Genomic DNA, 57,671 nt, shown 5'->3' on the forward strand with positions numbered 1-57,671 from the left:
ATGAAGGCCGAAGCAAAAACCGCCGTGTCGTATTGATTATTTCGAATGAAGAACTTGCCAAATAAACTTTTAAGAGGTTTTTTGCAAGAACTATCGAATATATGGATTATAATAATGATGTATTTTTTGCAGAAAGGGGTGATTGTATTGGGACTTGACATATATCTGTACCCAAAATGCGGAACTTGCCGCAAAGCGAAGAAATGGCTGGATGATCAAGGTGTGGAATATAATGAAATACATATCGTTGAAGAGCCGCCGTCAAAGGATCAGTTGAAAAATATGTATGAAAAGAGCGGATTGGAACTGAAGAAGTTCTTCAATACAAGCGGAAAGAAATACCGGGAGCTTGGTTTAAAGGATAAAGTCAAAGAAGCCTCGGATGATGAATTGCTTGATATACTTGCTTCGGATGGCATGCTGATCAAGCGCCCGATTGTCACGGATGGAAAGAAAGTGACAGTCGGCTTTAAAGAGGAAACTTTCAATGATGTATGGAAATAATCAATAAGAGTATGGGTTCAAAAAGTTGTCAAATCAGAAGGTCGGGACGGCTGGTTTTATGCAGCGGAATGTATGGATTAAAATACATAAGCAGCGGAGAGACGAGCCAGTGAAGAACTTCGCGGCTTATCACTTGGCGACTTTTGGAACTTCCTCTAAGAGCGTTTTCTTGCTTTAACAGCTTTCTTTTTGTACATTTAAATGAGAAAAAAATGATGGAGGGATTTGCATGAACACACCGGCAGAATTACGTTATTCAGAGGAACATGAATGGGTAAAAGAAGAAGGGGAAAAAGTGCGGATCGGGATCACGGACTTTGCACAATCTGAGCTTGGCGACATCGTTTTTGTTGAACTTCCAGAAGTTGGTGATGAAATTACAGCAGACGAGCCTTTCGGAAGCGTTGAATCAGTAAAAACTGTATCCGAATTGTATGCGCCAGTGAGCGGTAAAGTTGTAGAAGTGAACGAAGACCTTGAAGACAGCCCTGAGTTCGTAAACGAATCACCATATGAGAAAGCATGGATGATCGTTGTAGAGCCTTCCGACACAGGTGAATTCGACAACTTGATGTCTGCTGAAGACTACGTGAAAATGACGAGTGAAGAGTAATAAAGAAAAGCGGAAGGCGCTGAGCGCTGCAGCTGGACGAAAATAAAAATAAATGCGCCTTGGACCCATAGCCAAGGTGCATTTTTTTCCATTGATGATAAAAGCGGGGTAGCATAAAATGAATCCATCAACAGAAATTGTCATTATTGTCGAGGGACTGTCTGATAAGAAAAAAATCATGCAGTTGGTAAAAGAGCCCGTTGAGGTCATTTGTACGAACGGAACGATCGGTTTGTCAAAGTTGGATGAACTTGTTGAGGAACTGGAAGGTAGGGATTTATTCATTTTGGTTGATTCTGATTCTTCCGGGGATAAACTGCGTAAGCAGCTAAAGCGAGAATTCCCCTTAGCCCGTCATCTTTTTATTGATCGTAAATTTAAAGAAGTGGCAACAGCCCCATTGGAACACCTCGCCCAAATTCTATTAAGGGCACGCATCGATATTCATGCGCAGTATCTTCATAAAGGATGAAATTTTCATATGGAAGAATGGACTAATAAAGATATTAATGAAATAATGGCGGAGCAAGCATCTGCCATTATTTATTTTTACACCCCAATATGTGGAACGTGTCAGGTGGCGGGTAGGATGTTGGGTATTGTAGAAGAAATAACCGGATCAACTTTTGGAAAAGCTGATTTGAACTACATGCCCGATTTGGCCATCGACTTGAAAATCGAAAGTGTACCCTGTCTCATGGTCTTCCAGGACGGCTTGCCGGTTGAGAAAGTCTATGCTTTTCGGTCGGTTCCCAACTTGCTTGGAATCGTCAAGAAGTACCTGTAAAGTGTACATTAATTTAAATTTATGTTTAGCCTTGATCCATCAGGGAAAATGATGGGTGTACCGTAAAAGACGGCGATGAAAAAACGAAAGGAATGGTTTTCTATCAACCCCCTGAAGATTCAGTACACAAATGATATGGAAAAAGCACTCCACGGAGCCCACGGAATCGGTTATGAAACTTACAGGCACGATTGCGAAAAAAGAATCGAGGTTGAGAAGAGGCGTGAAAAAGAGTATGTGGAGTCGCGGATAGTGGCAGCGAATATAGGTGGTAACCTTTCGTCAGGAAACTAATAATATCAGGCTGATCTGTTCAAAATAAACAGATCAGCTTTTTTCGTTTTAACTGAAAAGGAGATACGGTGTCCAGAACTTACACAGAGCTTGACGGGAACGCGATTGGTGACCCAAGTGAACGCCTCCCGAAGAATGGCCGAAGCGAAAACACGGCAGTTGATTGGAGCGCCTCCCAAAGAACATTCAAACCGTAAACATGATACCCACGGTCCAACGCCTCCCGAAGAAGCAGTATAGATTAAAAACAGGGTCGCGAAATGAAGAAACAAAAAATCTGTAAAATCAGTCGAATCGCTTTCGTATTTGAGAACCTTCTCAAATAAAATGAACTAAAATTCAATTCATACGTGCTCTTGTTGATAATTATTTTAAAATGAGATAAGATTATAAGTGAGAAACAAATGAGAAAGAGATAACAAATATTTTTTTATATTTGGAGGTAATGAGGATGGCTTCAACGTTGACAATCAAAGATCTTAATGTGTCCATCGATGACAAAGAGATCTTAAAAGGTGTAAACATTAACATAAATGGTGGAGAAGTCCACGCAGTAATGGGCCCGAATGGGACAGGAAAATCGACTTTATCCGCCGCTATCATGGGGCATCCGAGATATACGGTTACAAGCGGAAGCATTACGCTTGACGGCCAAGATGTCCTTGATATGGAAGTGGATGAGCGTGGGCGTGCAGGATTGTTTTCAGCTATGCAATATCCAAGCGAAATCAGCGGAGTGACGAATGCAGAGTTTTTAAGAACAGCAATCAATGCCCGCCGCGAAGAAGGAAAAGAAATTTCCTTAATGAAATTCATTCGCGAGATGGACAAGGAAATGGAACTGCTTGAAATGGATCCGAATATGGCACAGCGCTATTTGAACGAAGGATTCTCAGGCGGAGAAAAGAAACGTAACGAAATTCTTCAATTATTAATGCTAAAACCAAAATTTGCGATTCTGGATGAAATTGACTCAGGTCTTGACATAGATGCATTAAAAATAGTTTCCGACGGAATTAACAAAATGAGGGGCAGCGATTTTGGGTGCCTCGTTATCACTCACTACCAACGGCTTCTCAACTATATCACTCCTGACTTTGTACACGTAATGATGCAAGGCCGGATCGTGAAATCAGGCGGCCCAGAATTGGCACAGCGCCTGGAAGCGGAAGGCTATGACTGGGTTAAGGAAGAGCTTGGAATCGAAGACGAGACTGTTGGCCAAGAAGCATAAGTGGTAGGGGGATTGAAATGACAATTGATACGAAAATGACTATAGATCAAGAGTACATTCGTTCTTTTTCAAGTAACAATCATGAGCCGGCGTGGTTTACGGATTTACGGATTCAAGCGTTGGAAAAGGCCGAAGACCTGCCAATGCCAAAGCCGGACAAAACAAGGATTACTAACTGGAACTTCACGGAATTCGCCAAACACGAAGCTGAAGGCAGTACTTATGAGTCGCTGGCCGACTTGCCTGAAGTTGCCAAATCAGTTGTAAATGTGGATGCAACTAACCAAAACCTGTACATTCAACATAATCAAAAAGCATCCTATTTATCACTATCTGCTGAGTTGAAGAAGCAGGGAGTCATTTTTACGGATCTATTTACAGCTCTGTCTGAGCATGAAGATCTCGTAAAAAAATATTTCATGACGGATGCGGTGAAAGTTGATGAGCACAAGCTGACTGCTTTCCATGCTGCACTTGTCAATGGCGGAGCGTTCCTGTACGTTCCTAAAAATGTGGAAATCAAGGAGCCTATTCAGGCTGTTTATATATTTGATGATAAAGAGGCGGCAATGTTCAATCACGTCATTGTCGTAGCAGAAGATAACAGTTCAGTCACATATGTGGAGAACTATTTATCTACGGACGAGGAAGTAAACGGTGTTGTCAACATCGTGTCGGAAGTATTTGCGAATGCGAATGCAAAAGTAGTTTACGGGGCGGTCGACACAATTGCTCAAGGTTCAACAGTTTATGTGAACCGTAGAGGTATCACGGGACGTGACGCCACATTAGAATGGGCACTTGGCATGATGAACGACGGAAATACTATTGCCGAAAATACGACTAACCTGATTGGACAAGGCTCAAAAGGCGATGCGAAAACAGTAGTTGTCGGAAGAGGAAAACAGACGCAAAACTTTACGACAAGCATCATCCATTTTGGACAAAACACAGAAGGTTTCATTTTAAACCATGGAGTCATGAAGGAAGCTGCATCTTCCATTTTCAACGGTATCGGCAAGATTGAAAAAGGTGCTTCGAAGTCGAATGCCGTGCAGGAGTCACGCGTACTAATGTTAAGTGAAAAAGCTCGTGGAGACGCAAACCCAATATTGCTTATCGATGAGGATGATGTAATGGCGGGCCATGCGGCATCTGTCGGACGCGTTGACCCAATGCAGCTCTTTTACATGATGAGCCGCGGTATTTCTAAAGCTGACGCGGAACGCTTAATTATCCACGGTTTCCTAGCGCCTGTAGTGGAAAAGTTACCAATTGAAGCAGTTAAAAGCCAACTCACAGAAATCATCGAAAGGAAAATGCAATAATGAATGCGAGCGACGTACGGAAACAGTTTCCCATCCTTGACCAGGAAGTAAATGGACATCCGCTCGTATACCTTGACAGTGCGGCTACTTCACAAAAGCCTGTCCAGGTCATTGAAGCCATCGATGAATATTACAGAGGCTATAACTCAAATGTTCACCGGGGTGTTCATACACTTGGAACAAAAGCTACGGATAAGTATGAAGGAGCCAGGGAAAAGGTGAGGCGTTTCATCAATGCTTCATCAACAGAAGAAATCATTTTTACCCGTGGCACTACTACGGCAATCAACACGGTTGCTGCGAGTTACGGACGGGTAAACGTCCAACAAGGCGATGAAATCGTCATTACTTACATGGAACACCATGCTAATATTATCCCGTGGCAGCAGTTGGCGAAGGAAAAGGGAGCGGAACTTAAATATATTCCGCTTTTGGAAGACGGCTCCATCAATATGGATGAAGCGAAAAAGACAATCACGGACAAGACAAAAATTGTTTCAACCTCTCATGTTTCCAATGTTCTTGGTGTCATCAACCCGATCAAGGAGTTGGCTGCCATCGCACACAGCCATGGAGCGGTGATGGTTGTTGACGGAGCCCAGGGTGCTCCACATATGAAGGTGGATGTTAGGGATCTGGATTGTGATTTTTACGCTATATCCGGACATAAAATGTGTGCTCCGACGGGCATTGGAGTATTGTATGGCAAAAAAGAGCACTTGGAAAAAATGGAACCGATCGAGTTTGGTGGCGAGATGATCGATTTCGTCGGATTGTATGAGTCGACATGGAAGGAGCTTCCATGGAAGTTTGAAGCCGGTACGCCGATTATTGCGGGTGCCATCGGACTTGGGGCTGCCATCGACTTTTTAAATGAAATCGGTTCTGAAGCCATTTTGGATCATGAACATAAGCTGGCTGCTTATGCTCTTGAGAAAATGTCCGAGATTGAAAATCTGACAATCTATGGACCGATGGAAGCTGAAAGGCGCGCTGGTGTCATCACGTTCAACATCGAGGAAGTACATCCGCATGATGTTTCAACAGTTCTTGATGCTGAGGGCATTGCCGTACGGGCTGGTCACCACTGTGCACAGCCGCTTATGAAGTGGCTGGATGTGTCAGCAACAGCAAGGGCAAGCTTTTATATATACAACACTGAACAAGACATTGACAGACTTGTTGAAGGCCTTGTTAAAACGAAGGAGTATTTCACGAATGTCTTTTAATAATCTCGACAACCTCTATCGGCAAGTAATCATGGACCATTATAAAAATCCGCGGAACAAAGGGAGTCTGGAAGACGGCAGTTTGACCGTCGATATGAATAACCCTACTTGCGGAGACAGGATCCATTTGACGATGAACGTAGAAGACGGAAAAGTGACAAATGCCAAGTTTGATGGCGAAGGATGCTCCATTTCAATGGCTTCCGCTTCCATGATGACGCAGGCCATCATCGGGCAGGATACGGAAACAGCTATGAAGCTTTCGGGAATTTTTTCAGATATGATCCAAGGAAAAGATTTTGACGATGAGGATCTGGATCTTGGCGATATAGAAGCACTGCAGGGAGTATCCAAATTTCCGGCGCGGATTAAATGTGCCACATTGGCATGGAAAGCGATGGAAAAGGGGATCAAGGAACAACAATAAAAGAATGGAGGAATGGATCAATGGCTAAAGAAGCACCTCAAATAGGCGGCGAATATAAATATGGCTTTAGGGATAAGGACGTTTCCATTTACCGTTCAGAGCGCGGATTGACACGTGAAATTGTTGAAGAGATTTCAAAGATGAAGGAAGAGCCTCAGTGGATGCTCGACTTTCGCCTTAAATCATTGGAGCATTTTTACAAAATGCCAATGCCACAGTGGGGTGGGGATTTAAATTCCCTTAACTTTGATGAAATCAGATATTACGTGAAACCGTCCGAGAATGCGGAGCGTTCTTGGGACGAAGTGCCTGAGGAAATTAAGCAGACGTTTGATAAGCTCGGTATACCTGAAGCTGAGCAAAAATGGCTCGCAGGGGTTTCTGCACAATATGAATCAGAAGTTGTTTACCACAACATGAAGGAAGATCTGGAGGAGATGGGAATCGTATTTAAAGATACGGATTCCGCCTTGCAAGAAAACGAAGAGATCTTTAAGGAACACTGGGCAACAGTGATTCCACCAACGGACAACAAATTTTCCGCATTGAACTCTGCTGTTTGGTCCGGAGGATCTTTCATCTATGTTCCGCCAGGAGTAAAAGTGGATACACCGCTCCAAGCTTATTTCAGAATCAACTCTGAAAACATGGGGCAGTTTGAACGTACACTGATCATCGTTGACGAAGGTGCACACGTTCACTATGTTGAAGGTTGTACAGCACCAACTTATACAACAAACTCGCTCCACAGTGCAGTTGTTGAGATCATCGTTAAAAAAGATGGGTACTGCCGTTATACGACAATCCAGAACTGGGCCAATAACGTATATAACCTTGTAACAAAACGTGCGGTCTGTGATGAGCGCGCAACAATGGAATGGATCGACGGCAACTTCGGTTCAAAACTCACGATGAAATATCCTGCAGTTCTGCTGAGAGGCGAAGGAGCAAGAGGATTGACTCTTTCCATTGCACTGGCAGGGAAAGGACAACATCAGGATTCAGGAGCGAAAATGATGCACTTGGCTCCGAATACAACGTCTTCCATCGTTTCCAAATCCATGTCCCAGCATGGCGGTAAGGTAACGTATCGTGGAATCGTCCACTTCGGCCGTAAAGCTGACGGTGCCCGTGCAAACATCGAATGTGATACAATGATTCTGGATGACCAATCCACATCAGATACAATTCCTTACAATGAAATTTACAATGACAACATTTCACTTGAGCACGAAGCGAAAGTTTCCAAAGTCTCTGAGGAGCAGCTCTTCTACCTGATGAGCCGCGGTATCAGCGAACAGGAAGCAGTAGAAATGATCGTCATGGGCTTCATCGAGCCATTTACAAAAGAACTTCCGATGGAATATGCGGTTGAAATGAACCGTTTGATCAAGTTTGAGATGGAAGGTTCCATCGGTTAATAATATGAGTGAAAAAGAATGGAGAGCCTGGCCTCCATTCTTTTTTTTGACTTTATTTGCACTAAGAGCCGCATTTTTTACCTAGTAAGTTCGGCTTTAATATGAGATGAAGTATTGGTAGACGGACTTTGAATCATGCTACACTAAATGCAGGTGATTTTATGATTTATATTGGAGTTACCGGATGGGGCGACCATGATATTTACCACCAAGGGGTTGCTGTGCGTGATAAATTGAAGGAATATGCGGCCCACTTTCCAACAGTGGAAGTGGATGCGTCTTTTTATGCGGTTCAGCCTGCTCGTAACGTGGAGAAATGGGTGAAGGATACGCCGGCTGATTTTCGCTTTGTCGTCAAGGCTTATCAAGGGATGACTGGTCATCAGCGCGGAGAAATTCCGTTTTCGTCAAAAGAGGAAATGTTTGATGCGTTTAAAGTGTCACTAACGCCATACGTTGAGAGCGGCAAGCTTGCGATGGTTCTGTTTCAATTCCCGCCTTGGTTTGACTGCAAGAAGGAAAACGTTGCATATTTGCGGTATTGCCGTGACAAGATGGATGGATATCCAGTTGCCCTTGAGTTTCGAAACCAGTCTTGGTTTTCGGCTAAGTTTCGTGCGCAAACGCTGAGGTTTATGGAAGCGGAGGGGTGGATTCACAGCATTTGTGATGAACCACAGGTTGGTGAAGGATCGATCCCGACGGTGCTTAAAGCGACGGATAAGGAAAAAACGCTAGTCCGAATGCACGGAAGGAACACAGCTGCATGGATGAAGCCAAACGGAAAAAATTGGCGGGAGGTCCGCTATTTATATCGTTATAATAAAGAAGAGCTTTTGGAATGGAAAGAAAACATACTGAAGCTTCAAAATGAAACAAAGGATATCTATGTCCTATTTAATAATAATTCAGGCGGAGATGCTGCCGGGAACGCTAAAGAATTTATTCAATTGATGGACATAAGATATGAAGGACTTGCCGCAAAACAATTGGATTTGTTCTGATAGTCCACTTAATACGGCTAGGGGGCTTATCCAGGACAAAGCAAGGCCGCTGATAAAAAATGCTGCCACTTTTCCAATGACTGATAGGAAGTGTATTTGTGAGAGAAAAAATTCATATATACCATACGAATGACATTCACAGCCATTTTGAAAAATGGCCGCGGATTAGAAAGTTTCTAAAAGAACGTCGAGACCTTCATGAGGCCAACGAGGAAGATGTGTTTATTTTTGACTCCGGAGACTTTATTGACAGATGGCATTCGTTTACGGAAGGGACCCTTGGAAAAGGGAATGTGGCTTTGTTCAATGATGCGGGCTATACGGCTGTCACCATCGGAAATAATGAAGGCCTTACATTGCCCCACGATGTTTTAAATCATGTATATGCTCAAGCGGAATTTGATGTTATGGCGGCAAATGTATATTTGCCAGGCGGAACAAGGCCTTCATGGGCATTGCCTTATCAAATATATAAGACATCAAGAGGAACAAAAATCGGTGTTACGGCAGCAACCGCCTATTACCGTCCACTATATAAGCTATTGGGCTGGGAATTGTCTGAGCCGATAGCAGAGCTAAAAAAGCAAATTTCCGATTTGCAAAAGCAGGTTGACATCATTATCGTACTATCCCATTTGGGCATGCATGATGATCAAACCATTGCGGAGCACAATCCGCGTGTTGATCTGATTTTGGGAGGCCATACTCACCACGTTTTTATGAACGGGAAAAAAGTGAACCATACGACATTGGGGGCTGCGGGAAGATACGGAGAATATATCGGCTACGTAGAAGCGGAAATTGATACGGGACCATTTTTGTGGAAAAAGTTCACAGCTTCACTTTTTGAGACGGCAATTTTGGACAATCCTCCGAATGCAGGGGAATATATTAAGGAATTGGATGCGATAGGAAAAGAGCTGCTGCAAACTGAAGTAGTCACGCTTCCCCAACCATTGAATTATTCCTGGCAGGAGCATTCCGAACTACCGGCTATATTGTGTGAGGCACTGTATAAATGGTGTAAAGGGGATTGTGCTCTGGTCAACTCCGGTCTTATCCTCTCATCGCTTGAGAAAGGAAAAGTGACGAAATACGACCTTCATCGTATGCTTCCTCATCCCATCAATCCATGTCTCGTTGAATTAACGGGCGCAGAGCTTGAGGAAGTGATCCGGAAGGCTGAAGACAGCGCCTTGTCCGAACTTGAATTCCAGGGGCTTGGCTTCAGGGGCATTATGATGGGCAAATTTGTCTACCATAAAATTGAAATTGAAAACAATAATCAATCCATAAAAATTGCCGGAAAACCGCTTATCCCGGAAAAAATCTATCACTTGGCAACTTTAGATATGTTCACATTTGGTGTGTTTTTGCCACCTATAAAAAATGCCAGAAGGAAGATATACTATTTACCGGAATTTGTCCGCGATCTTATGGAATGGGAATTGAAAAACCGTTATATCTGACCTTCCAGTCTAGGAAGGGGAACTGGGCGGCAATAGCTCCTATTAAAAACCAGTCAGCCTATCTCTGAACTGACTAATTTGCTAAGCTTTTTTAGATGATCCCCTAATATCCCGTTCCTTGCATCGGCTGAATTCGTGCCCGAGAATCGGGTTTAACCTGTATATCGGTGAGGAAAGCCGCTTATTCGTTCTCGAATTTCAAGTTTAGCCTGTTCTTCGTAACGAATAACAAGATGGAAAACATATTGTAACACCCTGTGCAACTATTCATTCGCCCCTTCATATAATGGGTACCGGAAGGGGTGGATTCAATGGTTAGTATTGAGCCCGTGGTGATTGACGGGCATATGTTTGTCGCATCCACTGTTCGTTTGCCGAAAACAACACTTCTTACTGTATCAAATGATAAAGGATACATTATGTGCGGTGCCCTTGATGTCGGGTTGTTAAACAGCAAGCTGAAAGACCGCGGTATTATTGCAGGCAGGGCGGTCGGAGTCAGAACGATCGGCCAATTGCTGGATGCACCGTTGGAATCGGTAACGCTTGCTGCACGAGAGCTTGGCATCACACCCGGAACCACGGGCCGCAACGCATTGTTAAAAATGCTTTGATGGACGGCAGCGGGCAATTTTATAAACGTGCGCTATATCCCTCCTTGTACGCATATATTTGTATAAGGGGGGATTAGTGTTGGCTCGATTTCATGCTCGTAAGTACCGGCGGGGACCACTACCTTTCCGCTATGTCATGTTAATATCATTCGTTTTTTTTATTTTTTCCACAGCTGCTGGACTGTGGATTGTGAATAAAGGGATCAAGCCCGTATTAATAAGTTATGCAGAATCCCAAACAAAGAAAATTGCGCCGATGGTGGTCAGCAAAGCCGTCAAGGATGTGATTCCGGAAGTAAAAGACTTAAGGGAAATAACGGAGATTGTCCCGGATGGAGTCGGTGGAAAGACAGTCCAGTTCAAGACCGATATTATCAATGAGACTCAGGCGGACATATCCAGAGCAATTCAATTGAATCTCAGACAAGCAGAAGCAGGAAATCTGGCCTCATTTCATCAGGAGACAGGTGTGCAATTTTCCTACGATCAATCTGCAAAAGGCGAAGGAATCGTATATTCATTTCCTCTTGGCCAGGCAACGAATAATGCCTTGTTGGCCAACCTAGGCCCGCGGATACCGATTCGGTTCACTCCTGTCGGCAGTGTAAATACGAATGTTGAAACAAAGGTTGAACAATATCCTATTAACAACATGTTCGTAACAGTGTCAGTCCAGGTCAGTGTCAACGTCCAGATTATTATCCCTTTTGGTAGCGGACAGGCGAAAGTCGATCAGGAAGTGCCGATTGCCATTGGACTCTATCCATTGGACGTTCCGCAATTTTATAACAACAGTGGGACAATGAACCCGTCCATTCAGTATCCTGGTTCTCAAAATTCACCTTAGGATTGTCAACAATTACGTTTAATGATATTATACTTGTATAACAGTATGAAAACCTTTTCAAGTGATTGAGGGGTGGAAAACAGAGGAAGTTACAATAAAAAATATTAACAAAAAGCTTCGCTGGTGTTATATTGTAAGAGGCCACGCATGATGTGGTTTTTTTCTTTTTTTAACAATGGTTCTGCAAGAAAGTGAAGCTTATGAAAAATGCAATTTCTATATTTCTATAAAATTATTCCGGTTCATATCATTTGCAGAAACCGATGCAGCAGTGCACAGCAATTGTCTGTGTGAGAAATGGAGGAAAATATGGAGCAGTCGATTTTTTCACTATTGCCGCCATTATTGGCTATCTTGATGGTTATCCTGACCCGGAGGGTGTTGCTTTCTTTAGGAACCGGCATTATTGTTTCAGCCTTTTTATTGGGAAAAGGAAATATCGTACAATCTTTTTCAATTTTATGGGATGCCGTTAAAGGGATTTTTGTTGAAGATGGTGGATTAAACACTTGGAACTTATATATATTGGTATTCCTGTTTTTACTGGGTGCAATCACCGCTCTTGTTAATATTGCTGGGGGAAGCAGGGCTTTCGGCGAATGGGCCATGACAAAAGTGAAAACCCGTGCAGGCGCACAAATTTTAACTGCGATATTTGGAATTATTATCTTTATCGATGACTACTTTAACGCGCTTGCGGTTGGCCAGGTGGCACGTCCAATCACGGACCGCCATCGAGTGTCCAGGGCGAAGCTTGCATATTTGATTGATTCAACATCGGCACCGATTTGTGTGATTTCACCGATTTCCAGCTGGGGGGCTTTCATCATTGGAATTATCGGTACAGTGCTTGCGACGCATAATATTACAGATATATCCGCGTTTACAGCTTTCCTGAAGATTATTCCAATGAACCTGTATGTATGGGCAACGCTCGGAGTTGTTTTTATTATTGCGATTCGCAATGTTGACTTTGGGACAATGAGAGCGCATGAAGAAAGAACGATGGAAACAGGTATTCCTTATGATCCGGATAAGGAAATTCCTGGTGAGATAAAAGAAGAGTTGCCGTCTAGTGAAAAAGGAACGGTAGGAGATTTGCTCTGGCCGATCGTTGCACTTTTTGTTGGAACAATTGCAGCTATTGTTTGGAGCGGTTTGAAAGGAAGCGAAGGCGGAGCCACGATTATGGACATCTTCGGAAATGCAGATGTCTCATTGGCGCTTGTATATGGAGGACTGTTAGGCCTCGTTGTTTCTGCTATCTCATTTTTCCGCCAAAAGGCTATAAACAGTTCGATGGACTCCTCGCTCCTTTTGAAAGGAATCGGCGTTGGCATGAAATCCATGCTCCCGGCGGTGTTGATTTTAGTATTTGCGTGGGCAATCATTACCCTGATTGATGAATTAGGTACTGGGGTGTACCTGGGGAACGTCGTTGCAAACTCTCAAATGAATATTGCATTTTTGCCGTTGGTCATGTTTGTCGTTGCAGGCTTAATGGCTTTTGCAACAGGTACATCTTGGGGATCATTTGGAATCTTATTGCCGATTGCGGGACAAGTAGTGGCTGCAACAGATATGTCAATGATGCTGCCGGCGCTAGCCGCTGTCCTTGCTGGATCCGTCTTTGGAGATCATTGCTCTCCAATTTCAGACACAACAATCCTGTCCTCTACTGGGGCCGGATGCAATCATATGGACCATGTCATCACTCAGCTTCCATATGCCTTATTGTCAGCATTGATAGCTGCTATCGGATTCGTTGTCATGGGCTTGACTGATAATGGGATGATGGGACTTGCAGCGGTTATTGTCCTGTTGATTATCTTCGCGTTGACTACAAAAAAGAATAAAGTGCCTCAGGGTAATATGGTTACGGAAAAACCGAATCCTGGAAGATAAAAAGACAGCTTTTTGGCTGTCTTTTTTTTATGCTAGAATAGTTTTATTATAAAATTTATATAGATTTATTGCATAATTTCATTTTGACAAAATAAGAATGAATAGATATACTAACTTTAAAGTTTGAATAATATTCAGACTCTTCGCAAGAAAAAATTTATTATGAGGGGGTATTTTAATGGAAAATCGTGCGCAATTTGGTTCGAGAGCCGGATTTATTTTTGCCGCTGTCGGTTCGGCGATTGGACTAGGAAACATTTGGCGTTTCCCGGCTGTTGCGTATGATAACGGGGGAGGGGCGTTCTTTCTTCCGTACTTGTTCGCACTGCTTACTGCAGGAATTCCATTGCTGATCTTGGAATTTGCCATCGGCCACAAATACAGAGGGTCGGCACCGCTATCTCTGGCAAGAGTCCGAAGAGGCGGCGAATGGATCGGATGGTGGCAAATCGGCATCTCGTTTGTTATTGCCACATATTATTCGGTCATCATTGCATGGGCATTGGCCTATACCTATTTTTCCTTTAAATTGGACTGGGGAACTGATACGACTAATTTCTTGATTGCAGACTACTTAAAAGTGGGAGACACAGCTTCCATGGGGAGCTTTGTACCCGGGGTTCTCATCCCATTAATCCTTGTGTGGGTAATCGTTTTGGCTATCATGTATGCCGGGGTTAAAAGGGGCATTGAAGCAGCTACAAAGATCATGATTCCGCTTTTGGTTGTTTTATTCACAGTTATTGTAATCCGGGCACTTACGCTGGATGGAGCCGTTGAGGGATTGAATACTTTCTTCAAACCGGACTGGAGTACGATCACCAACGGTAAGGTTTGGGTTGCAGCGTATGGACAAATATTCTTCAGTTTATCAATCGGATTTGCCATTATGATTACTTATTCAAGTTATTTACCAAAAAAATCCGATATTACGAACAGTGCTTTTATTACAGGTTTTGCGAACTCAGGATTTGAATTACTTGCCGGATTTGGTGTTTTTGCTGCTTTAGGATTTATGGCTGCCCAGCAGGGTGTAGGAGTAAATGAAGTTGTTCAAGGCGGAGTATTACTGGCGTTTTCAGTCTTTCCTACTATAATCAATGAGTTGCCAGGATTCCAACAAGCCTTTGGTATCCTATTCTTCGTCTCCTTAACGCTGGCTGGCTTGACATCGCTCATTTCTATCGTTGAGACATACATTGCAGGTATACAGGAAAAGTTCAATGTTTCCAGGGCATCAGCGGTTACATTTGGAGCAGGGTTGACAGCCATCATTTCCCTTGCTTTCGCAACACAGAACGGTTTGAACCTGCTTGACGTTGCAGACTATTTCATAAACCAATTTGGAGTTGCCATGGCTGGCCTGTTTGAAGTTATCTTTATTGCATGGTTTGCGAAACAATTGAAACCGCTTCAATCTTATGCGGACTCTGTGTCGGATATCAGATTAGGTGCATGGTGGAGGATTTCATTATCGATCATTACCCCTGTTGTTCTCGGTTACATGATGTTCGACAACTTGCGCCAAAACCTAGTTGGAGATTACGGCGGCGGTGATTACCCTCGTGAGTTCCTGTTCAAGTACGGATGGACTGTTGCTCTTGGCGCCATGTTTTTTGGCATCTTGATGTCCTTGAAACCATGGAAAGGCCACGATCTCAATTATGAAACTAAAGTGGACGAAAGGGAGGCGGGATAAAATGAGCGGCAGCGCAATAGCAATGATGATTATCGGTGTTGTCATTATTTGGGGTGGTTTTGGAGCGAGTGTCGCTTTGGCAATCTCCAAATCCAAGGAAGCAAAAAGAAAAGCATGAAATACCAGAAGCTTTGGGGCGTGACTCCCAAAGCTTCATTTTTTTGACTGTGACCGTTCCCAGGCTTTTAAATGCGGGTACGGGTCAAATGACCATTCGTTGATGCCATTGTCCTTATACATTCCAAAATGAAGATGTGGGGGGAACTTTCCGGCAGTCCCCGGAGGGCCGTATCCTGAACTGCCCACGCTGCCAATAATATCGCCAGGCTTTACAACATCTCCAATTTTTAAATCTTTGGCAAAGCCGTTTAAGTGTGCATAATAATGATAGGTATTGTTTAAGTCCCTAACACCTATCCGCCAGCCGCCGAACTTGTTCCATCCTTTTAATTCTACAACTCCATAAGCAACGGATCTCACGGGAACGCCATATCCGGCAAAAATATCAGTTCCTTCATGAATTCTCCGCCCACCCCAGCCACGGCGGTCACCCCAAGTATTGTTGTATGAATAATTGTAGCCTTTGGGGAGGGGGAAGACTTTTTCTTGTAAGTCTATCCGATTCATTTTTCTATAAACTTTTGCATTGGTCATTATCGCGATGACGGCTTGATCTCTTTTGTAATAATTCCATAAAGCAATCCGAATTCTTGTGTCATCTGTACCATATTTGGCAAGGTATTTTCCCGCTGTATACAAAAGGTCTTCTTCGTTTTTTCTCTCCGCCTTACCGTCACCATTTCCATCTAACCCCTTACCGTTAAAAAAGCTGATGGACAATGGATTGCTATCTTCTATATATGGATTGGCAATTCCTGCCCAGTATTCGGGTTTAATGTATATTCCCACCAAGCCGTCCGGTTTGGGCAAGTCTTTTCTTACATGACGGATGCTCTGTTCGTATTGATCGACAGCGGCAATATAAAACCATGGAACGCCTGTAGACATTTCGGTTTTTTTATACAGTTCCATTCTTTTTTGGTACAACTCTGCTTGCGGGAGCTCTGCGGCTTCAATAAGAATTCCTGAAGAAAACATAAGTATGATAAAGAGTAATATTGTTCTCAAATGGATTCCACCTCCTTGGTGAAAAATAAGCAGGCCCATGATGAACACGGGCCGATATTTCGAATTTATCTGGAATTGATCATGCGATCTTCTCTACTTTCACCATTTTCATTTTCAGTATCACTCATTTTTCGCCCTTGTGGAGAGCTTTCTTTCATCATACGGACTGTACTTCTGACCGTTTGATCTTTGTCGGCAGAATTAGGTTTCATGGAAGCAATGTTTTCAACGTATTGTCTTAAAGCCGGGTCATCAGTAACATACACATGATACCAGCGTGGTACGGCAGACATAGCTGTTTTCTTGACTTGATCAGCCGTATCGAAACGGGATTTTTTATCTGTTTCACTTAATTTATAGGCAATTAATACCTCAGCGTCTGTAACGACAACACTGCTGTCAAGAACATTTGGTAGAGCCACCGTCATCTTACTGATCATACTGGCTGTTTTTTCGCGATCCATAGCGTCATTACGGTTGAATTTTGCCGTTTCACCAGGGACAGGGCTTTTAACTTCCCGAACAAATCCAAAATTATTATCGTTATTTGACGGGTTATATAAATCATGCCTGTCATCCCTGTTAATCGTGTTCCCGCTTTTCTTGTAAACAGCGTCATTTTCTGCAGTTTGGCGTTCATTTACGGCGCAGGCACCCAGTATCATGGCACTTAAAATGATCGCTCCAACCTTTGACTTTTTCAAAAAATACACCTCCTCTACATTAGGATGTACTGAAAAGCAAGTTTTTTACTAGAAATTGTTGCCGTTTGAGTTATAATTTAAAGAAGTGATTAATAAACTAAGCGGGTGAGATAATTGGTTGCAATACAAAATAAGCAATATGAGCTCGTTGAAGAATTCCGGGACGGCTTCAATGAGGAAGCTTTGAGGGCTCGCTTCAGCGATATATTAATAAAATACGATTATATTGTCGGTGATTGGGGATATGGCCAACTCCGTTTAAAGGGCTTCTTTTCAGATGATAACAATAAGGCATCTTTTGATACGAAAATAAGCACAATGTCGGACTATTTATACGAATACTGTAACTTTGGCTGCGCGTATTTTGTGTTGAGAAAAGTGGATAAATAGAAAAGCGGAGGCGCCTGGTTAGCCCCGACAAGCATAGGGCAATCGCTGAAAGAGGCGCAGTTTGCCTTTAGCAACGATTTTGACTTATGACTTCGAGGGCTAGGCGCCGCAGGCAGGCTCAAGCAGCGACGTCCTGTCGCTTCGCCTGCATTAGCACATCCTGTGCGTCGCTGGATAATGAGAAAAGTTGAAATACCCGTTTACGATATACGAAAAATTCCTCCCCATTAAAAAATGGCCAAGCTTTGTTCTTGGCCATTTTTTAGTCAGCTATCTTCATAAGGGGGTTCCGTATCCCTGTTTGGATCATCATGTGTCGGATGGGCACCGGGAAACTCCCGCGGCCTGTTTTGGTGCATGGATTTGTATTCATAGTTAAATGCACTGTACGGTCGCTGTCCTTCTTCCCAGGGGGTGGATTTATTTTCAACCTTTGTATGTTTACCACTGGGTGCTCCATATGGCCCCTCGGGAAAATCTTCGGGAATAATAAAGTTTCTTTGGGTTTCAACATTAGATACATCAGTATAAGTGATTTCCTCTTTATCGGGATGATCGCCATCGCGGCGGGTTTCGTCCATGTAAGTGACCACCTTTTTATGTTTAAAATGCCCCTGATCGTTGCTGCTATTCGTTTATAGTTCATTTATTTGATAAGATAGGTATAACAAATGTTGGAGGTAATCAGAACGTGTATTTTGTAGATCGCGAAAAAATTGAGAAAACATTAACGTATATGGAAAAACAAATTCTGCTTTTTGAAGAAAAAGATGAATGGGCTACAGACATTGAAAAAGGTGCGCTTGAAAGGATTGCGCAGACTATTATCGAGTCCATATTAGATACAGGTAATGCAATGATCGACGGATTTATCATGCGGGATCCCGGAAGTTATGAGGATATTATTGATATTCTTACGGATGAAAAAGTTATCACTAACGATATGAGTGAAAGCTTGAAATCAGTCATCAAATTCAGAAAAATGCTCGTACAACAATATATTGAAGTTGATCATAGCCAGGTAAAGTCCATGCTGAAAGAAGAATTGGCATCTCTTAAACAATTTTCGCCGAAAGTCAGGGATTATTTAACAAATGAATTGGGGCCCGTTTCAGCATTTAAGAAGTGATGTGGGAAGGTGAAGTCCATTGAAAAACTATGATGGCTATCTTATTGATTTGGACGGTACAATGTATAGGGGGACAGAAAGTATCCCGGATGCTATCGAGTTTGTAAAGCGATTGAAGCAAAAAGGGGTACCTTATTTATTTGTGACGAACAATTCCTCCAAAACCCCGGAACAAGTGGCGGATTACTTAAACCATTTTGGAATTGAAGCTGAAAAGAAGGATGTATTCACGACTTCATTGGCAACTGTCGAGTATCTGTATGCAAACCATCCTGAAACTTCAATTTATGTTATTGGTGAGGAGGGACTGACAACAGCTTTACGTGAAAAAGGATTCAAATTTGATGAACAGAATCCCGAGGCAGTTGTTATCGGTATTGACCGGGAAATAACATATGATAAGCTTGCTAAGGCATGCCTTGCTGTCCGAAATGGCGCTTTGTTTATATCGACAAATGGCGACGTAGCCCTTCCGACGGAAAAGGGATTGATGCCTGGAAACGGTGCTATTACATCCGTAATATCAGTTTCGACCCAAACAGACCCCATCTTTATCGGGAAGCCGTATTCTATCATCATGGAGCAGGCATTAAAAGCTCTTGGCACTCCAAAAGATAAAACATTGATGATTGGTGATAATTACGATACCGATATTATGGCAGGCATCAATTTTGAAATGGACACGCTTCTTGTACATACAGGCGTAACGACAAAAGAGATATTAGAGGAAAAGAAGCGCCAACCGACCTATGTTTTAGATACACTTGCACATTGGATGGTTTAAATTCCGTAGCTGTTAAAGAAGAGGCCTGATCCCGGTTGATTACTGGGGTCAGGCCTTTAAAAATTACATAAAAATGCTTCAGCGTGTCCCCGAGCGCAAGAACATACGGAGTATTCATGACGAATGTGACCTTTCGTTAATCGAGGAGGATATTCAATAGTGCAGCCCAACGTGGGATGAAAATCAGCCGCATTGGTGTGGTTGCTGGTGAATTACCTTCTCCATCATTTGCCTATTTAAGGCTCTGTCTCCGTGCTTACTAATTTAATCTAAATCCTGCCACTACAGCATTTAGTTTACCTGCCAAACCTGTCAATGCATTAGCGGTAGACGCAGTTTCTTCACTGCTGGCAGCTGTCTTTTCGGTCGTGAAGGATATGCTCTCAATATGAGAGAGGACTTCTGACGACTGTGCAGCCTGTTCTTCGCTTGCACTTGCAATTTCTGTCACCCTGTCTCCAGTGCGATTAATCATGCTAATGATTTTTTCAAAGGCCTCTCGGGATTTTTGTGTTTTGGCTGCTCCTTCCTCAACAGAGGTTATACTAAGAAAAGTGGCTTCTTGCATGTTTTTTACGATACTCGAAATTTCATTCGTCGCTTCAGCGCTTCTATCTGCAAGCTTGCGCACTTCATCTGCGACGACTGCAAACCCTCGTCCCTGTTCACCAGCCCTGGCTGCTTCAATTGCTGCATTCAGAGCAAGAAGGTTTGTTTGATCTGCAATTTCGTCAATGACCCCAATGATCTCTCCAATTTTCCTCGAACCCTCTTCCAACCGTGACATTTGCAAGCTGATTAAGCCGGCGCCTTCCACAGAGGATTGAACGACTTTTTCCCCATCTTCGGCAATTTTTATTGTTTTAAGCGCCAAACCTGCAGCATCTTCAGTGTTTTGTGCTATAGAGCTTATGGCCCCCGACAGTTCCTTAAACAATTCATTCATTGTTTGAGTAGCATTTGACTGACTTGTACTTGCATTTGCTATCTCTTCGGTACTGGCTGAAACCTGTTCCGAGGATGCGGAGAGATTTTCTGCGGCATTTAAAATATTTTGGATTGTCTCTCTCAGGTTTTTAATCATTTTATTTGTTGAATGAGCCAGGGCTCCGACTTCATCCTCCATGTGTATTTTTGTTGTTTCGGATAAATCGCCCTCTGCCACTTTTTCAACTAAATCAACCAATTGGCGCAGCGGTTGTGAAATACCCCTTGCAATGACAATGCCGAATACAATACTTAGGATAAAAATAAGCGAAATAATACCAATTGTTACAACTAATGTTGTTAAATAAGTTTTCTCAGCAGCTTTTTGTCCTTTTGCGGCTAAAATAGCTTCTGATTTCATTAACTCATTCAATTCCTCAAACATCTTATTTTGAAATTTGAGCAACCCTCCGTTAAGGGTTAACAGGTATTCGGCACTTTTCCCGTCAAGTGCCAATTGAACAGCTTGATCATATGAAATATTGTGAGATTCCCATTGATTATTAAATCGTGCCATCTTAACTTTCTGTTCCTCTGTCAAATGGCTTTTACTATACGCCTCGATGTGTGTATCAATTTTTTCTCTGATTTGCTCTATTTCTTTTGTCTTCTTGTCCACTTCGTTCGGGTATAAATATAAATCCTGGCTAGATAGTCGTAATTGTTGGACAAGGTTCCTGGCTTCTCCAAGCTCTTGGCCAGGTATAAGGCTTTCACTGTATATCTTTTCTATCTCTTCATTTATTTTGCTCATTTGCGATAGTGCAATAATACCTGTACCGACTTGAAACAATGCGATAATAAGAAAAGCTGATGTCAATTTCACACCGATTTTTAAATTCAAAAACCAATTGAACAGTTTTTTTAAGTTCATCACTTTACACCGTCCTGCTATTTTACTTTAGATCATGACAGAGCCATTTATGGGAAATGTCACTTTTAAAATCGGCATAAACAATCACGATTGAAGGTTATTTACAGGAACTTAACAATGCAGTCAGTAAACTTTACAAAAGCTTAATAAAGTTAACTAATTTTTTTATAGCTGAAGGTTGGGCCAGGAGGAAAGGGGAAGAGAAGGGGTGATGAGTCACAGAAAAGGCGGCCTCATGGCCGCCTCGATAATTGTTAGATATTTATTCTTCACCCTTTGCACTATGCGCCAGCCTGCTAGAAGCGGCTGCAGCAATCGCACCGACGATATCGTCCAGGAAGGTATTGACCTCACCAGTTGAATGGTCATTCAGATGTGCTAGAATACCAGGTTTTTGTTTGTCAATGTAACCATAATTTGTAAATCCGATCGATCCATATACATTCACAATTGAAAAAGCCAATATTTCATCCACGCCGTACAGGCTTTCATCTGTATTGATGATGGTTTGAAGCGGTTCATCCAGTTTGCCCTGTTCAGCCAGCATATCCAATTGAATTCCTGTTAATATGGCATTTTGGACTTCACGTTTACGCAGGACACGCTCAATATTAAAAATGCAATCATCAACTGTTAGCTCGGGATGGTATTTTTTTTGCAAATACATCACAAGTTCTGCGATATCTTCAATGGTCACACCGCGTTCATTCAATAGGCGGCGTGCTGTCTTTTCCAGTTTTGTCATTTTTCTTTCTATGCTCATTTATCTCACCCTTTATTAAATGTTTGATCTCGATGCATCTTTTTTATTTAAATATTTCCTTCCCAGCCATTTCCATGTAAAAAACAAACCTTCAGCAAATTAGCTGATCTCGCTCATATATTTAAAAAAGAGGAAAATGTGATAAGAGAGGGATGTTTTATGGCGATGGACATTTTGGAGAAGTATTTTAACATTAAAGCGGATCAATCGATCCGGATTGGACGGCAAATTCGCCATGTTTCGAATGGTTTGTTGTATACTATTGTCTCTGTGACACATGTGGAACAGGAGGTTCTAATAGAATTATATGAAATGTCTGAGCACATGGCAAAGAATTCTGACAAAAAAGTTGCAAGATTTGTTTCAGGCAAAGAAGGTAAGTACTTAATTACTCATGAAAATGAGGATTATGTACTCCTACAAAATCAATTTCATACGACAAACCGACTCAGAAAGACTGGCCGTCAACTGGCTAAATTCCATAACCGTGGAAAAAATCTTCAGGCCCCCATCAAGACTTTGAATCGGGCCGGCGAATGGAAGGATTTTTGGGCTGCCAGGCTTGACCAAATGGAAAAGGTTTGGGGTGGCTTGAGCCAAGAGCCCCCAAGGGAAGAGTTTGACAAGATGTTCATTGAATCTTTCCCTTACTATATGGGACTTTGTGAAAATGCAATTCAATATGTAACTGATACAGAACTGGACGAGAAGCCGCAGCATTTTGATTATGGAACAATTTGTCATGAACGCTTTCATGAAGATCTTTGGAAAAATGAACAAGAGATCAGAAATCCATTTGATTGGGTGCTTGACCATCCATCCAGGGATATTTCCGAATGGGTCAGGGACCGATACTTTAAAGGAAGCCGGATACTTCGTCCTGATATGATGAGCTTTTTAAACGACTACCAATCCGTTTCCCCAATATCTCCTTTTGCCTGGAGACTTATCTATGCAAGACTATTGTTTCCCTTGCATTACTTTGTCTGTGTGGAAGAATATTACAATACACATTCACAATCAGTAAAAAAGCATCTTGAAGAAACCCTCGACAGATATTTAAGGGATACGAAGGATTATGAACAGTTCCTGCGTTCTTTTTATACAATGGTGGGCGTGAAAAAAAAATTGCCGGCGGTTGAATGGCTTTAAAATATTTTGCTAAAACGAAAAAGCGATCCGGAAAATCCGAATCGCGAATTAAAATACCTGTTCTACTTCAATGACGCCAGGCACTTCTTCGACTAATGCTCGCTCTATGCCGGCTTTTAATGTAATAGTTGAGCTTGGGCAAGTACCGCAGGCACCCAAAAGGCGAAGTTTTACAATTCCTTCATCTACATCAACGAGTTCGCAGTCACCGCCGTCGCGAAGCAGAAATGGACGCAATTTATCGAGTACTTCTTGAACTTGACTGATCATTGTTTGTTCAGACATTCAGATCTACTCCCTTCCTATTACCCATTATAAGCAGAAATGAAAAAAAAATCTATGGGTTTGTTTGGGCTTGCCCATCTGTTGCAGTTTTTCGAGGGCAGCCTCTAAGGTTTGGTTTTAGATGAAGGCAACTTTTTGGTCTAGAAAAAGGTGGCTTCCATTTGTTGGGGAAATTATTTGGAATCCTTAACGGCATTCCGTGATCTTTATTTATAAGTTATGTTTAGCGCCAGGCGCCATCGGCTAAAGGTCACAAACTGGATGAAAAATATACATGCTAAGGATGCTTCGCATGGTGTGATATAAGTTAGTTGCTTCGCATGGTGTAATATAAGTTAGTTGCTTTGCTGTGGTGGCTTAGTTGCCTCCTTGCAATTCGTCATGTGCTTGTTGCCCGAGGCTGAACGCCTTGCGCTTTTCTTTATAAAATCGGTACAATAAAGGGAAAGGAGCGTGGGAGCAATGAAAAAGGAAGCAGAGATTTTTGTATATGGGGCAGAGCAGATTTGCGCAAGTTGTGTGAATCTCCCTTCTTCGAAAGAAACATATGAATGGCTGGAAGCTGCCATCTCCCGGAAATATCCCGGACAGCCGTTTAAAATCCATTACATCGATATTTTTAATCCGCCGGAAGATGAAGCTGCAAAAGCATTTGCAGAGCGGGTAGTCGAGGAAGACTTATTTTATCCGGTCGTCACCATGGATGACGAAATCATCGGTGAGGGGAACCCAAGGTTAAAAGATGTGTATAAGAAGTTGGAAGAACATGGATACCACGCAGAATAAAAAATGCCGGAATCAGTATAAAAACCCTGATTCCGGCATTTTCGATATATCGAGAAATGTAAATGGACAGCCGCTTTCGTATTTATAACACAATTCCCGCGCCTAGCCCCTCGAGGTCATAAGCCAGTTGCTTCTGAAGGCAAAAAACGCCGTCAGGCAGCACCCTTCTTATGCTTGTCGGGGCTGACCGAGGCGCTTCTGCTTTTCTACTGTCTAGCTTCAGGCTCCAGCGACTAGCAGACTTCCTTCTCTGGGTGCTCCAAGGCAAAGCTTATTCAGGAAGCTATGTTACCTTGTCGCAAAGCTGCTTGAAGTTTACTCGAGGAAGATACACACGATGTTATTGAAGTCAGTAGCTTTCCTACGATAAGTCAACATCGGCTTGCCTGCGGCTTCGCCGTGTTTCCTTTATCTCGTCAGGAGTCGTCCAGTGTCTAGCTCCAGCGCCTAGCTCCTCGAGGTCATAAGCCAGTTGCTTCTGAAGGCAAGAAACGCCTTCAGGCAGCACCCTTCTTATGCTTGTCGGGGCTGACCGAGGCGCTTCTGCTTTTCTACTCACCCATTATGATACTTGTACATCCACAGGATACCAGACTTCAAGATCCGAGCAATACGGCCTGTGATTGCCCGCTCAGCCATCAGCCCGAAGCCCTGTTTTTTACCAAGTGAGCCAAGCACACCTTTTAATTTGATGGTTGGCAATTCTTCCGGGAGCTCCTGCCCGCTCCAGCGTTTCTGAAGGACCTGCACTATTTGATCGGCTTGTCCCTCGGCAAGCTGAGCGCTTGGAGCATAAGGGAGGCTTGCGCAGTCTCCGACAACATAAACATGCTCATCAACAGGAATGTTGTGATATTTCGTTAATACTACTCTGTTCTGTTTGTCTTTTTCGACATCCATATCACGTACAATCCGGTTTGGCTGTATACCGGCAGTCCAAACAATGACGTCAGAATGAACCGGCTCATCATGATTGAAGAGTGTGCGGTCTTCTACCCTCGTAATGTTAGCTCCATTAATGACTTCGACGCCGTTTGTCTGGAACCAATTTTGTACATAGCGGCTGACTCTTTCCGGAAATGCGGATAGAATGATTTTTCCACGGTCAAATAATTTGATGACCAAATCTTCACGGCTCTCCCTAAGCTCACTTGCGAGTTCGACTCCGCTCAGGCCTCCGCCTACAATACTGACAACCGAATTTGCAGGCAAGTTGTTCAAGGTTTGATATGTTTCCCGGGCTTTTCCTATATTTTGGATACTATGTGTGTATTCTTTTGCACCGGGAATATTGTGATATTTATCCTCACAGCCGAGGCCAATAATTAAATCATCATAAGCCACAGGTTCATCTTCGGCTAAATGGACAAGTTTGTTTTCCAAGTCGATGTTCGTTATTTCCCCGTATTTGAGTTCAAGGCGCGGATGTTCAGGAAAAGGCACTCGGACCTCTTGGTCTGAAACCGTTCCGGCGGCCAATGCATAGTACTCAGTTTTAAGACAATGGTATGGCACTCTGTCAATCAGAGTGATGGTTACATCTTCGGGCAGGTTGTTTGGCAGCAAACGGTGCAACGCCCGCATGTTCCCATATCCACCGCCAAGAAGCACTAATTTTTTCATGCAAACAGTCTCCTTTTGCCATCTATTTAAACAATATAAGAAAACACATTTATAAATATGTATTTATCAGTTCTATATCCAACGTAAAGTATAGCGGAATCTACACTGATATACAACAGGATTAAGATGTTCACTTCGCATTATTTAATTTAAGAACAGAGTTCTTTTCAGCCTTTCAAATTGACTAACCCATGCGAAAAGAGTAGGATTAAGACTGGTAATGAGGTGAATTAAATGAATCCTATCATAGAATTTTGCATCAGCAATCTAGGCATGGGTGGATATGAAGCAATGCAAAAATTGGAGGATGATCCAGATCTGGATATTGTGGAATATGGATGTCTAGATCATTGTGATTTATGCGCAGAAACTTTATACGCCCTCGTTAATGGAGAAGTGGTCACTGGGGATAGCCCAGAGGATCTTGTCAAAAATATTTACCAGTATTTAGAAGACAATCCGATGTTTTAATAAGCCGTTTAGTTGTGAATAGAACATCCGGAGTTTATAATAAAGGAAGACTTCATTTCTCGCAAGAGGGGGGTGCAGATTCATGAGTGACCTTGTAATATTGACTGAAGCGGCTGCATTGCAGATCAAGGAAATGATCAAACAGAACGGAGAAGAAGGTGCTTATTTCCGTTTTTCCATTAATGGAGGCGGATGCAGCGGTTTATCGTACGGCATGAGTCTAGACCATGAAAGATCTGAAAAGGATACATTCATTGAGCAGCACGGTATAGGTATCGTCATTGATGAAGATACAGCTCCGATTGTCTCAGGAACTGTCATTGATTTTAAACAGTCTCTCATGGGAGGCGGTTTTACGATTGATAATCCGAATGCCCTTGTTTCATGTGGCTGTGGAACCTCTTTCCGAACTGCGACAGTTGCAGGTAAGCCGGAAGATTGTTAAATGGAAAAAAGGCCTGGACATCACTGTCCGGGCCTTTGTTGTATCTGCTTTATTATTTATCGAATAAAGACGTACTGTGCATCGGCTGCACTCTTGCTTTCGGGTCAATATAGGTTTTTGCATTGCTGACAGCTGTCGGCGCTTCGCCAAATCCGGTGGCGATCAATTTTACTTTACCGTCATATGTCGTGATATCACCTGCGGCATATATCCCCGGGATATTCGTTTCCATTTTTGAATTGACGACAATGGAGTTCTTTTCAATCTCGATGCCCCAGTCCTTGATCGGTCCAAGTGATGACACAAAGCCGTAGTTGCAAATCAGAGAGTCAAGTTCAATTTCTTCCACAGCATCGCCTCTGACTTCCTGGATGACAAGCTTATTGATAGACTCGCCGTCACAGATGATATCAGAAGCGGCGAAAGGAGTTTTAATTTCAACTGAAGAAGATTTCAATTGAGTCACGCTGCTTTCATGAGCGCGGAACTTATCCCTGCGATGGACAAGGGTCACTTTCTCTGCAATCGGTTCAAGCATGAGCGCCCAGTCAACAGCTGAATCTCCCCCACCCAGGATTACGACTCTTTTTCCTTCAAACTTTTTCATATCATCTACGAAATAGTGGAGGTTTTTCCCTTCATATTGTTCGGCCTCTTCAATCTCCAGTTTTCTTGGTTGAAAAGCTCCGATTCCGCCGGTGATAATAATCGATTTTGAATAATGGATCTCTTGATCGGTAGTCAGTTTAAAAGTTCCGTCGTCCAGTTTTTCCACATTTTGTACAGATTGACCAAGACAAATAGTTTGGGAAAACAACTTCAACTGTTCTTTTAAATTATTGACGAGATCCTGTGCCTTTATTTTTGGAAAGCCGGCCACATCGTATATATATTTCTCTGGATATAATGCAGCTAATTGCCCGCCTAATTGAGGAAGACTTTCTATAATTTTAACCGATGAATTCCTCATACCTGCATAAAAGGCAGTGAACATCCCAGCAGGACCTGCCCCGATGATTGTCATGTCAAAAACTTGCTGATCTTCTTTCAAAGAAAATCCCTCCTGTTCATAAACAGCTTCAATAAGTCATTTTACACGTTCCTATTGTGCCACACAATGCTTAGTTTTGTCATATGAAATGACCCAAAAATGCGGGGAATCAGTACTTTGAATGAGTTTTGACCTTAAGAATTCAGAATTGTTGTTCTTCTGTGAAACCGCTTGAAAAAGGAGAATAAAAGCCATATGATGTATTGAGACATATATCTCTTTTTTATGACATTTTTTTTGTTATTGTACGTGAAGTGCATCACATTTATTTATATATCATATTATTTTTTACAATGCATTTCAGTCGTACGAATGTTTTATAATAAGACGAAAAGGTGGAAGTGATTAGATTGAGAAAGCCAAAGATTGTAGTATTAGGCGCTGGTTACGGCGGATTAATGACAGTGACACGTCTTCAAAAACAACTCGGAAGCACCGATGCCGAAATTGTTTTAGTTAATAAAAATGACTACCATTATGAAACAACATGGTTGCATGAAGCTTCTGCCGGAACATTGTCCCCTGACCAGGTCCGTTATGATATTTCAAGCGTAATTGACAGAAGCAAGGTTGACTTCGTTCAAGATACTGCTGTAAAAGTTGAACTTGAAACGAAAAAAGTAATCCTTGAAAAAGGAGACGAGCTTTCATATGACTACCTTGTAGTAGCATTGGGAGGCGCTCCTGAAACATTTGGAATCAAAGGCCTTGATAAGTATGCTTTTTCCATTACAAATGTAAACACAGCGAGACAAATCCGCGAACATATTGAATATCAATTCGCAACTTACAAAGTCGACAAAAAGCCAGAACGTTTAACAATTGTTGTCGGCGGTGCAGGTTTTACAGGCATGGAGTTTCTTGGCGAACTGGGCAATCAGATTCCAAGATGGTGCAAAGAATATGATATCGACAAAGAAATGGTAAAAGTAGTCTGTGTGGAAGCTGCTCCAACTGCTCTACCAGGATTTGATCCTGAATTGGTTCAGTACGCTACAGCGTTGCTTGAAAGAAAAAATGTGGAATTCCGCATTGGTACGGCAATTAAAGAAGCTACTCCTGAAGGAATCGTCGTTGCAAAAGGCGAAGATGATACAGAGGAAATCAAAGCAGCAACGGTTGTATGGGCTGCAGGTGTTCGAGGCAATCCGATCATTGTTGAATCTGGAATCGAAAATATGCGCGGCAGAGTAAAAGTAGAGCCTGATTTGCGTGCACCAGGGCTTTCTGATGTGTTTGTTATTGGCGACTGCTCACTCGTGATTAACGAAGAAATCAACCGCCCATATCCTCCTACCGCTCAAATCGCTATGCAACAAGGCGAATTGGTAGCAAGCAACTTAGCGAAGCTCGTTCAAGGTAAAACGAACCTTGACAGCTTTACATTCGATAACAAAGGAACTGTTTGTTCACTTGGAGATGACGATGCCATCGGTGTTGTCTTCGGAAAGAAAGTGACAGGTACAAAAGCTTCCTTTATGAAAAAGATGATCGACAACCGTGCCCTTTACATGATTGGCGGCATTCCGCTTACAATGAAAAAAGGGAAATTCAATTTGCTTAAGTAATACAATGAAATGATGAGAGAGGCAGAATCTATATGGATTCTGCCTTTTTTAGAGAGTGAAAATAACAATGCGTATGTGTTCTTCATTTCCAGCGGTTAGCCCCTAGTGGTTATAAGTATAACTCAGCGCTTGTCGGGGCTTAGAAGGGCGCTTTTTTTCTTGGAAGTTAAAGAAAGTATAAACTTAGATAAAGTTTTCTATTTAAACAAGAATACGTTAATGTCTAGCTTCAGGCGCCATCGGTTCGAGGTCACAAGCCACAGGGAAGATTATTCAGGAAGAATGTGCTCCTGCGCCATAGCTTATTCGAGGAAGTCTTGTTCAGCTCGTCGCAAAGCAGCATGAAGCATATTCAGAGATGTTTCTCATGATGTAATTAAGTGAGCGGCTTTGCGTGGGGGGCGAAAAGCTGCCTCCTCGCAATTCGTCTTGTGCTTGTCGCCTAAGGCTGCGCGCCTTGCGCTTTTCTAAGAAAGTGTGGGGAGAAGAGTATGAGTCAAAATCGGGGCAAGGTTTGGCTGGCAGTTTGCGGCGTGGTTATTGATGAGGAGGGCCGCTGGCTTGTCGTGAAAAAGAAATACGGCGGAGCCAAAGGCAAATGGACGTTGCCGGCAGGCTTTGTAGAACCGGGGGAAACTCTGGATGAGGCGGTCAAAAGGGAAGTACTTGAAGAGACAGGGGTTATTTGTACTATTGACGGTCTGCTCGGCTTAAGAACCGGAGTGCTGCGTTCCAGCATCAGTGATAATATGATGATATTTGCCTGCAAACCAAAAAACACAACAATCCTAGTTCAGGAAGACGAACTTGAGGAAGCCAGCTGGATGATGCCTGAAAGTCTGTTACAGGATAAAAAAACCTCTGTCATGATTACTGAGCTGATCCAAGGGGGATACAGGCCGTTTCAAAAAGAGATTGTTGCAATCAACCCTGGAAGTCAATTTGGATATACGGCTTATAAATTATTTCTTTGATCCTCTAAGGGAATTGTCTTATGCTTGTCGGAGCTGAACAAGGCGCTTTCGCTTTTCTAATTGTCTAGCTCCAGCGCCTATCGACTAGCAGACTTCGCGCCTCCGCCTACGATAAGTCAACATCGGCTCCGAAGGACAGGACGTCCTAGTGCCACCAAAGCCACAGGATGTGGCGTTTTGAGGCGGCCTTCGTCGCCGTGTTTCCTTTATCTCGTTGGAGTCACTCCAGTCTGTACGTCGATGGACAGGCGCTTTCGCTTTTCTAATTGTCACGAATTCGTCCGAGTCTTCGGCATTGACGCTCTGTCAACCATTCAGTAAACTTGGTATGAAGGTAAAATCAAGGGGGAAAACAGCTATGCAAATGCCACTTCCAGTCCTGCTTATATCCATGTTATTATTTTTTGTCCTGTTTTTCGGGATTGGATTTTTACTAAATATGCTATTACGAATGACTTGGATTATGGCGGTTGTCTATCCGGTCGTCGCCATATTGATCGTTGATAAGGTGAAGTTTACGGAATATCTTACATCTCCGTCCTCTTCTTTTTCCAGTCTTGGATCAAGCATCTCTAATCTCGCTGCAGCTGATCTAATCATTCTGGTTAGCGGCTTGGCAGGAGCATTAGTTGCTGGGTTTACTATGCAGGTCTTGCGTAAAAAAGGTTATAGAATGTTTTAGTAGTAAAAAAGCGCTCTGTTAGTCAGGGGGCTTTTTTACTTTTCGTCAAAAGTCTCTAGCTTTCTTAATTCACTACGAATAAACCCTCTCAAAATAGGGAATCAATACCCATGAGAGGAGTGAATGAATGTTTACGCGTTACATATACATCCGGAGGCTGTTGATGCTGCTTTTATTTACAGCAGCCTTGGGAGCAACTTTTGAAGCGTTGTCCGGTTTGGATATTAGGACAACTGCTCAAATGCTATTTTCAGATTCAAATCAAAAAAAAGCAGAGGAAAATCTTATGGCAGAACCGGCAATTCAGGCCGCGAAAGCAGATCCAACGGATATTCCTCCATTGGAAGAGGCTTTTGATTGGTCTCAATATCCGATGAAAAAAGTTGTTGCTACTGGGTATACGGCTGGGGTAGAATCTACCGGGAAAAGACCTGGACATCCGTCTTACGGAATAACATATTCCGGTGTGAAAGTGAAAAGGGATTTATATTCAACGGTAGCCGCTGATCCGAAGGTATTTCCCATCGGCACCATTTTATTCATTCCGGGTTACGGATATGGTGTGGTAGCTGACACAGGTTCAGCCATCAAAGGGAATAAAATTGATCTTTATTACGAAACTGTTGATGAGGTATACAGTAATTGGGGAAAACGTACGCTGGATATCCACATCATTGAAATGGGTACTGGGAAAATAACAGAAGAAGAGCTGATTGCCCTGAATGAAGATGAGGCCATGCAGGTATTCAGGCAAACTTATTTAAAAACTTCAGATTAAGTTACAAGGCTGCGGGATTTTCAAACCGCAGCCTTTTCGTAGTAAAAAACGCGATAGATTATACGACGCCAACTCGATATGTCCAGTTCCGACGGCGCCACAGGAGGTGGTGCTTTAAGTCGGCCAGGTGCCTTGCGTTTTTCTTAGTTATAGATTTAGAAAATAATAAAGAATCAGCGCTAAAAAGACACCTGTCAATCCTCCAAAAAACACTTCCACGGGCTTGTGTCCAAGCAGCTCCTTTAATTCTTTTCTTTTTTGCTGCTCCGGTTTTTCCGGCCAAACTTTAGCTTCTTCGATAAAACGCTGGAAGTCAGAAGTCAACTGGTTCAAGACAATAGCATGTTCACCGGCTTGCCTCCTGACACCGGTTGCGTCGAACATAACGATAATCGCAAATACTGCGGCAACTGCAAATAGGGGCGAACCCAAGCCTTCCTTGAGGGCGATACCTGTGGAAAGGGCGGTAACCGCGGCGGAGTGGGAACTTGGCATCCCGCCTGTTGAGGTCAATAGTGACCAGTCCCATTTTCTTGTCACAATGAAATGGAGAGGGACTTTTACAAATTGAGCAAAGAAAATAGCAGTGAGTGCAAACCAAAGAGGAAAGTTCAAAAACAGGTCCATCAATTTACATCCTTTCATAAATGGAAAGAAAAATTAATATAAACAATGCATTATTTTTTTAGCTTTAGCTTCTCTAAGCATACAATACAGGAAAGCAGGTCTGCCAACGTTTTCTTCAGTTTATCCATGATGTAATCTTAGAAAAGTTGAAGTGATTGAAGTTAGCAGCTTCCCTTTGAAAGCTTAACTAGGAATTCGCAAAATGGGACACTTGTGCTTTTCCTTTCTTTTTATATTACCACAACAGCCCGATAAGGAATCACACTTTTGGAAATCTCGAAACTCCACAAAACTTGGTCTATACTTTTAGTAAAGGAGGAGTTGCACATGTTTCATATTTCAAATGAAAACCCATACGAAAGTGAACAGGAATGCATGCTGATCGGATTGATGGATCAGCCTGAGAAATTTTCGGGAGATCTGCAGCAGCTTGATGATGCGTTTAATGGAAGATTGACTGATCTTGTAAAAGAAGGTGATATATCTGCAAAATATCAATCGGTTGCGGTTATACATAGTTTGGGCTGTTCCTCCATCAAACGATTCGTTTTTATCGGGTTGGGCAGGGAAAAAGATTTAACAGTTGATCGATTGCGCGAAGCGGTCGGAAAGGCATCCAAAGAATTGAAACAGCTTCGTGTAGAGTCATTCTCTATCGCATTGGATTCATTTGTGGGAGGGGGAATTACTACCGAAAAGTGTGCCTGGATCATAAGTGAGGCGTATACCATGGCAACATATGAATTTTATGGATATAAGCAAAAATCTAATGAACCAGAGATCATCGTTGAGGAAATAACTATTTTTACAAATGAGGATATGAAGGAAACTAAAGCCGCTTTTCAAACTGGTTGGACATTTGGGACGGGAACCAACCATGCGAGAACACTCGTGAACACGCCAAGCAACATGCTGAAGCCTTCCGATCTGGCTGCGTATGCAGCGGAGTTGGCTGATAAGTATGGGTTTGAAATTGAAATTTTAGAAAAAGAGGAAATTGAAAAGCTCGGAATGGGTGCTTTTCTAGCGGTAAACCAGGGATCAAATGAACCACCATTTATGATTGTCTTAAAATATCAAGGAAAAGGAGAATGGACTGATGTTCTTGGCTTGGTAGGAAAAGGGATCACATTTGATACTGGCGGTTACTCCATCAAGCCGAAGGATGGGATTGTCGGTATGAAAACAGATATGGGCGGAGCGGCGTCTGTTCTTGGAGCAATGGATGTGATTGGCAGTCTTAGACCTGAGCGGAATGTTGTTGCGGTGATCCCGGCTACGGATAATGTAATCAGTGAAAAAGCATTCAAGCCTGATGATGTAATTACGTCGATGAACGGAAAAACAATTGAAGTATTAAATACGGACGCGGAAGGAAGACTCGTTCTGGCAGATGCGGTCACATACGCAAAAATGCATGGTGCTGACCGGATCATTGATGTGGCTACCTTAACCGGTGGTGTAATTATTGCACTTGGCCTTGATAAAACAGGGGCGATATCAAATAATGAGAAGTTCTATCAGCAAGTAAAAGAGGCCTCGGCTAAAACTGGAGAATTTATCTGGCGCCTTCCATACACGGAGAAGGATAAAGAAAGAGTTCGCTCAAGTAAGATAGCCGATTTGAATAATTCGCCAGGCAGGGAAGGCCACGCTATTATGGGCGGTGCATTTATCGGGGAATTTGTAGAAGACACTCCGTGGGTTCATTTGGATATAGCAGGAACTGCTACAACTAACAAAGAGTATGAGCTTGGTCCTGCAGGAGCTACAGGGGTAATGGTAAGGACGCTTGCTCTGCTTGTAATCGAGGAAAAGAACTGGAATTAAGGCAGGAACGGGCTTGTTCATACAATAATCGCCCATGCCATCTATGCCTTTCCCGCATACACAGGTAAAGAGGAGCTTTGAGCTCTTGCATAAAGGAGGCTACCTGTAATGATGTATTATCGAAATCTGGAACCTTATGCCGGAAACCGCTTTTTCTTCGGCGCTCCCTTACTAGGCGGTTTTATCGGCGGTTTAATAGGCGGCGGAATCGGAGCCGGCATCGGGAGTGCTGTATTCAGGCCGCGCCCGTTCTATCCATATCCAGTCCCTTATGGAGGAGTCCCATATGGTTATGGCGCGCCTTATGGATTCGGTGCACCATACGGCGTCCCATATGGCTTTTAAATACGTCTTTGTCGACTGAATGTCCGAAAATGTTTCATTTTCATAATAGATAATGGAAAAACTGCCCATCGGTAGATAGATATGCTGGTGGGCTTTCTTTTTTAAAACAGGATATTATGGAGTTAGTATAGAATTAAAATAAAAAGAAAATACATAGGTTGGAGGACTTCATATGAAAGAAAAGGGATTACATCAATCTTTGGGAATTGAAGTTGTTGATATAGTAGAGGGGAAAGTGAGGGCCACCATGCCAGTCGACGACCGAACAAGACAGCCTTACGGTTATTTGCATGGCGGCGCATCTGTAGCATTGGCCGAAACCGCTGCAAGTGTTGGAACGGCCGCTTTGATTGATCTGGAGAAGGAAATTTGCTTTGGGCTGGAGATCAATGCCAATCATGTACGCCCAAAAAAGGAAGGACTGGTCACAGCTATCGCAGAAGCGGTCCACCGTGGAAAAACAACAATGGTTTGGGATATCCGAATCAAGGATGAGCAAGACCGCTTGATTTCCATATCAAGATGTACGGTGGCAATTGTGCCGAAAAAGGTGGACAGCGAGTAACTCTCAAATATATTTTGGGAATGCACTCATTTAAGAAATAGGCAGTGCAATAGTGCATTCCACTGTAGTTAGATATCTGAAGATAAAATATATTTTATTTATTTTGTGTGAATGGCACATAAGTTGCAAGTCTATTATTAGAATGCGGGAAAGGAGGATTGGGAGAGGGCTTTAATTAATAAAAATAATGAAGAGGTGGAAGGGATGCAGGGTATTCGAAAGTCACTTTTTAGCTTACTACTGTTAGTATTAATAATTACTCTTACTTTGTCAGCTTGTGGAAGCAAGGATTCCGCTGGTGGGAGCGGTGAATCCAGCGAAAAAGTTTTAAATGTGTTTAACTGGTCGGATTACTTCTCGGATTCCGTTATTAAAAAATTTGAAGAGGAAACAGGCATTAAGGTAAACTACAGTACTTTTTCATCAAATGAGGAAATGTACGCCAAGCTGAGTACAGGAAACTCAAATTACGATGTGACTGTCGTTACAACCAACTTTATTGAACTGCTGATCAAAGAAGGCTTAGTCGAAAAGATCAATAAGGATAACATTCCTAATTTACAACATATCGGAGAGGAATTTTCCGGGAATTATGCCGATCCCAATGATGAATATTCAGTGCCTTATTTATGGGGTTTTTATCCGATTGCGGTCAATGAGGAAATAACAGATAAGAAAGTTGAAGGTATTAAGGATTTATTTGATCCTTCATTTGAAAACAATCTGGCGATCATGGATGATCCAAGACCTGTAATAGGATCCGCGCTGCAGGCTCTAGGCTATTCGCCTAACACGACAAATGAGGAAGAAATCAAAGAAGCAGGGGAATTGTTGCAAGAACTGAAGCCGAATATCAAAGCAGTGGACACGGAATCCAAAAATTTTTTAATGAGCAAGGAAGCGAAGGCGGTTATTACATACAGTGGAGACGCATATATCGCAAAACGTGAAAATCCGAACATCAAAGTCATTTTTCCAAAAGAGGGTATCTTGACTTGGCAAGAGGGATTAGTTATTCCTAAGAACGCCCCTCATAAAGAGAATGCCGAAAAGTTCATAGACTTTATTAATCGTCCAGAAATTATGAAAGAACTTCTGCTTGAGTATCCATACGGAACATCCAATGTAGAAGCGGCAAAGCTTTTACCTGAAGAGGTTAGGAAAGAAACGCAGTTTGTCGAGGAGTTCAAACAGGGAGAATTATTGAAGGATGTTGGAGAAGCTACGCAGATGTATGACCGCGTGTGGACGGAGTTCAGACAATAATCATTTAAAGGGCTGCCATTAGGTACAGCCCTTTTTGTTTTGGAATGAATTGATAAGGGAAATGGTGATAAGGAAAAAGGAGGTTATGAACATGCCTTGGTCAAAGCGTGATTATCCGGAATCAATGAAAAATCTTCCTGATGCCGTCCGAAAAAAAGCGATTGAAATTGCCAACGCCCTATTGGATGACGATTATGAGGAAGGAAGAGCAATATCCATTGGAATTGCCCAAGCAAGGAAATATATTGAAGGCGAAGTTGAGAGAACGGAATACCATGTGCAGCCTGACGGGGAAGATTGGGTTTTAAAAAAGAAAGAGGGAAAAAAAGCCATTTTTAGGGAAGAAACGAAGAAAGAATTACTAGACGGTGCCAGGGAATATGTCAATGACCATGAAGGAATATTGGTTGTCCATAAGGCGGATGGGTCCGTTTCAGAGAGGTTGTATGATTAGAAGTAGCTAGACTTCCGTGATAGGTAAAACCTATTGAGGGAGTCTTTTTTTTTGCCGGCATCCTGGTAATAGGGAAAACAGTTGGTATAATTTAATCATAGATTATTTGAAGGGTGGGACATTTGTGAAAACACCGGAACAAGAAAAAAACGATACATATGAAGAAGATTTTTTAAAATGGGATCTGGCATCACTCTCTAAGGAGATTAAAGAAAACAAACTTTCACCAGTTGAGGTGACAAAACGACTCCTAGAAAAGATCGCAGCGGAAGATGGAAAATACAACGCCTTTATCACCGTTGCAGCTGAAGAAGCGATGGAGCAGGCCAAGCGGGCTGAATCTGAAATTCAGGCAGGTAACATCAGAGGGCCGCTACATGGTGTACCCATTGCAATAAAGGATAATATTTATACGGAAGGCATTACAACGACGATGGGTTCTGCCATCTTCAAAGATCACATCCCTGACCATGATGCGACGGTGGTAAAAAAACTAAAAGAGGCAGGAGCCATCATATTAGGGAAATTGAATATGCATGAGGTGGCTTTCGGAACGTCTGGAGACCGTTCATTTGCAGGCCCAGTTAAAAATCCCCATGATTTGAATAAAATAACAGGCGGATCGAGCAGCGGCTCGGGGGCTGCGCTTGCGGCTTCATTATGTTATGGAGCGCTTGGAACTGATACAGGAGGATCTATCCGGATTCCAGCCTCATTTACGGGGACAGTTGGTATGAAACCGACATTTGGAAGAGTAAGTAATTTCGGAGTCTTTCCCCTGAGTTGGACACTCGATCACGTAGGCCCAATGACTAAAACTGTCCATGACAATGCGATTTTAATGAATGTGCTCGCGGGATATGACGAGAACGATCCGTATTCAATCGATAAAGCAACGGAGGATTATACAGCTTTAATTGGCTCAGACATAAACGGAGCGATAGTTGGGGTTCCTTCGAGTGATTTTTTCAAAGGGGGAGATCCGGAGGTCGAGAAAAGCTATCTTCAAGCGATCAAAAAATTTGAGGAAGCAGGTGCAGTAATCAAATCGGTTAACCTTCCGGATATGGAGGAGATACTGGCTGCATTCAGGACGACTTTGACAAGCGAAGCATATACCGTTCACGAAAAAAGACTGCAAGATTTCCCGGATCTTTGGGATGATGAAGTAAGGACACGCTTGGTCACTTCAAAAGACACACATGTTACACAATATGTTGATGCACAGCAGGTCAAGAGACAGGCTATCAGGGAGTTTGAAGGAATTTTTGAAGAAATTGATCTCCTAATCACTCCGACTGTTCCGATTCTCCCTGTCAATATCGGGGAGAGAGAAATCATCCTCAATGGATCAAAGATTCATAGCAGTCTTGTCCTTAACCGGTATACAGGACCATTTAACATAACTGGACTGCCAAGTCTTTCCATGCCGTGTGGATATTCGGATAAAGGGCTCCCGATTGGGATCCAACTGACTGGTAAAGCCTTTGACGAGGCTAATATTTACCGGTTTGCATCGGTGCTTGAAAACAGGCTTTCCTTGTAATGTAAAAGGTTGGCGCTTTGCCTATACAGGTGCTACCGAATACAACAAAAAGTTGCGTTGTTACCCAAAAAATTAATAACTAGCCAATGCCAGCCTCTTTTAGGCTGGCATTGGCTTTTACTATTTTAGGTATAGGAAATTGTGAATAACATGTTTATCGCTAAAAGCCGCGTCCAGCTCCAGTGTCTGTCAAGTAGCAGAATTCGCAGTTGCGCTTTTTTTCTAAAGTAAGAAAGTATAAAATCGGACTAATTTTTATTTCAGGGATATATCCGTTATGTCTAGCTCCAGGCGCCATCGGCTCGAGGTCACAAGCTGCGAGAAAGCAATTCAAGAAAAATGTGCTCCTGCGGCATAGCTTATTCGAGGAAGTCTTGTTCAGCTCGTCGCAGAGCAGCATGAAGCATATTCAGAGATGTTTCTCATGATGTAATTAAGTAAGGGGCTTTGCTGTGGTGACTGAAAAACTCCCTCATCAAAATTCGCCTTGTGCTTGTCGCCGGTGGGCGGGCGCCTTCCGCTTTTATTCTAAAGTAATGGAAAAAAACCTTAAAACAATGCAAAAAAACATCCTTTTCCTACCCCAATGACGAAAACCAATGGATTTAGCCAGCTTTTGATCTTGGCACAGAAGTTGCAATATTATGTAGCAAGGCTTTTGAACTGCCTTATATTTAATTGATTAGGGAGGAATTATGAATGGCAGAGGTTATTAATAAAGCAGCACCTACAAAGAGAGATTATGAAACTTTGGTAGAACTGGATAAAAAACATTTCTTGCATCCAACATCTCCAATTAAGCAACAGCAGGAAGATGGACCTGCTTTTATTTTCACCGAAGGAAACGGCATTTACTTAAAAGATATACATGGCCAGGAATTGATTGACGGCCTTTCTTCACTTTGGAATGTAAACATAGGACATGGCCGAAAAGAGTTGGGACAGGTTGCAGCTGAACAAATGTCCAAGCTTGCTTTCAGCTCCACGTTCGCTACATTCAGTCACGAGCCCGCTATTGAATTAGCAGCTAAGATTGCTGAAATTACACCTGGCGATTTAAACACTGTATTCTTTACTTCCGGTGGATCTGAATCCAACGATACTGCATTCAAATTGGTCCGCCACTACTGGAAGCTGAAGGGACAGCCTGAGAAAAAGAAAATTGTATCACGCAGAAAATCCTACCATGGCGTTGCAATGGGAGCAACAAGTGCGACTGGATTACAGCCATTTCGTGACTTTACAACATCATTGGCTCCTGATTTCTATTATGTGGAAAGCACACCAGAATCGTTCCGTGCATTTATCGAAGCTGAGGGTGCGGAGACAATTGCAGCTTACATTTCTGAGCCGATTCAAGGAACAGGCGGCGTTATCATGCCTCCAAAGGATTATTTCAAAGAGATCAAAAGTATCTGTGAAGAGAACAACATCCTTTTTATTGCGGATGAAGTTATCACAGGTTTTGGCCGGACAGGAACATACTTCGGCGTTGAGCAATTCGGTATTGTCCCGGACATCATGTCAGTGGCAAAAGGAATTACAAGCGGATATGCGGCACTTGGCGGCGTAATCATCTCTGAAAAAATCCACCAAGACTTGATCGATCTGTCAGATGGATTGTTCATGCACGGCTATACGTACAGCGGTCATCCTACAGCCTGTGCTGTTGCATTGAAAAACATCGAAATTATCGAAAATGAAGGATTGATCGACAATTCCAAAGCGATGGGTGAAAAAATGCTTGAAGGCTTCAAGCGTATTCAGGATAAGCATGAAATTGTCGGAGAAGTACGTGGTTTAGGGCTCATGGGAGCAATCGAGATTGTCGAAGACAAAGAAACAGGCGAAAGATTTGCTGAGCCGCTTGCCCCTTCAATAGTAGCGGAATCATTGAAGCGCGGCTTGATCCATCGCGGTGTAATCTATGAAGGTGCTGATACTCTTATTTTTGCACCGCCGCTTAATATCAACGAAGAAGAAGTAGAAAAAATGATTCAAATCATTGATGAAGCAATAACAGCTGCAAAAAGCAATGTAAAATAAAGAAAAAGGGCATCCGTCTCTAATGGATGCCCTTAATTAGTTTAATTATTTAATAAACTTATTAATTTTTCTGCTTGCCGTCGACTGGTCGATACCAAGCAATTCTGCAACTTTATATGAGCTCTTATGAACTTCGTAGGCTTTTCGGATTAATTGCTTTTCCATCTCATCTCTTACTTGCTTAAGGGGTGCAATATCCTTCACGACGACGATGGCATCGTTGGCCTCCCTGTACCGAACTTCCTCGGGTAAGTCATCAAAGGTTATTTCATCGTTTTCAGAAGTCACAACAAGCCGCTCGATTAAATTTTCCAATTCCCTTACGTTTCCTGGCCAGTGATATTGAACAAGTGCATTCTCCGCTTCCAAAGAAAAGGTAGTGGATGTATGATATTTTTCCTTCATTTTTTCCGCGAAAAAATCAATTAGATGGAGGACGTCCTCCGGTCTTTCTCTGAGCGGAGGAATATGGATTGGAACGACATTTAATCTATAGTACAAATCCTCTCGAAAAGTACCTTTGTTTATGAGTTCTTTTAAATTTTTATTTGTAGCGGCAATAATTCGTATGTCCACTTTCACGGAAGCTGAACTGCCTACTGGTTCAAATTTTCGCTCTTGCAAAACTTTCAACAACTTCACTTGCAGATTAAGAGGCATTTCACCTATTTCATCTAAAAAAAGCGTTCCTCCATTGGCTTGTTCTATAAGCCCTTTTCTTCCTTTTTTATCCGCTCCTGTAAAGGCTCCGCTCTCATAACCAAATAACTCGGATTCCATCAGGTTTTCCGGTATGGCACCACAATTTATATGAATGACCGGATTGTTTTTACGCGGGCTATTATCATGGATGAACTTGGCGATTACTCCTTTTCCGACACCTGATTCACCTGTAATCAATATTGTTGAATCTACTTTAGCGATTTTATTCGCCATATTGAGCACCTTGCGCATCTTGGGAGAAATGGCGACAATGTCTGTTTCAGGTGGAGTGTTAAAGCCTTGAAGTTTTTCCAATTCGGATTTATATGCATTTAATAAAACTTCGCTTCTTTCAATCTTTTTTCTCAAGTTCTTAATCTCAGTAATATCTCTTCCGGTAAAAATGATATGTGTCATGTTGCCGTCCACGTCAAATACAGGATTGGCGATGACATGTGCGGTTTTCCCTGAAATCGTCCGCTGGATCATGGACACTTTTTCATTTCGTTTTTTAACAACCGGAAATAGGGAAGGAGAGAAAAGTCCTTTTTTAACAAGTTGGTTGACAGCATTGCCAATAATATCTTCAGGCTTTTTTCCATAAAGAGCTTTTCCAGCTGAGTTGACAAACAGAGTATGTCCTTCAGAATCCGTAATGAATATTTCATCTTGTGAAGAATTGAGAATATCTTCAATTGGCAGATCTGTTAGTTTTGTATCCCTTAGCTCCGTCATAGGTTCCGTAGGATGAATGATGCATATAGTTTGCTGCAGTTCATTATCTTTCTTGGCGGAAAATGAAAAAGATTTATTATTAATCAAAATTTGCTGTTCATGATAAGTATTATCAGAGGGCAATTTATTTAAAGGAATTATTCCTGAAAAAGGCTGATTGATAATTTTCGGTACGGCAAGTCCAATTAATTCCGCAGCTGTCTGATTACATACTGTGATCAGTCCATTTGCAGCAATAACCAAGACGCCTATTGGCAGTTTATTAAAAACATCCTCATATTGTTGAAGTTTGGCGCTTTCAAGCATTACTCATCCACTCCCACAGCATATATTCCTTTTTAAAGATTATGGATATTGTATCACAAGGCAGGAAGCGGCGATAATGAAAATAAGCCGTCTCTTAAGAGAAGACGGCTTATTAACTCAATTTATTTTGGTATGTTCTTCGTGTCTTTCAAATCATCCTGCACCGTCCGCTCTGACAATTCGACTCCAGAATTATACGCAGCTCTACTGATGATATGTCCTGCCACAGGAGCAGTGACGAAAATAAGGATAATCCCTAGCAAAATCCGTGAATGGATGATTCCTTCATAAAAGTAAAAGAAAAGCAATGTTCCCAATAAAGTCGACATCACCCCAAGCGTTGTCGACTTCGAGGCTGCGTGATTCCTTGTATAAGCGTCCGGGAGCCTCATAACACCAAAAGAGGAAACCAGGCTTAAAAATACACCGATCAGTATAAACACGGCTACGATAATTTCAGCGGTTGCGCTCATATTCAACGATGACTCCCTTCTCAAGAAACTTAGAGAAAGCCACTGTTCCGATAAAGGATAGGATTCCAAGCAGCAAAATGACATCGAGATATGCGGTTGTCGCGAGCAGCATGGACATGAGGCCGGTAATGGCAATCAAATTAATTCCCATTGCATCCAGCGCGATGACCCGATCTGGAGTCGAGGGTCCTTTAATAACGCGTACCAATAGAATAAAAGAAGACACCGCAAACCCGATCAGAGCCATTTTGATAACTATACTTAGCATTAGCGGCTCACCTCCATGATCGCTTTTTCAAACGAACCTCTAATATCTTCTATCGCTTCTTCTGCATCCTCTATATCCACGGCGTGCACATAAAGGATTTTATTATCGGGAGATATATCGACAACAAGCGTTCCAGGCGTCAGCGTAATCAAATTTGCCAGAAGTGTGATTTCCCAATCGGATGTCAGCTTTGTTTCCATTGCAAAAATACCAGGGCGGATGTTCAGCTTTGGCTGCAAAACCACTTTGAGGACCGCCAGATTGGATAATAGAAGTTCCCTTAAAAAAATCAAGATGAGCTTGATAATGGAATAGATACGATAAACATAAAATCGTGATGAAAAAAATCTGCGCATAAAAAATATGACAAGCATTCCAAGCAGGTAGCCGATTATAAATGTGGACGTCTCCATCGAACTTTCAAAAAACATCCACGTGAAAGCGAGCAAAAAGTTCAGTAATATTTGAAATGCCAACGGACCTCTTCCTCCTTTGCACGGTGAGATTTGGAGTTAATTTAAAAAGTATACTTTCATTTCAGTTTAAAAGTTGTCCAGCTCCGACGGACAGGATGTCCTAGTGCCGCCGACGCCACAGGATGTGGCGTCGGCGGCCAGCGCCTAGCCCCTCGAGGTCACAAGCTGCAAGGAAGTAGACTCAGGAAGAATGTGCTCCTGCGCCAAAGCTTATTCGCGGAAGTCTTGTTCAGCTCGTCGCAAAGCTCCACGTAGCATACTCCGGGACGCTTCACATGAGGTGATTGAAGTCAGTAGCTTCCCTGTGGTGGCTTAAGAACTACCTCCTCGGGAATTGTCTTGTGCTTGTCGGGGCTGATCAAGGCGCTTCCGCATTTCTTAACACGGCCTCAATATAGACTCTAGGGTCGATTAATGCTTCAACAGCCTGAACAATATACATATTCATCCATTCGGAGAAGACACCGTAGGAAATGGCTGAAATGACGAGTATGATGATCGGTAATAACATGCTGCCGATTTTCAGCTCGGGTTTCTTTACGCTACCTGCAGGATCTCCCCAGAATCCATTGATGAACACCCGCATCAATGAATACAGTACAAACAGGCTGGACATGAGGATAATCAAAGCACCAACAAGGTCGCCGTTTGAAAAACCGCCGTTTACAATCAGGATTTTACCGACAAACCCGCTAAGCGGCGGAATCCCGGCAAGCGCCAATACTGAGATGAAAAAAGACCATCCTACTAGCGGATAATGTTTGATCAAGCCGCTGAATTTAGAGTAATCGCTAGATCCGGTAATAAAAATGATAAGCCCCACCAAAAGGAAGAGGACTGCCTTGATGATCATGTCATGAATCAGGTAAAAAACAGATCCGGTCAAAGCGTCGGCGTTCATCGCCCCAATTCCATATGTGATGACTCCGATGGCAATGATAATGTTGTAAATAACAATTTTTTTCATATCTTTATACGCGATGGCAGCTATTGACCCTAAGACAACGGTCACCAATGACAGGATGGTTAAAAGCTCATGAGTGAATCCTATATCGTGATAGAAAAAGAGTGTATATGTTCGTAAGATCGAATAGACTCCAACTTTCGTAAGCAATGCGCCGAATAAGGCCATGATAGGAGCGGGCGGTGCGTAATAAGATCCCGGCAGCCAAAAGAACAAAGGGAAAATGGCCCCTTTCAGCCCGAACACGATTAGGAACAGGACCGCAAGAACTGTCAATATGGCAGGCTGGTCCACTTCTGCAATCCTTTGTGAAATGTGCGCCATGTTCAATGTCCCGACAATGGAATATAAATAGGCGACTGCAATGACAAACAGAGCAGATGAAGTAATATTCACCAAAATATATTTGATCGATTCCCGCAGCTGTATTTTTGTTCCGCCAATAACAAGTAGTACATATGAAGACATGAGCATGACTTCAAAAAAGACGAACATGTTGAAAATATCGCCGGTAGTGAATGCCCCGTTGACACCAACAACCAGGAATTGTACAACAGGATAATAAAAGTTGCTCTCTCTTTCTTTTCCAATAGAGCTGAAAGAAAAGAGAATGCAGCAAAGTGTAATAAAGGAAGTGGCTGTCACAAGAAGGGCAGACAGCATGTCAGAAACAAGTGTAATGCCGAATGGGGCCTGCCAGCTTCCAAGGTCCAGCGTTTGAATTCCCTCATTATAGACTGTCTGAATAAGAATGATGGATGCCACAAGGGTTCCAGCTGTTGCAAGCGTGGAAATCCAACGCTGGACGGCAATTTTATTTTTGAAAAAAATCAATATGACCGCTGTTACGAATGGAATGATGATGGGCAAAATTAACAAGTTGATCATTTATTCCGTACCTCTCATCTCATCTATGTTATCTGTCCCCAGCTCTTGGTATGCCCTGTAGGCCAGAACGAGGAAGAAAGCGGTCACGCCGAAACTGATGACAATTGCCGTTAGAATTAATGCCTGTGGAATGGGATCCGTATATGCTTTCGCCTGTTCACCAAGAAGGGGAACCGTTCCTTTTTTTAAACCGGCCATGGTTAGAAGCATCAAGTGGGCCCCGTGGCTTAATAAACCGGTCCCTATAATGATGCGGAGCAGACTTTTCGATAACATCAAATAAACGGCGCTTGCAAACAAGAGTCCAATTAATACCGACATGAAGATTTCCATTATTCTCCCTCTCCTATCGTTTGAATAATGGTCAGCGTTGAGCCAACGACAACTAAATATACCCCGATATCAAACAGCACCGCCGTATGGAGATGTGTTTTCCCAAGTAACGGGAGGGTAAATTCCCCGAATGCATGCGTTAAAAATGGAACATCGAACAAGAAGGAACCCACCCCGGTTCCAACCGCGAATAACAAGCCGACAGCCACCATTATTTTAAAATCGATCGGCAGGCTGTTGGCAACACTTTTAATATCATAAGCCAGGAGCAAAAGAACGATAGCCCCCGAAGTCAGCAGCCCGCCGACAAAGCCGCCGCCCGGATTGTTATGGCCGGCAAAAAATATATGGAGGGCAAACATTAAAATGATGAAGGAAACAATCTTAGTTACTGTCTGTAAAATGATGTCGTTCGTTCTCATGTGTCCTCCCTCCTTGACAGCCTAAGTTTGATCATACCGTAAATACCAAGGGCGGCGATACCGAGTACCGCAATTTCAAACATTGTATCAAAGCCCCGGAAGTCTACAAGGATGACATTGACCATATTCAACCCGCCGGCTTTTTCGGCTGTGTTTTCAATATAGTATTGTGCTATCGACTCAAACTTCCTGTTGCTCAACGCCGAAAAGGCAATGACTGTAACAATTACCCCAACACCCGCCGCCACCAGGGCATTTGTCAGTTTGAAACCCATCCGCTCCTCTTTGCGGTTGATTTTCGGCAAGTGATAAAAGGCGAGCAAGAATAGAGCCACGGAAATGGTTTCAATAACAAGCTGGGTCAAAACAAGATCTGGAGCCCTAAAAAGGACAAAGAACAATGCCACAGTGTATCCGATGGCTCCCAATGCAATAATGGACGTCAATCTTGATTTTGCAACCAAAATGGTAATGGATGCCCCGGCGATTATTACCCCAAGTACTACTTCATATAATCCCATGGGGGCCAAGCCATCTGTCGTAAATGCGAAGGCATTTTTTTGGATAATGGAAAAACTCAATATTCCCACCATGGATACAAATATATAAATCATGTACGTCCGAATGGAACCATTCATATAAGAGTTAGTCACACTGAGTGATCCACTTTCCGCCCGAATCAGGCTTTGGTCATACAAATGGTTAAGCGCCAGCTTTTTCGGAAACAAACCGTATATTCTTTCCCACTTGGGCAGTGTCACATATAAGAAAGCTCCAACAATAACGATGCCAATTGTCATGTACAATTCGGGTGTAAGCCCGTGCCAAAAGCTGATATGTGTACTGAACGACTGACCAGCATCGATAAGTGCAGGCGAAATGGCATTAGCTGCAGGCTCAATGATCGATGTGGAAAGGATGTTTGGAAAAAGTCCGAAAACGATGACAAGTGCTCCTAAAATAATAGGTGAAACAAGCATCCCAACAGGTGCCTCATGCGGATTCTTTTCCAATTTCTCCGGCTGATAAGTCCCGGTGAAAGTTTTAAACAGGAGCATCATACTGTAAACAAAAGTAAAAACGCTTCCGACCCAAGCCAGCACCGGAAACAATGCGCTCCATGTCTCCATATTGAAAATATCAAGTGATAGAACATTCACCATGGCTGCTAAGAACATCTCTTTGCTAAGAAAGCCGTTAAAAGGAGGCAGGCCAGCCATCGAAAAAGTTCCAATCAAGGCGATTGTAAAAGTGACAGGCATGATTTGCATTAACCCGCCAAGCCTGCGGATATCGCGAGTACCTGTTTCATGGTCGACAATCCCGGCAACCATGAATAAGCTCCCTTTGAATGTCGCATGGTTGATCAAATGGAATACAGCTGCAAAGGTTGCGGCCATATATAAATTATCGTCCAAATAATCATAATGGAGGGCAGCCGCACCAATTCCGAGCAGTGACATGATCAAACCGAGCTGGCTTACTGTAGAAAATGCCAAAATCGCTTTTAGATCCGTTTGCTTTACCGCGTTAAAAGAACCCCACGCTAAAGTGAATATGCCGAAACCGGCTACGAGCCAAAGCCAAAGTCCATGCTCAGCAAAAACAGGGCTTAGGCGTGCCACAAGGTAGATTCCTGCTTTTACCATCGTTGCCGAATGAAGATAAGCACTTACAGGTGTCGGCGCTTCCATTGCATCCGGCAGCCAAATGTGGAAAGGAAATTGCGCAGATTTAGTAAATGCCCCAAATAATACTAAAATCAATGCAGGGATGAATAAAGGGTCCCCATAGATGCCGTCCGCTATTGATATGATCTCCCTGATACTGAAAGATCCAGTCATCAAATAGAGAAGCAGAAAGCCCCCAAGCATGGCCAATCCGCCGAAAACGGTGATCAACATGGATTTTTGAGCACCGTATCGCGAGCGTTTTTTATGGTACCAATAGCCGATTAAAAGAAAAGAAGAGAAAGAAGTGAGCTCCCAGAACGTATAAAGGACAATCAAATTATCTGAGAGTACGACACCGAGCATGGCTCCCATGAACATGAGCAAATAGACATAGAAGCTGCCCAAGTCTTCTTTTTCTTTTGAAAGGTAATAGATCGAGTAGAGCGAAACAAGCGATCCGATCCCTGTAATCAGCAGGGCAAATAGTAAACCGAGTCCGTCCACATAGGCAGTGAAGTTGATGCCAAGTGAAGGGATCCAGTTTACGGTTTCTTGAATGCCGCCATGTTGAATGTCCGGCAAAAACCGCAGGAAATAAATAAAAAGGATGATGGACAGGCCTAAGACAAACCAGCCTGTATGTATGAGGTTCAATCTTTTAAACAGGAACGGAATGAAACATGCAAACAACAGCGGTGCAATAATTGCGAAATGTAAAAGTGACAAATCATCTCCCCCTTCTACCTAGTATGATTCCCAAGCCACTGAAATAATTTATCTATTGGCCCACAGAAATTATAACGTAGTTATTCACCTGTTTCATTGCAGTCGTTTGAAAAGCATTTTTTTGCTTCTAAAGATATTAAATAGGTAGAGACGCATTTTTTCGATGAAAAGTGTCATAGAATGTTCACAATTATAGCAGGAGAAAATAGGGGGATTTCAGCATTTTTAGACAAAAAAAGGAAGCTCCGTTGACCGGATGCTTCCCTATCAATCAATAAATTTCTTTTACCTTTGCATGGCTTTGCTTCATGCTCCACCAAAGCAGCCCGAAAGCCAGTAAAAATAACAGGCCGGTCACATAGAATACAGAAGATATGCCCATATATCCCGCAATTATGCCGCCTATCAGTGGGCCGGCCACATTACCTAGGAATCGGAAGCTCTGGTTATATCCAAGGACTTCCCCTTGAAGCTCATACGGTGCTTCCATCCTGATATAAGCCGTTATACATGGAAGCATTCCCCCAATAGCCATTCCAAATAGGAATCTCAAAATGACGAGTTGCCAAAGCTCAGTGACGAGAGCCTGTGGAACAATCAAAATGGCGGCTAGGATGAGGAGGATCATCATCACTCTGTCATAGCCGATATCATCGCCAAGCTTTCCCCACTTCCTTGTTAGGAGCAGGTTGCCAAATCCGGTGGCGGAAAAAGCGAGTCCAGACAATAAAGCGACACTATCCGCCCTTGTAAGCTCACTGACGTAAAGCGATAGAAGCGGCTGGATGCTGAATAAGCCTGCCTGGATAATGAATGCAATAGCCATGACACTGACCAGCATCCTGCGCTGTAAAATAAGCTGAATGACAGCTTTCCTCGATCGACGTATCCTTCCCTTTTGTTGATCGTCACGTGGCTTTTCAACGATTCCGATTATGACAACAATCGTCGCCAGTACAATCGCAAGTGAAGTAATAATAAACGTATATTGGAATCCGAATGAATCAGCCATCAATCCGCCGATTAGAGGCCCAAATAAAGTTCCAGCCACTGTGCCCATCTGCAATGTTCCAAGGGTTTCCCCCGCTTCTTTTTTAGGGGTTTGTTTTGCGATAAGTGCAACAGAAGTCGGAATGAAACCAGTGACGATTCCCATGACCAATCGCAATAAAAAAAGCCCATGAACATGATGCATGAACCCCATTAAGAAGATGCTTAAAGCAATCCCTAGACCATTAATAATTAATATCGGCTTAAATCCGTATTTATCTCCGATGCGACCCCAAATGGGAGACATAAAAAAAGCTGTCAAAAAAGTGACTCCAAAAATGAAGCCAGCCCAGCGCTGGACATATTCTGCACTGAAATCTCCAAATGTCTTAATGTACAAAGAAAGGAACGGCAACACCATGGTCATGCTTGCTGCAATAATAAAATTACATATCCACATGATCCATAAATTGCGTTTTTCAATACTGATAAAAAACACCTTCTCAATTGAAAGTTATTTCGTGTACCTAAACATATTATAACCCGGCCAAGGGAAAATTCAACTTAGGGAGCTTTGTTAATAGGTGCTGCAGGTAAACTTTGGGAGTGCTCAAAAGGCAATACCCCAAAGGGGGAGAGTGTTCCGGTTAAAGCGAATGGTAGACTTGCCACAGCAAAGATTATTTCATCAAAATGAAGAGTGAATTGGCGCAAACGAAGAGTATTCATGAAAAGAAGAGTAAGTTAGCGCAAACGAAGAGTATCCATGAAAAGCAAAGAGTAAGTTAGTAATAGCGAAGAGATTCATAAAAATTGAAGAGTAAGCTGAAAAAAATGAGCTTGCGTCCCATCAATATGAACTACCGAGCCCAGTCCCCCAAGTGCAGAAATGAGCCTACCTACATAAAAAAGCTGAATCCTACAGATTCAGCTTTTGGCAATATTTGGCCATTCAAGGCCGTACATCAATTCATATTCACGGATTAATACCTTTAAAGCTTCGAGACTCCGATTACTGAAAGGATCCTCGGGCTTCGAGGCCAGTTCTTCATATAGTTTCTGGACTGCTTCCTTTAGACTGTCTTCGTATTTTGGAATTTCATCTTCATATGGGCGCACCATATTGGACGGCACCTGAATCTGTTCCCGGAAGGCATGTGCCTTTCTTTCATGGAAGAATGGGACCTCCACTTCCCTGGGATGATGAAGATTTCCCTGCATTGGATGCTTCAATACAGCCAGTACCCGTACAATACATATATCCTGCCGGACTTCGGTAATTTCCCCTATGTATGAACCGGTTTTTCTAAAAGCCCTGACTATTTGACCATTTTCCATCGATTGATCACCTCTATGCTTCTATTATGGCTGACCTATGGTTAAAATGGAAGAATGATGAATTTTCGGCCTGCATGCTGTAAAGTAATCAGTGGAGGTTTGCAAGTTGAAAAAGTGGAATCTTTTAATTAGTTGTTGGATAATTTTATTTCTGGCTGCCGGATGCGGCCAAAAAGAAAAATCAGAAGAGAAAAAAGGAGATGCAAAAATGTCAGAACAAGTGACTTACCCACAATTGACAACTGAGGTTGCAGAAAATGAAAAAGTTGTTCAAATGAATACGAATCTCGGATCTATTAAAATTAAATTGTTCCCTGAACAAGCTCCGAAAACCGTTGAAAACTTCATTAAACATAGTAAAGACGGTTATTACAACGGAATTATTTTTCACCGTGTCATTAAGGATTTCATGATTCAGGGCGGCGACCCGACTGGAACGGGCAGAGGCGGAGAAAGCATTTACGGTCAGCCTTTCGAAGACGAATTTTCCAGAGATCTTTTTAACTTGCGTGGAGCTCTTTCTATGGCAAACGCGGGACCTGGTACAAATGGAAGCCAATTTTTCATTGTCCAAAACAGCCATATGGATTCAGGGATGAAAGGCCAAATGGAGAACGCGGGATTCCCGAAAGAAATCGTTGACGCTTATATGGAGCATGGCGGAACACCTCACCTTGACCACCGTCATACAGTATTTGGACAGGTCATCGAAGGCATGGATGTTGTCGATAAAATTGCTAATGTAGAGACCGGTATGGCTGATAAGCCTGTTGAAGATGTAACAATTGAAAGCATTGATATCATTAAAGAGTAAGTGTAAAGAAGCCGCCTTAGGGCGGCTTTCACACAATTGCCATCTTTCCTCTGTTGGAAGTGAGACAAGAGTTTGGCTATAATAAGGGTATACGCTTTAATGAGGAAGGGATGTTTAACGTGCTGTCCGTATTACAGTCATTCGTATTGTACATGCCGTTTCTATATTTTCCGGAAGACAAATCCGAATATATTCCAGCCGCGATTTCGATGGCCATTTTTGGCGTCGCTTGTGTTTTAACTTTCGTACTCATAAAAAGAGTATCGAAGAAACAAGAATTGAAAACGAAAGAAATAGAAGAGCGGATCAACCGTGAAAGAAACAGCAAACACGTATAAGCACCTGATAGGTGCTTTTTTTTATGGGGTCAGACACCAATTATTTGCCTCTGTCGTCCAAAATGTCCTGGATGATTTGCAGGTGAAAGGCAGTCCATGCCTTTTCTTTAAAGTGACCCAGCACACTCCCGGTTAATGCAATGAGATATAGAAATGCAAATACGGCCCAAAGCATACTGCCATCCTTAAATAAGACCTTTTGGAGTTTACTTGAAAATAAAAATAAGAGCCAGGGAATAGCAGTCACAAAGATTGGAATTATACCCACGCCATTTTTCTCTTTAATCATGCGGGAGCGGGCCAACTTAAGTGTGTAGCTGTCAAGGGATTCGTAAAAGCTAATGATTTCTTCTGTTTCTCTGAGCTCTTTTATAGAGTTTATGTCCTTTTTTTCTCGTAACTGTAAATATAGTTTATGTCCGTCGCCTCGAAAAGAAAACATCTTCTCACTCCCAACATCAATAACCCGGGCAGATTTAACTTCCTGTCATTTATTATAAGCGGAAGCAATGATGCGCAAACACTTCCTCGTCAAAGGATTTTGCGGCAGAGCTTTTCTGAACGAATAAACAAGTTTGCCCTTGGTTAAAATGGGGAGAAACAAAGCCGGGAGGGGACGAGCTTGAGGAAATACACTATTATTTTAATTTTTATTTTATTAATGGCAGGCTGTCAGAATCCACCGCCAAAGAAATTTGATGTTGATATGAAAAATCCGGACGGTGATTCTCTCGGAAAAATCACTTTTGAAGAACAGACCAAAGGCATTAAGCTCAAAGGCGAATTAAAAGGACTGCCTCCCGGGGAACATGCCATGCATATTCATGAAAAAGGATCCTGTGAGCCGCCTGACTTTGCTTCGGCCGGTGACCATTTTAATCCGGATAAAAAAGAGCATGGGCTATTGAATCAAAAAGGGCCGCATGCAGGTGACCTGCCGAATATCAGCGTAGATGAAGACGGGAAAGTGAAAATGGACGTGACAGCGAAGGATGTCACTTTCGAACAAAAGAAAAGCTCTCTTTATACGAAAGATGGAACGTCCCTTGTGATTCATGAGCAAGCTGATGATGGAATGTCGCAGCCGGCGGGTGACTCTGGAAACAGGATTGCCTGTGGTGAAATTACAAAAAATAAAAAGCCGGCGAAGTAAGAATAGCGCAAGCGCTCGTTTAGCGAAGTCTGCTAGTCGCTGAGCGTTGGAGCTAGACAGGGAAATATTATCGACAGGTGTAGAATTTTATAATTTCCTGAACCAGGACAAAAAGAGCGGCCTATATAGGTCCGCTCTTAATATTAGTCAACAAGCGCTATCTTTAATCTTCTCACGCCTTCTATCACTGTCTCTTTTGGACAGGCAACGTTCATCCGGATAAAACCTTCCCCTCCCGGGCCATACGCGTTTCCAAAATTCAATGCCAGTCTTCCTTTTTCCAGGATTCGTTTTTTCAACTCAGCATCTGACAACCCTAGTTTGCGGCAGTCAATCCAAACCAAATAGGTTCCTTCCGGATCAATGACATCCAATAAAGGGATCTGTGAGCCGATTTCTTCCTTAACATAGTCGATGTTGGACCGGATGTATTTCAACGCTCCATCAAGCCAGTTGCCGCCATGTGTATAGGCTGCTTCCATTGCAACGGCACCAAACGTATTCAACATGGAGAATCCTTCACTTGCTTGAACAACTGCCATTTTAGTCCGTAAGTTCTTATTTGGCACAACCATGAATGAAGCTTGTACCCCTGCAAGGTTAAAAGTCTTAGTCGGCGCCATGAGTGTCAGTGTGAAGTCGGCAAATGACTCATCCAATGACGCGAGTGGAATATGTTTATAAGGAGCAGCGACAAGATCGGCGTGAATTTCATCCGATACAATCAATACATTGTACTTTTTGCAAAGCTTCGCCAATCTTGTCAACTCTTCCTTTTCCCAAACCCTTCCGGCCGGATTGTGCGGGTTGCTCAGCAAGAATATTTTCACTCCGTTGCTCAGCTTCTCTTCAAAATCTTCAAAGTCTATTTCATATCGGCCGTTTTTCAAGACAAGTGGTGAATTGGCTACTTCTCTTGAATTTCTTTCAATCATATGGAAAAAAGGCGTATACACCGGTGATTGGACAAGGATTTTATCCCCCGGCTTTGTAAACGCTTGGATTGCAGTATGTACGGATGGAATCACTCCAGGGCTGTATAACAGCCACTCAGACCTGATATCCCAATCGTGGCGCATTTTTGTCCAATTGCAAATTGCCGCGGCCAAACGGTCGGTTACAATCGTATATCCGAAAACTCCGTGATCCACTCTTTCTCTAAAAGCGTCGATAACCTCTTGAGGGGGGCGAAAATCCATGTCTGCAACCCACATGGGAAGGAGGTCGTCCCTGCCAAACACTTTTTTCATCCCATCCCATTTCATAGAACGGGTATCTTTTCGATCGATGTTTACATCAAAATTAATCAATTGTCGCACGCCTTTCCTTCTCATTTTTAGCCATCATTATATGCTATTGATGAGAAGGGTGTCAGCTAATATGTCTCAACATTTAGAAAAGAGCGGATTTCTTGATAAACATCCTGGTATTGTTCCTCAGGTACGAGATGGCCGGTTTGTTTTAAGATTACGAGCTTTGCATGCGGCAAATCCTCGGAAAGCTTCTTTCCAATAGCGACAGGAACAATTTTGTCGTGTTCTCCCCAAACTAAGAGACACGGTGTTTGTATATTCTGTAAGGCTTCTTTAGGTAAGTCACCTTCGCGGTGTCTTAGTAAAAGGGCAAGTGCAGAAAAAATTCTTGGGTCCTCAAATTGGTTTGCATAACCTTGAATCATTGTTTCATCGATTATTGACTTGTCATAAACAACACTGTTCAAATTCCCGATTACACCTGTTTTTCCCAAATAGTATTTGACAAAGGCCGGAAAAAAAGGAAGGTAGGAAGCTAAAATGTGGTGTCGTTTTGCTCGGGCATAATAGCTGGAGCTTGAAAGGAGAATTCCCTTAACAATTTTTTCCGGTGCCTGACTCATCATATTCAAAGCGATCTGTCCGCCCATGGAGTGGCCGGCAACCGAAAATTTCTGGATATTGATTTTATCTAATAATTTTAAAACAGTTGCGGCAATGTTTTTATAGGAGTAATGGAATGTTTTGGATTTATCGCTAAATCCGAATGGCGGCAAATCCACCGAGATGACATGAAAGTCTCTGCTTAAATAGGGGACCAGCATCCGGAAGCTGAATGAAGAGGATAAAAATCCATGCAGGAGAACAATCGTATGTGCTGCGCGGAAATTTCCATATTCTTCATAGTAAATGTGAATGCCGTTGATGAATTCCTTTTTGCCCTCCAAGAAACTTCCCTCCTGATGCGAATCCCCCGATAAAAGAAAAATTCGTGGCTTAAAAAAGCCACGACCATTCATAAAAAGGGGGAATATTGGAATGTCCTACAGTATGATTATTACCTTTTTTATCTGTTTTAAACATCATTTCAAAGTTCTTTGCAAAGTTTAAGAAATTTTATTTTGGGAAAGAAGATGATACAATATGACTTTGATTTTTTACCATTTTTATGTTAGTATTTTCTATTGCGTTCATAGGAGAAAATTAAATTTAAATTAGGAGTGTTTTCATGACTGCAAAATATAATCAAGGTGACGTATTTACTGGGAAGGTGACAGGAATCCAGCCATACGGAGCATTTGTCGCACTGGACGATGATACCCAGGGCTTGGTCCATATTTCGGAAATTAGACATGGGTTTGTCAAAGACATCAACGAAGTACTTACTGTAGGAGACGAAGTGAAAGTTAAAGTACTTCAAATCAATGAAGAACAGGGAAAAATCAGCCTTTCCATCCGGGCATTGGAAGAAGAGCCGCCTGCAGAGGAAGCAAAGAAGCCCCGTGCACGCCGTCAAGGAAGCGTTAAGCTGGATGAGGTGGACCGTGAAGGGTTTAACACGTTAAAAGACAAGCTTCAAGAATGGATTGAAAAATCCGAGCGCGATGATTTGATTAAAAAATAATATGTTTCAAGCGAAGCTGACTTCCAATTATGGATTCAGCTTTTTTTGTGGTTTCTTACAATAAAATTTAATGCCCGTAGGTAACTTGCTAATCGGATTATACTACGTCCGGCTCGAGCAGCGCCTATTGTTCGGCTGCAACGCACAGGATGTGCTAGTGAAGCAAAGCGACAGGACGTCGCTGCCCTGAGCCTGCCGAGTGCCACCACCTTAAGGTTATAAGCCAATTTCCTTGGCGGCTGAAGTACTGCCTCCTCGGGATCGTTTTATTTGCCCGCTAACCAAGGTGTTTCCGCATTCGGCTATCTAGCTATAGTCGGCAGGGACACGAGGTCGCTTCTGTCAAGTAAGTGATATCAAAGAGCGACTTCACTGGCTTGACCTCCGACGGATAGGATATCCTAGTGACGCTGGCAGCACAGGATGTCTCGACTTTGGGCGGCCAGAACTTGTTGCCTCTAAGCTGACGGCTTCCGCTTTTCTGAACAGTCTCTACCTGGATGAACATGCGCTTAAATTTTTGTTTTGATTTAAATATGTATGAATAGCTTTTTTCACAATGCCGCATCCAGGAAAGAAACATATGTTTGTGCACAAAAATCAAATTTGATTAAATTTTTTAAATTCATAATCGAAATAACTTGAAAAATACCGTTTAATTCTTCATTCTTATATATGTAAGAGTCTTACTTTTGACCTGCGTTTATAACTCAATTATTAAGGCAACCTAATAAAGTGATTATAGAGGGAGGAAACAAGATGATTCCTTACAGACATGAACCATTCACGGACTTTTCAAAGGAGGGAAATAAAGAAGCGTTCGAGGCGGGGCTAGATCTCGTGGAAGGGTATCTGGGAAAGGATTATCCACTTGTGATCGGGGAAGAGCGGATTACTACTCATGAAAAAATCGTCTCCATTAACCCGGCAAGCAAAGAAGAGGTCATTGGGCGTGTTTCAAAAGCTGATAAAGATCTGGTTCAAAAAGCTATGGACAGTGCGTTGTCTGCCTTTGAAACATGGAAAAAGGTAAAACCTGAAATTCGTGCGGACGTTCTTTTTAAAGCCGCCGCCATCATAAGGCGGAGAAAGCATGAGTTTTCTGCTTTGCTTGTCAAGGAAGCAGGGAAGCCGTGGAATGAGGCTGATGCCGATACAGCTGAGGGCATCGACTTCTTGGAGTATTATGGAAGGCAGATGCTGGAACTGAAAGATGGGAAGAAAGTCGAGAGCCGTCCGGGGGAGTATAACCGCTATGATTATATTCCGCTGGGGGTAGGGGTTGTCATTTCTCCATGGAATTTCGCCTTTGCCATCATGGCCGGCACAACTGTTGCGGCAATTGTTTCCGGAAACACAGTCTTATTGAAGCCTGCATCAACCACACCTGTAATTGCAGCTAAATTCGTTGAGGTGATGGAAGAGGCAGGACTTCCGAAAGGTGTTTTAAATTATATACCGGGAAGTGGAGCAGAGGTAGGCGATTACCTTGTTGATCATCCAAAAACCCGTTTTGTCAGTTTTACAGGATCAAGAGAAGTCGGAATCCGTATTTACAAAAGGGCGG

At 42.6% G+C, this 57,671-nt stretch carries 64 protein-coding genes (2 of these 64 only partly in view); 42 read left to right on the plus strand and 22 right to left on the minus strand.

From position 1 onward, the window contains the following. The 19 genes from D4T97_RS03895 to D4T97_RS03980 form a co-directional block, all read left to right on the plus strand. Positions 1-65, plus strand: the 3' portion of a protein-coding gene (locus tag D4T97_RS03895; protein ID WP_126047806.1) for an OmpA family protein. It extends 694 nt beyond the left edge of the window; the window shows 65 of its 759 coding nt (coding positions 695-759); its start codon lies beyond the left edge, outside the window; its stop codon occupies positions 63-65. An 82-nt stretch (positions 66-147) separates the two neighbouring features. Continuing rightward, positions 148-504 (plus strand): arsenate reductase family protein, encoded by a 357-nt coding sequence (locus D4T97_RS03900; protein ID WP_126047808.1) that lies wholly within the window; start codon positions 148-150, stop codon positions 502-504. A gap of 229 nt (positions 505-733) precedes the next feature. Further along, positions 734-1,117 (plus strand): glycine cleavage system protein GcvH, encoded by a 384-nt coding sequence (gene gcvH, locus D4T97_RS03905; RefSeq protein WP_126047810.1) that lies wholly within the window; start codon positions 734-736, stop codon positions 1,115-1,117. Between the two features lie 118 nt (positions 1,118-1,235). Further along, a complete protein-coding gene (locus D4T97_RS03910; protein WP_126047812.1) occupies positions 1,236-1,589 on the plus strand; it encodes a toprim domain-containing protein in 354 nt (117 codons plus the stop codon). 9 nt (positions 1,590-1,598) lie between these two features. After that, positions 1,599-1,904, plus strand: coding sequence for a thioredoxin family protein (locus D4T97_RS03915; protein ID WP_126047814.1), 306 nt, complete (start codon positions 1,599-1,601; stop codon positions 1,902-1,904). 75 nt (positions 1,905-1,979) lie between these two features. Next, positions 1,980-2,198: a hypothetical protein gene (locus tag D4T97_RS03920; RefSeq protein WP_126047816.1), complete on the plus strand. Its 219-nt coding sequence runs from the start codon at positions 1,980-1,982 to the stop codon at positions 2,196-2,198. Between the two features lie 68 nt (positions 2,199-2,266). Continuing rightward, entirely contained in the window at positions 2,267-2,395 is a 129-nt protein-coding gene (locus tag D4T97_RS20885; RefSeq protein WP_268920392.1) for a hypothetical protein, read from the plus strand. Between the two features lie 254 nt (positions 2,396-2,649). Then, positions 2,650-3,432 carry a Fe-S cluster assembly ATPase SufC gene (gene sufC, locus D4T97_RS03925; RefSeq protein WP_126047818.1) on the plus strand — a complete coding sequence of 261 codons (783 nt, stop codon included), beginning with the start codon at positions 2,650-2,652 and terminating at the stop codon, positions 3,430-3,432. Between the two features lie 17 nt (positions 3,433-3,449). Beyond that, on the plus strand, positions 3,450-4,760 hold the full coding sequence (gene sufD, locus D4T97_RS03930; protein ID WP_126047820.1) for a Fe-S cluster assembly protein SufD: 1,311 nt from the start codon (positions 3,450-3,452) through the stop codon (positions 4,758-4,760). Then, positions 4,760-5,989, plus strand: a complete 1,230-nt coding sequence (locus D4T97_RS03935; protein ID WP_126047822.1) for a cysteine desulfurase — start codon at positions 4,760-4,762, stop codon at positions 5,987-5,989. The genes sufD and D4T97_RS03935 overlap by 1 nt, the downstream gene beginning before the upstream one ends. Continuing rightward, positions 5,979-6,416 (plus strand): Fe-S cluster assembly sulfur transfer protein SufU, encoded by a 438-nt coding sequence (gene sufU / locus D4T97_RS03940; RefSeq protein ID WP_126047824.1) that lies wholly within the window; start codon positions 5,979-5,981, stop codon positions 6,414-6,416. The genes D4T97_RS03935 and sufU overlap by 11 nt, the downstream gene beginning before the upstream one ends. Positions 6,417-6,436: 20 nt before the next feature. Next, positions 6,437-7,837, plus strand: coding sequence for a Fe-S cluster assembly protein SufB (gene sufB / locus D4T97_RS03945; RefSeq protein WP_126047825.1), 1,401 nt, complete (start codon positions 6,437-6,439; stop codon positions 7,835-7,837). Between the two features lie 161 nt (positions 7,838-7,998). Then, positions 7,999-8,841 carry a DUF72 domain-containing protein gene (locus D4T97_RS03950; protein ID WP_126048085.1) on the plus strand — a complete coding sequence of 281 codons (843 nt, stop codon included), beginning with the start codon at positions 7,999-8,001 and terminating at the stop codon, positions 8,839-8,841. A 98-nt stretch (positions 8,842-8,939) separates the two neighbouring features. After that, positions 8,940-10,310, plus strand: coding sequence for a bifunctional metallophosphatase/5'-nucleotidase (locus tag D4T97_RS03955; RefSeq protein WP_126047827.1), 1,371 nt, complete (start codon positions 8,940-8,942; stop codon positions 10,308-10,310). A gap of 311 nt (positions 10,311-10,621) precedes the next feature. After that, entirely contained in the window at positions 10,622-10,924 is a 303-nt protein-coding gene (locus D4T97_RS03960) for a YunC family protein (RefSeq protein ID WP_126047829.1), read from the plus strand. Positions 10,925-11,000: 76 nt separating this feature from the next. Continuing rightward, the gene (yunB, locus tag D4T97_RS03965) at positions 11,001-11,771 is read left to right on the plus strand and encodes a sporulation protein YunB (protein WP_232019379.1); all 771 of its coding nucleotides are present in this window, start codon (positions 11,001-11,003) and stop codon (positions 11,769-11,771) included. Positions 11,772-12,080: 309 nt separating this feature from the next. Next, positions 12,081-13,676 carry a Na+/H+ antiporter NhaC family protein gene (locus tag D4T97_RS03970; RefSeq protein ID WP_126047833.1) on the plus strand — a complete coding sequence of 532 codons (1,596 nt, stop codon included), beginning with the start codon at positions 12,081-12,083 and terminating at the stop codon, positions 13,674-13,676. Positions 13,677-13,854: 178 nt separating this feature from the next. Further along, positions 13,855-15,375: a sodium-dependent transporter gene (locus tag D4T97_RS03975; protein ID WP_126047835.1), complete on the plus strand. Its 1,521-nt coding sequence runs from the start codon at positions 13,855-13,857 to the stop codon at positions 15,373-15,375. A 1-nt stretch (position 15,376) separates the two neighbouring features. Further along, positions 15,377-15,493, plus strand: a complete 117-nt coding sequence (locus D4T97_RS03980; protein ID WP_126047837.1) for a methionine/alanine import family NSS transporter small subunit — start codon at positions 15,377-15,379, stop codon at positions 15,491-15,493. 35 nt (positions 15,494-15,528) lie between these two features. Here the strand turns inward: D4T97_RS03980 and D4T97_RS03985 are convergent, their stop codons facing one another. Continuing rightward, on the minus strand, positions 15,529-16,503 hold the full coding sequence (locus tag D4T97_RS03985) for a M23 family metallopeptidase (protein ID WP_328588753.1): 975 nt from the start codon (positions 16,501-16,503) through the stop codon (positions 15,529-15,531). Positions 16,504-16,568: 65 nt separating this feature from the next. Continuing rightward, entirely contained in the window at positions 16,569-17,207 is a 639-nt protein-coding gene (locus tag D4T97_RS03990) for a YhcN/YlaJ family sporulation lipoprotein (RefSeq protein ID WP_232019380.1), read from the minus strand. Between the two features lie 114 nt (positions 17,208-17,321). On the opposite strand from D4T97_RS03990, the gene D4T97_RS03995 reads away from it, so the two are divergent. Then, positions 17,322-17,597 (plus strand): YutD family protein, encoded by a 276-nt coding sequence (locus tag D4T97_RS03995; RefSeq protein WP_126047839.1) that lies wholly within the window; start codon positions 17,322-17,324, stop codon positions 17,595-17,597. Between the two features lie 266 nt (positions 17,598-17,863). Here the strand turns inward: D4T97_RS03995 and D4T97_RS04000 are convergent, their stop codons facing one another. Next, a complete protein-coding gene (locus tag D4T97_RS04000) occupies positions 17,864-18,178 on the minus strand; it encodes a cytosolic protein (RefSeq protein WP_126047841.1) in 315 nt (104 codons plus the stop codon). A 110-nt stretch (positions 18,179-18,288) separates the two neighbouring features. Between D4T97_RS04000 and hepT the strand changes: the two genes are divergently transcribed. Both hepT and D4T97_RS04010 read left to right on the plus strand, forming a co-directional pair. Then, a complete protein-coding gene (hepT, locus tag D4T97_RS04005) occupies positions 18,289-18,726 on the plus strand; it encodes a type VII toxin-antitoxin system HepT family RNase toxin (RefSeq protein ID WP_126047843.1) in 438 nt (145 codons plus the stop codon). Positions 18,727-18,745: 19 nt separating this feature from the next. Beyond that, a complete protein-coding gene (locus D4T97_RS04010) occupies positions 18,746-19,510 on the plus strand; it encodes a TIGR01457 family HAD-type hydrolase (protein ID WP_126047845.1) in 765 nt (254 codons plus the stop codon). A gap of 259 nt (positions 19,511-19,769) precedes the next feature. On the opposite strand, the gene D4T97_RS04015 is transcribed toward D4T97_RS04010, so the two are convergent. Continuing rightward, on the minus strand, positions 19,770-21,371 hold the full coding sequence (locus D4T97_RS04015) for a methyl-accepting chemotaxis protein (RefSeq protein ID WP_126047847.1): 1,602 nt from the start codon (positions 21,369-21,371) through the stop codon (positions 19,770-19,772). A gap of 262 nt (positions 21,372-21,633) precedes the next feature. Further along, the gene (locus D4T97_RS04020) at positions 21,634-22,134 is read right to left on the minus strand and encodes a phosphatidylglycerophosphatase A family protein (protein ID WP_126047849.1); all 501 of its coding nucleotides are present in this window, start codon (positions 22,132-22,134) and stop codon (positions 21,634-21,636) included. A gap of 159 nt (positions 22,135-22,293) precedes the next feature. Here D4T97_RS04020 and yutH point away from each other — a divergent pair, with 159 nt between their 5' ends. Further along, complete coding sequence (gene yutH, locus D4T97_RS04025; protein WP_126047851.1) at positions 22,294-23,286, plus strand: spore coat putative kinase YutH; 993 nt, start codon at positions 22,294-22,296, stop codon at positions 23,284-23,286. 48 nt (positions 23,287-23,334) lie between these two features. Here yutH and D4T97_RS04030 read toward each other — a convergent pair whose 3' ends face one another. Next, complete coding sequence (locus tag D4T97_RS04030; RefSeq protein ID WP_126047853.1) at positions 23,335-23,571, minus strand: NifU family protein; 237 nt, start codon at positions 23,569-23,571, stop codon at positions 23,335-23,337. 462 nt (positions 23,572-24,033) lie between these two features. On the opposite strand from D4T97_RS04030, the gene D4T97_RS04035 reads away from it, so the two are divergent. After that, a complete protein-coding gene (locus D4T97_RS04035; protein WP_126047855.1) occupies positions 24,034-24,357 on the plus strand; it encodes a YuzD family protein in 324 nt (107 codons plus the stop codon). A 555-nt stretch (positions 24,358-24,912) separates the two neighbouring features. Here D4T97_RS04035 and D4T97_RS04040 read toward each other — a convergent pair. Then, on the minus strand, positions 24,913-25,980 hold the full coding sequence (locus D4T97_RS04040; protein ID WP_126047858.1) for an NAD(P)/FAD-dependent oxidoreductase: 1,068 nt from the start codon (positions 25,978-25,980) through the stop codon (positions 24,913-24,915). A 234-nt stretch (positions 25,981-26,214) separates the two neighbouring features. Here D4T97_RS04040 and D4T97_RS04045 point away from each other — a divergent pair, with 234 nt between their 5' ends. After that, on the plus strand, positions 26,215-26,451 hold the full coding sequence (locus tag D4T97_RS04045; protein WP_126047860.1) for a YuzB family protein: 237 nt from the start codon (positions 26,215-26,217) through the stop codon (positions 26,449-26,451). Positions 26,452-26,533: 82 nt separating this feature from the next. Further along, on the plus strand, positions 26,534-26,896 hold the full coding sequence (locus D4T97_RS04050) for a HesB/IscA family protein (RefSeq protein WP_126047861.1): 363 nt from the start codon (positions 26,534-26,536) through the stop codon (positions 26,894-26,896). A gap of 52 nt (positions 26,897-26,948) precedes the next feature. Here D4T97_RS04050 and D4T97_RS04055 read toward each other — a convergent pair whose 3' ends face one another. Beyond that, entirely contained in the window at positions 26,949-27,947 is a 999-nt protein-coding gene (locus D4T97_RS04055; protein ID WP_126047863.1) for an NAD(P)/FAD-dependent oxidoreductase, read from the minus strand. 350 nt (positions 27,948-28,297) lie between these two features. Between D4T97_RS04055 and D4T97_RS04060 the strand changes: the two genes are divergently transcribed. From D4T97_RS04060 to D4T97_RS04075, 4 genes are all read left to right on the plus strand, one after another. Beyond that, the gene (locus D4T97_RS04060) at positions 28,298-29,515 is read left to right on the plus strand and encodes an NAD(P)/FAD-dependent oxidoreductase (protein WP_126047865.1); all 1,218 of its coding nucleotides are present in this window, start codon (positions 28,298-28,300) and stop codon (positions 29,513-29,515) included. 491 nt (positions 29,516-30,006) lie between these two features. Then, positions 30,007-30,489 carry an NUDIX domain-containing protein gene (locus D4T97_RS04065; protein ID WP_126047867.1) on the plus strand — a complete coding sequence of 161 codons (483 nt, stop codon included), beginning with the start codon at positions 30,007-30,009 and terminating at the stop codon, positions 30,487-30,489. Between the two features lie 358 nt (positions 30,490-30,847). Continuing rightward, positions 30,848-31,171, plus strand: coding sequence for a YuiB family protein (locus D4T97_RS04070; RefSeq protein ID WP_126047869.1), 324 nt, complete (start codon positions 30,848-30,850; stop codon positions 31,169-31,171). 163 nt (positions 31,172-31,334) lie between these two features. Then, positions 31,335-31,949: a 3D domain-containing protein gene (locus tag D4T97_RS04075; protein ID WP_126047871.1), complete on the plus strand. Its 615-nt coding sequence runs from the start codon at positions 31,335-31,337 to the stop codon at positions 31,947-31,949. 147 nt (positions 31,950-32,096) lie between these two features. On the opposite strand, the gene D4T97_RS04080 is transcribed toward D4T97_RS04075, so the two are convergent. Next, the gene (locus D4T97_RS04080) at positions 32,097-32,576 is read right to left on the minus strand and encodes a divergent PAP2 family protein (RefSeq protein ID WP_126047873.1); all 480 of its coding nucleotides are present in this window, start codon (positions 32,574-32,576) and stop codon (positions 32,097-32,099) included. A 327-nt stretch (positions 32,577-32,903) separates the two neighbouring features. Between D4T97_RS04080 and D4T97_RS04085 the strand changes: the two genes are divergently transcribed. The 7 genes from D4T97_RS04085 (at position 32,904) to D4T97_RS04115 (ending at position 40,628) form a co-directional block, all read left to right on the plus strand. Then, complete coding sequence (locus D4T97_RS04085; RefSeq protein ID WP_126047875.1) at positions 32,904-34,406, plus strand: leucyl aminopeptidase; 1,503 nt, start codon at positions 32,904-32,906, stop codon at positions 34,404-34,406. A 108-nt stretch (positions 34,407-34,514) separates the two neighbouring features. Beyond that, entirely contained in the window at positions 34,515-34,751 is a 237-nt protein-coding gene (locus D4T97_RS04090) for a hypothetical protein (protein WP_126047877.1), read from the plus strand. Positions 34,752-34,923: 172 nt separating this feature from the next. Continuing rightward, positions 34,924-35,316, plus strand: a complete 393-nt coding sequence (locus D4T97_RS04095; RefSeq protein ID WP_126047879.1) for a hotdog fold thioesterase — start codon at positions 34,924-34,926, stop codon at positions 35,314-35,316. A gap of 204 nt (positions 35,317-35,520) precedes the next feature. Continuing rightward, positions 35,521-36,582 (plus strand): ABC transporter substrate-binding protein, encoded by a 1,062-nt coding sequence (locus D4T97_RS04100; RefSeq protein ID WP_126047881.1) that lies wholly within the window; start codon positions 35,521-35,523, stop codon positions 36,580-36,582. Positions 36,583-36,673: 91 nt separating this feature from the next. Beyond that, positions 36,674-37,036, plus strand: coding sequence for a DUF2188 domain-containing protein (locus D4T97_RS04105; protein ID WP_126047883.1), 363 nt, complete (start codon positions 36,674-36,676; stop codon positions 37,034-37,036). Between the two features lie 124 nt (positions 37,037-37,160). Beyond that, positions 37,161-38,582, plus strand: coding sequence for an amidase (locus D4T97_RS04110; protein ID WP_126047885.1), 1,422 nt, complete (start codon positions 37,161-37,163; stop codon positions 38,580-38,582). Positions 38,583-39,281: 699 nt separating this feature from the next. Beyond that, a complete protein-coding gene (locus D4T97_RS04115; RefSeq protein ID WP_126047887.1) occupies positions 39,282-40,628 on the plus strand; it encodes an aminotransferase family protein in 1,347 nt (448 codons plus the stop codon). Positions 40,629-40,673: 45 nt separating this feature from the next. On the opposite strand, the gene D4T97_RS04120 is transcribed toward D4T97_RS04115, so the two are convergent. The 10 genes from D4T97_RS04120 to D4T97_RS04165 all read right to left on the minus strand — a co-directional run bounded on the left by D4T97_RS04120 (position 40,674) and on the right by D4T97_RS04165 (position 50,922). Continuing rightward, positions 40,674-42,371 (minus strand): sigma 54-interacting transcriptional regulator, encoded by a 1,698-nt coding sequence (locus D4T97_RS04120; protein WP_126047889.1) that lies wholly within the window; start codon positions 42,369-42,371, stop codon positions 40,674-40,676. 122 nt (positions 42,372-42,493) lie between these two features. After that, complete coding sequence (mnhG, locus tag D4T97_RS04125) at positions 42,494-42,844, minus strand: monovalent cation/H(+) antiporter subunit G (RefSeq protein ID WP_126047891.1); 351 nt, start codon at positions 42,842-42,844, stop codon at positions 42,494-42,496. Beyond that, a complete protein-coding gene (locus D4T97_RS04130; protein ID WP_408021589.1) occupies positions 42,828-43,091 on the minus strand; it encodes a Na(+)/H(+) antiporter subunit F1 in 264 nt (87 codons plus the stop codon). Before D4T97_RS04130 ends, mnhG begins: the two co-directional genes overlap by 17 nt. Before the next feature lie 20 nt (positions 43,092-43,111). Beyond that, a complete protein-coding gene (locus D4T97_RS04135) occupies positions 43,112-43,588 on the minus strand; it encodes a Na+/H+ antiporter subunit E (protein WP_126047895.1) in 477 nt (158 codons plus the stop codon). A 358-nt stretch (positions 43,589-43,946) separates the two neighbouring features. Next, positions 43,947-45,440, minus strand: a complete 1,494-nt coding sequence (locus D4T97_RS04140; protein WP_126047898.1) for a Na+/H+ antiporter subunit D — start codon at positions 45,438-45,440, stop codon at positions 43,947-43,949. After that, positions 45,441-45,773 carry a Na(+)/H(+) antiporter subunit C gene (locus tag D4T97_RS04145; RefSeq protein WP_126047900.1) on the minus strand — a complete coding sequence of 111 codons (333 nt, stop codon included), beginning with the start codon at positions 45,771-45,773 and terminating at the stop codon, positions 45,441-45,443. Next, a complete protein-coding gene (locus D4T97_RS04150) occupies positions 45,773-46,195 on the minus strand; it encodes a Na(+)/H(+) antiporter subunit B (protein WP_126047902.1) in 423 nt (140 codons plus the stop codon). Before D4T97_RS04150 ends, D4T97_RS04145 begins: the two co-directional genes overlap by 1 nt. Further along, the gene (locus tag D4T97_RS04155) at positions 46,192-48,594 is read right to left on the minus strand and encodes a Na+/H+ antiporter subunit A (protein WP_126047904.1); all 2,403 of its coding nucleotides are present in this window, start codon (positions 48,592-48,594) and stop codon (positions 46,192-46,194) included. The genes D4T97_RS04150 and D4T97_RS04155 overlap by 4 nt, the downstream gene beginning before the upstream one ends. A 271-nt stretch (positions 48,595-48,865) precedes the next feature. Next, on the minus strand, positions 48,866-50,074 hold the full coding sequence (locus D4T97_RS04160; RefSeq protein ID WP_126048091.1) for an MFS transporter: 1,209 nt from the start codon (positions 50,072-50,074) through the stop codon (positions 48,866-48,868). Positions 50,075-50,511: 437 nt separating this feature from the next. Continuing rightward, complete coding sequence (locus tag D4T97_RS04165; protein WP_126047906.1) at positions 50,512-50,922, minus strand: kinase-associated lipoprotein B; 411 nt, start codon at positions 50,920-50,922, stop codon at positions 50,512-50,514. Between the two features lie 106 nt (positions 50,923-51,028). Between D4T97_RS04165 and D4T97_RS04170 the strand changes: the two genes are divergently transcribed. Next, positions 51,029-51,736 (plus strand): peptidylprolyl isomerase, encoded by a 708-nt coding sequence (locus D4T97_RS04170; RefSeq protein ID WP_126047908.1) that lies wholly within the window; start codon positions 51,029-51,031, stop codon positions 51,734-51,736. A gap of 110 nt (positions 51,737-51,846) precedes the next feature. Continuing rightward, positions 51,847-52,074: a hypothetical protein gene (locus D4T97_RS04175; RefSeq protein ID WP_126047910.1), complete on the plus strand. Its 228-nt coding sequence runs from the start codon at positions 51,847-51,849 to the stop codon at positions 52,072-52,074. A 40-nt stretch (positions 52,075-52,114) separates the two neighbouring features. On the opposite strand, the gene D4T97_RS04180 is transcribed toward D4T97_RS04175, so the two are convergent. Beyond that, positions 52,115-52,516 (minus strand): hypothetical protein, encoded by a 402-nt coding sequence (locus D4T97_RS04180; protein WP_126047911.1) that lies wholly within the window; start codon positions 52,514-52,516, stop codon positions 52,115-52,117. A 219-nt stretch (positions 52,517-52,735) separates the two neighbouring features. Here D4T97_RS04180 and D4T97_RS04185 point away from each other — a divergent pair, with 219 nt between their 5' ends. Continuing rightward, positions 52,736-53,227 carry a superoxide dismutase family protein gene (locus D4T97_RS04185; RefSeq protein WP_126048093.1) on the plus strand — a complete coding sequence of 164 codons (492 nt, stop codon included), beginning with the start codon at positions 52,736-52,738 and terminating at the stop codon, positions 53,225-53,227. 143 nt (positions 53,228-53,370) lie between these two features. Here D4T97_RS04185 and D4T97_RS04190 read toward each other — a convergent pair whose 3' ends face one another. Together D4T97_RS04190 and D4T97_RS04195 are read right to left on the minus strand one after the other, a co-directional pair. Further along, complete coding sequence (locus D4T97_RS04190; protein ID WP_126047913.1) at positions 53,371-54,561, minus strand: MalY/PatB family protein; 1,191 nt, start codon at positions 54,559-54,561, stop codon at positions 53,371-53,373. A gap of 41 nt (positions 54,562-54,602) precedes the next feature. After that, positions 54,603-55,427, minus strand: coding sequence for an alpha/beta fold hydrolase (locus D4T97_RS04195; RefSeq protein ID WP_235872140.1), 825 nt, complete (start codon positions 55,425-55,427; stop codon positions 54,603-54,605). A 281-nt stretch (positions 55,428-55,708) separates the two neighbouring features. Here D4T97_RS04195 and yugI point away from each other — a divergent pair, with 281 nt between their 5' ends. Further along, entirely contained in the window at positions 55,709-56,104 is a 396-nt protein-coding gene (yugI, locus tag D4T97_RS04200; protein WP_126047917.1) for a S1 domain-containing post-transcriptional regulator GSP13, read from the plus strand. Between the two features lie 759 nt (positions 56,105-56,863). Further along, positions 56,864-57,671, plus strand: partial view of an L-glutamate gamma-semialdehyde dehydrogenase gene (gene pruA / locus D4T97_RS04205; protein ID WP_126047919.1) — the 5' portion only. Its footprint extends 737 nt past the window's final position; 808 of the gene's 1,545 nt are visible here — the first part of the coding sequence; the start codon lies at positions 56,864-56,866; its stop codon lies beyond the right edge, outside the window.

Origin of the sequence: Siminovitchia acidinfaciens, assembly GCF_003605385.1 — a bacterium.
Classification (GTDB): domain Bacteria; phylum Bacillota; class Bacilli; order Bacillales; family Bacillaceae_C; genus Siminovitchia; species Siminovitchia acidinfaciens.

Coding starts and splice junctions, on each gene's coding strand:
- gcvH (WP_126047810.1), top strand. CDS start 734: ATGAACACACCGGCAGAATTACGTTATTCAGAGGAACATGAATGGGTA.
- D4T97_RS03910 (WP_126047812.1), top strand. CDS start 1,236: ATGAATCCATCAACAGAAATTGTCATTATTGTCGAGGGACTGTCTGAT.
- D4T97_RS03915 (WP_126047814.1), top strand. CDS start 1,599: ATGGAAGAATGGACTAATAAAGATATTAATGAAATAATGGCGGAGCAA.
- D4T97_RS03920 (WP_126047816.1), top strand. CDS start 1,980: ATGAAAAAACGAAAGGAATGGTTTTCTATCAACCCCCTGAAGATTCAG.
- sufC (WP_126047818.1), top strand. CDS start 2,650: ATGGCTTCAACGTTGACAATCAAAGATCTTAATGTGTCCATCGATGAC.
- sufD (WP_126047820.1), top strand. CDS start 3,450: ATGACAATTGATACGAAAATGACTATAGATCAAGAGTACATTCGTTCT.
- D4T97_RS03935 (WP_126047822.1), top strand. CDS start 4,760: ATGAATGCGAGCGACGTACGGAAACAGTTTCCCATCCTTGACCAGGAA.
- sufU (WP_126047824.1), top strand. CDS start 5,979: ATGTCTTTTAATAATCTCGACAACCTCTATCGGCAAGTAATCATGGAC.
- sufB (WP_126047825.1), top strand. CDS start 6,437: ATGGCTAAAGAAGCACCTCAAATAGGCGGCGAATATAAATATGGCTTT.
- D4T97_RS03950 (WP_126048085.1), top strand. CDS start 7,999: ATGATTTATATTGGAGTTACCGGATGGGGCGACCATGATATTTACCAC.
- D4T97_RS03960 (WP_126047829.1), top strand. CDS start 10,622: ATGGTTAGTATTGAGCCCGTGGTGATTGACGGGCATATGTTTGTCGCA.
- D4T97_RS03970 (WP_126047833.1), top strand. CDS start 12,081: ATGGAGCAGTCGATTTTTTCACTATTGCCGCCATTATTGGCTATCTTG.
- D4T97_RS03975 (WP_126047835.1), top strand. CDS start 13,855: ATGGAAAATCGTGCGCAATTTGGTTCGAGAGCCGGATTTATTTTTGCC.
- D4T97_RS03980 (WP_126047837.1), top strand. CDS start 15,377: ATGAGCGGCAGCGCAATAGCAATGATGATTATCGGTGTTGTCATTATT.
- D4T97_RS04000 (WP_126047841.1), bottom strand. CDS start 18,178: ATGGACGAAACCCGCCGCGATGGCGATCATCCCGATAAAGAGGAAATC.
- D4T97_RS04015 (WP_126047847.1), bottom strand. CDS start 21,371: ATGAACTTAAAAAAACTGTTCAATTGGTTTTTGAATTTAAAAATCGGT.
- D4T97_RS04020 (WP_126047849.1), bottom strand. CDS start 22,134: ATGAGCATAGAAAGAAAAATGACAAAACTGGAAAAGACAGCACGCCGC.
- yutH (WP_126047851.1), top strand. CDS start 22,294: ATGGCGATGGACATTTTGGAGAAGTATTTTAACATTAAAGCGGATCAA.
- D4T97_RS04030 (WP_126047853.1), bottom strand. CDS start 23,571: ATGTCTGAACAAACAATGATCAGTCAAGTTCAAGAAGTACTCGATAAA.
- D4T97_RS04035 (WP_126047855.1), top strand. CDS start 24,034: ATGAAAAAGGAAGCAGAGATTTTTGTATATGGGGCAGAGCAGATTTGC.
- D4T97_RS04040 (WP_126047858.1), bottom strand. CDS start 25,980: ATGAAAAAATTAGTGCTTCTTGGCGGTGGATATGGGAACATGCGGGCG.
- D4T97_RS04045 (WP_126047860.1), top strand. CDS start 26,215: ATGAATCCTATCATAGAATTTTGCATCAGCAATCTAGGCATGGGTGGA.
- D4T97_RS04050 (WP_126047861.1), top strand. CDS start 26,534: ATGAGTGACCTTGTAATATTGACTGAAGCGGCTGCATTGCAGATCAAG.
- D4T97_RS04065 (WP_126047867.1), top strand. CDS start 30,007: ATGAGTCAAAATCGGGGCAAGGTTTGGCTGGCAGTTTGCGGCGTGGTT.
- D4T97_RS04070 (WP_126047869.1), top strand. CDS start 30,848: ATGCAAATGCCACTTCCAGTCCTGCTTATATCCATGTTATTATTTTTT.
- D4T97_RS04075 (WP_126047871.1), top strand. CDS start 31,335: ATGCTGCTTTTATTTACAGCAGCCTTGGGAGCAACTTTTGAAGCGTTG.
- D4T97_RS04080 (WP_126047873.1), bottom strand. CDS start 32,576: ATGGACCTGTTTTTGAACTTTCCTCTTTGGTTTGCACTCACTGCTATT.
- D4T97_RS04085 (WP_126047875.1), top strand. CDS start 32,904: ATGTTTCATATTTCAAATGAAAACCCATACGAAAGTGAACAGGAATGC.
- D4T97_RS04090 (WP_126047877.1), top strand. CDS start 34,515: ATGATGTATTATCGAAATCTGGAACCTTATGCCGGAAACCGCTTTTTC.
- D4T97_RS04095 (WP_126047879.1), top strand. CDS start 34,924: ATGAAAGAAAAGGGATTACATCAATCTTTGGGAATTGAAGTTGTTGAT.
- D4T97_RS04100 (WP_126047881.1), top strand. CDS start 35,521: ATGCAGGGTATTCGAAAGTCACTTTTTAGCTTACTACTGTTAGTATTA.
- D4T97_RS04105 (WP_126047883.1), top strand. CDS start 36,674: ATGCCTTGGTCAAAGCGTGATTATCCGGAATCAATGAAAAATCTTCCT.
- D4T97_RS04115 (WP_126047887.1), top strand. CDS start 39,282: ATGGCAGAGGTTATTAATAAAGCAGCACCTACAAAGAGAGATTATGAA.
- D4T97_RS04120 (WP_126047889.1), bottom strand. CDS start 42,371: ATGCTTGAAAGCGCCAAACTTCAACAATATGAGGATGTTTTTAATAAA.
- mnhG (WP_126047891.1), bottom strand. CDS start 42,844: ATGAGCGCAACCGCTGAAATTATCGTAGCCGTGTTTATACTGATCGGT.
- D4T97_RS04130 (WP_408021589.1), bottom strand. CDS start 43,091: ATGGCTCTGATCGGGTTTGCGGTGTCTTCTTTTATTCTATTGGTACGC.
- D4T97_RS04140 (WP_126047898.1), bottom strand. CDS start 45,440: ATGATCAACTTGTTAATTTTGCCCATCATCATTCCATTCGTAACAGCG.
- D4T97_RS04145 (WP_126047900.1), bottom strand. CDS start 45,773: ATGGAAATCTTCATGTCGGTATTAATTGGACTCTTGTTTGCAAGCGCC.
- D4T97_RS04150 (WP_126047902.1), bottom strand. CDS start 46,195: ATGAGAACGAACGACATCATTTTACAGACAGTAACTAAGATTGTTTCC.
- D4T97_RS04165 (WP_126047906.1), bottom strand. CDS start 50,922: ATGGAAAATGGTCAAATAGTCAGGGCTTTTAGAAAAACCGGTTCATAC.
- D4T97_RS04175 (WP_126047910.1), top strand. CDS start 51,847: ATGTTTAACGTGCTGTCCGTATTACAGTCATTCGTATTGTACATGCCG.
- D4T97_RS04180 (WP_126047911.1), bottom strand. CDS start 52,516: ATGTTTTCTTTTCGAGGCGACGGACATAAACTATATTTACAGTTACGA.
- D4T97_RS04185 (WP_126048093.1), top strand. CDS start 52,736: ATGGCAGGCTGTCAGAATCCACCGCCAAAGAAATTTGATGTTGATATG.
- D4T97_RS04190 (WP_126047913.1), bottom strand. CDS start 54,561: ATGAGAAGGAAAGGCGTGCGACAATTGATTAATTTTGATGTAAACATC.
- yugI (WP_126047917.1), top strand. CDS start 55,709: ATGACTGCAAAATATAATCAAGGTGACGTATTTACTGGGAAGGTGACA.